The sequence below is a fragment of the Candidatus Omnitrophota bacterium genome, assembly GCA_026387175.1.
Lineage (GTDB): Bacteria > Omnitrophota > Gorgyraeia > 2-01-FULL-45-10 > 2-01-FULL-45-10 > CAIMPC01.
The window spans coordinates 1-57671 of sequence record JAPLME010000005.1; the positions used below are offsets into that span (position 1 = coordinate 1).

Sequence of the window (57671 nt, forward strand, 5' to 3'; positions counted from 1 at the left end):
AACTTCACGATATCTCGTCTCGCTATGACCGACCAGGGAAGCCCCGATCCCGATCTCTTTAAGATGGGGGAGGTTTGTCTGGTCCGTATAAGCGCCGATGTTAAGGGAGAAGCCCTGGGCGAAGATATCGAATGGGGAGGTTACGGGATCTCGTAATAACATACTATTTTGATAATCCTTTTCACTGCCGCCTTTTAACGGATCCATAAGATAAGCACTGTTCGGAGAATTAAAGGTGCCAGAAAAGAGCTCGTCAGTCACAGGCTTCGATTCGAATGAATTGCGGATAATCGCGCAAACATATTCTGGCGCAGTTCTATTGTTATTAATGAAAATGCTTCCACTGAGAACGTCTAAAGCTTTTTTCAAGGACGATGATCGCCAGAAACGTGTTTCCTCGTGCAATGTGTAAGACATGAGGTCTTTTTCATACAGAAATTCGGTAAATGTCAAAAGCGCATGCCATTTATTGGGATCCTCAGATTTAAGGCGCACGATTTCCTGGAAAACTTTTCTTGCTACTTCCAGGGGCACCTGGATATCTTGCCCTTTCCACTGGTTTCTTAAAATGCACATTTCAGCCCCATTATTAGAGGAAGATGCACCAGCCGCGTAGTCGCGCGTTAAAAGGTTTTTGTCGAGATTGGCTTTAGTTAGATTCCTTAAACGAGGAAATTGCGTTAATAGCTTATCACCTAGTTCCAAATAATCCTGCGCATATGCCTTGTCCAGGTCATTTACTATTTCTCCTTCCGGAGTTATTTCATACGGAAGTCCATATGCCACACCGATTTCATGAACTATTGTGTCTAGCGATATCGATATAATGGCGAGGATTTGACCAAAACAAATATCACTATGTGTGCCATCAAGTAAAATAGAGTCCCTTTCCAGCCGTTCAAACTTAATCTTGTCCAAAAAGAAATATACGGCATTTTCACTTGTATGGCTTTTTACCGTTATAGGCTGACCATTTTCGTAGATAACCGGATAATCAACACCCTGAGGCACTTTTATAAAAACAATATTTTTCCCATCAAAAGCTGTGGAAAGGCTTATGTTAAATATGCCCAGAAATTTTTCCAAATCATCTTGCAACAAGGGTAAAAAATTTTCGAAATACAACTTAGATTTTATTCTACTCGGGAATCTCTGGTCAAGATCGAGTTTTTCCGCGCGTCCTTTCATTTCGGCGAAATCACCCGCTACTATACGCTCTCTTATAAATTTATCGATTACCCGTTCATTCTTTTCCACATATCTATTAACTGCTATGGTATCCTCCGGGTTTATTTCAGGCGTTCCATTTTTGAACTCGGCGGCGCTTTTATATTGCTCCTTTGTATATATATTTATAGGGACGCCGCCATCCTTGTCTTTCTGTAAAGGGAACGTAGCATAATAGGTCCTTAAACCGTATTTATCCTTTAGCCTGACCATAACACAAGGCCCGGCATTTGTACGCTTTACCTCATGACAGAAGAATTGTATATCAGCCGGCTGAAATATAGTATTCTCTTTAAAATACCGCTTTCCCAGTGTTTTGAAAGCAGATATATCTATAATTTGTCTGTTACGAAATAATTGCATGAGCAGATTTTCAAGCGCAAGCTTTATTCTTCCCTCATCCTTAGGCTGTATTCCTACGATGTCACTTAATCCTGAAGGCGTAGCGAGCTTATCCGTATTAGGGCCGTGATTTAATGTCTGACTGAATGCAAGGTCCGATGCTACGGCATTGAGCAGAAAGCATGCTGAGACTATCATCGATATTACTTTATTCACTCTTACCATACATCCTCCGTTTTTATAGTGCTAAGAATTCAATGTGCTAACTGTTAAGACTGTAAACATTGTACTATATAAGGAAGGACTGTCAAGAGATATAAACTAGCTTTTTTATACATAACAGTATTTACCAGTAGAGTTTTGAAAAATAGGGACAGTCCCATTCAACGCTTAGTAAACACGTTGGGACAGTCCCTATTTTTTTACAGTCCTCATTTTCGGAGTAATTTTAAAAATAATAGTTGACAAAAGCAGCAGCTATGGTATAATCACTACTAAGTCAATCATATATATCGTCTTTAGAAAGGATCCCGACGGTGAAGATAACATACAAAGGTGATTACGCATTGAAGGCGCTATTCCAACTCGCCTTAAATTACGGCGATCCAGAGGAAGGCGTGCTGTCAATTACCGAAATAGCGAAGCTGGGTGATATGCCGACAAATTTCCTCGAGCAGATACTCCTATCGCTAAGGCGCGGAGGATTCGTTAAATCCAGGCGCGGAGTTAAAGGCGGGTTTCTCTTGGCAAAAGACCCCAAAGATATAACTATCGGCGAGGTCATAAGGTTCTTTGAGGGCCCGATCGAGCCTATCGCATGTGTGGAGAAAGGCGCCTATACCAGATGTAAAGATATAAAGAGCTGTATATTCCGCGACCTCTGGAAGGAAGTGGGGGACGCTATATCGGTGGTGGTGGACACGGTAACGTTCGAAGAGCTCGTATTAAGGTATAAAAATAGAAGCCTGGGGGAACAGTCGGTTTATGAATATTCAATATAAGAGGTGAAGCCATGGCAAAAAAGATCGCTAAAGACATATCCGAGTTAATAGGGGATACTCCGATGGTCAGGTTAGGGCGCCTTGTCACTCCCGGCATGGCGGAGGTGCTGGTCAAGCTCGAGCAATTCAACCCGGGCGGAAGCATAAAGGACAGGATATGCCTTTCAATGATAGAGGCCGCTGAAAAGAAGGGCTTATTGAAGAAGGGCTCGACTATAATCGAGCCGACGAGCGGCAACACCGGCATCGGGCTTGCTATGATCTCCGCGGCGAAGGGATACAGATGCGTGCTTACGATGCCCGAAACTATGAGCATCGAGCGCAGGCAGATATTAAAAGCCTATGGAGCGGATATAGTCCTTACAGAAGGCGCTAAAGGCATGAGGGGTGCGGTGGAGAAGGCGGAGGAGCTGTCGAAGAAAGCGCCGAATAGTTTCATGCCGCAGCAGTTCAAGAATCCGGCAAATCCGGAAGCGCACAGGAAGACCACAGCAAAAGAGATCCTTGAGGCCACAGGCGGCAACCTCGACGCGTTTGTCGCCGGAGTCGGAACGGGCGGCACTCTGACAGGAGTAGGAGAAGTCCTGAAGAAGCATAATCCAAAGATAAAGATAATAGCGGTCGAACCCAAGAATAGCCCGGTCCTGTCGGGTGGAAAGCCGGGGGTGCACAAAATACAGGGCATAGGAGCGGGATTCGTGCCCGAAGTATTGAATATTAAAATTATAGACGAAATAGTGCAAGTGGAAGATTACGATGCTTTCAATACATCGAGGGCGCTGGCAAGAGATGAGGGCATATTTGCCGGCGTTTCGAGCGGCGCGGCGTTATGGGCGGCGCTTAAGGTCTCCCGCGAGCTGGGTAAAGGCAAGACAGTGGTAACGATATTGCCTGATACGGGAGAGAGATATCTTTCGATGGAAGACGGTTTTAAGGTCTAGCGCAGTATTTTAGAGAGGAGTGGTGTAAAAGATGGCTAAGACGATAAAAGAGATCAACGAGAAAATAAAGCGCGGTGAGGTGGTGGTCGTGACCGCCGACGAGGTCATCGATCTCGTCGAGAAGAAGGGCCTTAAAGAGACGGCGCGTAAAGTCGATGTCGTGACGACAGGGACTTTCGGGCCGATGTGCTCATCGGGAGCGTATCTGAATATAGGCCACTCGAAACCGAAGATAAAACTAGGCGGCGGCCATGTCACATTGAATAACGTGCCCGCATATACGGGTTTCGCGGCGGTGGATATTTATATCGGCGCTACCGCTATGCCTGATGATGACCCGAGGAACAAAGTCTACCCGGGAGAATTCAAATACGGCGGCGGCCACGTTATCGAGGAGCTGGTCGCGGGGAAAGACGTTATCCTGGAAGGCACGGCGTATGGCACCGACTGCTATCCGCGTAAGCATATCAAGACATACATTAATATCAAAGACATTAATGAGTCGGTCTTATTAAACCCCAGAAATTGTTATCAGAATTATAACTGCGCCGTTAACCTTTCATCTTCGAAGAATATCTATACCTATATGGGTATGCTCAAAGCGAATATAGGAAACGCGAACTATTGTTCGGCGGGACAGCTGTCGCCGCTATTAAAGGATCCGCACTATAAGACCATAGGGTTGGGGACCAGGATATTTCTCGGTGGAGGCGTGGGCTACGTATACTGGCACGGCACGCAGCACAATCCCGGAGTAAAACGCAAGGAGAACGAAGTCCCTCAAGCGCCTGCCGGGACGCTTGCCGTGATGGGCGACCTGAAGCAGATGAGCGCGTCATGGCTGCGCGGCATATCGTTCCAGGGGTACGGCTCAAGCCTCAGCGTAGGCCTCGGGATCCCGATCCCCATCCTCGACGAGGAAATATTGAAATACGCCGCGGTAAAAGATGAGGATATATGGGCGCAGATAGTGGATTACAGCGAAGATTATCCACAAGGCAGGGCGAGCTCGCTCGGAGAAGTGAATTATAAACAGCTTAAGAGCGGGAAGATCACCGTACAGGGCAAGGAGGTCCCGACCTCCTCGCTCTCAAGTTACGCCAAGGCTCTTGAGATAGCCGAGGAACTCAAGAAGTGGATCAGTGACAAGCAATTTTTCCTGACCGAGCCTGTCCAGACGCTTCCGGGTGCTTCGTCCGGATATGCGTTCAAAGGGCTGAAAGAACGGCCGGTAAAAGAAGAGGAGTAATTTAAATATATGGAGCATTTCATACATATATTTCTTCATTATCTGGCCGAGGTGCTTCCGGCGCTGGCTGTAGGATTTTTTATAAGCGGTATAGTGCACGAGCTTATTCCGGAAGACGCCGTCCTGAAATATTTAGGATCCGGAGGGATAATGCCCATCCTTGCCTCAACCCTGATTGGCACGCTTCTTCCCGTATGTTGCTGGGGTAGTTTGCCCATAGCGGTGAGTTTTTATAAGAAGGGCGCAAGGCTCGGGCCGGTATTGGCGTTCCTGGTCGCTACGCCTGCCACGTCCATCAGCGCGCTCTTTGTCTCATATAGTGTGCTGGGGCTCAAGTTCACCGTATACATATTTTTTGCCGTGATAATAATGGGTGTATTGATGGGGCTCGTAGGCAATACGATCAGGCATGCTCCCCGGCGGGCGGCCGGACCAATAAAATGTCCGCACTGCGAGATAGATCCGGCCCATGCGCACCTGCACAAGAAAAAGACTTTTGCTCAGAAGTTTATCTCAGCCCTTAAATATGCTTATATTGAACTGCCAAAAGAGATCGGCGTGGAGCTTTTTATCGGAATAGTCCTGGCGGCGTTCGTCGCGACATTCATGCCTCTCGGTAGACTGATAAAGGAATTCTTAAGCGGATGGTTCGGCTACGTATTTGCCATAGTGTTTGGCATACTTATGTATATATGTTCTACGGCAACGGTTCCGCTGGTCGATAGCCTTATTCGGCAAGGCATGAACTCAGGCGCCGGTATGACGCTTTTACTCATAGGGCCCGTCACGAGCTATGGCACAATTCTCGTTCTGCGGAAAGAGTACGGGATGAAGGTCCTCTCCATATTCTTAGGGGTTTTAATAGTTACCTCGCTTTTACTCGGTGTTGGGTTCCAGGCCCTGAAAGGATTTTAGTAACCGGCATCTGTTGCGGCTTAACGATATAGTGGTATAATATCGTAATTATATATGGCCGATATCAGAGATATCGGCACTTAGCCTACAATATGGCTGAATAAACTAGGGAGGAAGAGCATGAAGATAAAGAAGACTGTTATTGTATTTTTCATTTCCATCGTGGTTGCCGCGGCTGTTTTAGGTTTAACGGGCCGTGCCATACACGCGCAGAGTTCCGATTCATCCGATTCCGTGGTGGCCGCGAAACTGGATAAGGTGCTCGTCAACCAGAAATCGATAATGGAAGACCTCGCCGCGATGAAGGAAGAGCTGAGGATAATAAAGGTAAGAATAACCCAGGCGCAATAAAGCCCGTCTTCCGTAGAAAGCGGAGATAATAATTATGGCCGGAGAACATGTGGCTTATATAGGAGCGTTTACGGCGGGATTCTTAACGTTCCTGTCGCCTTGCATCTTACCGCTCATACCGTCTTTCATAGCGTACATCGCGGGAGTATCATATAATGACCTTAAGGACGCCCAGAGAGATATCCGCGCGAAGACGATTTCGCACACTATTCTGTTTATAATCGGGTTCTCGGTCGTATTTGTATTGATGGGGCTCACCGCGACAGCCATCGGTAAGACACTCTTCGCGTATCAAAAGTATATACGTATAGGCGGCGGCGCCCTGATAACACTCTTCGGCCTTATGTTGACGGGCGTCCTGAAGATCGATTTTTTGGAAAAAAGCTTTCACCTGCAACTGCATGTCAAGAAGGCGACTTATTTGGGCTCTTTCCTGGTAGGGGTGACTTTCGCGGCGGCGTGGACGCCGTGCGCCGGAGCGCTGTTCGGCTCGATACTGGTCATAGCCGGAACTAAGGGTAATCTGGCGGAGGGGGTGAAGCTCCTTACGTTATATTCAATGGGAATAGGCGTCCCGTTTTTGATCACGGCAATAGCGATGCAGACATTTCTGGTATATTTTAACCGTTTCAAAAGCGCCATGGTATATATCAATAAGGCCGCGGGCGCTATCCTTGTGTTGGTGGGGGCGCTGATAATCACCGATTCGTTAAATGTGGTTACACAAAAGGTCGTGAATATTTTCGCGAAATAAAATGAGGAGAGAGGTTATGAGAAAGAATATATTTGCCAAAGCATTCATTCTGCTGGTGCCGGTATTTCTGTTATGCGCTTGCGCTAAGGGATATGGTGAAGCGCCCTCAGTCGCGCCCGATATCAGTCTGCGTGATATGAACGGCAATACGGTGAAGCTGTCCGATTTTAAGGGAAAGGTGATAATACTCGACTTCTTCGCTACGTGGTGCCCTCCATGCAGACAGGAGATCCCCGATTTTATAGCGCTTCAAAAGCAACATGCCGAGCAAGGGTTTGTTATGATTGGTGTTTCGCTTACACCACAGGAAGATGTCAAACCGTTTGCCGAAAAACTCGGAATGAATTACACTATCCTAATCGGAGATGATAAGGCAAATGCCGCATACGGCCCGATCAGATCGATCCCGACGACATTTATTATTGATAAAAAATTTAATATAGTGAAAAAATATATAGGTTACAGGCCTAAAGATACGTTCGAGAACGATATCGGGGAGCTTTTGAGCAAGTAGACAAGTAGAAAGGAAAAGATCATGAAAGAAAGAATAGAGAAAGCGCTGGCAAAGGTAAGGCGCGCGCTGCAGCAGGATGGCGGTGATATCGAACTTGTAGCGATCGAGGACGGTGTGGTCAAAGTCCGCCTGAAAGGCGCCTGCGCCGGATGTCCGATGAGCCAGATGACTCTCGCGAATTTCGTCGAGAGAGAACTGAAGGGCGCTGTCCCGGAGATCAAGAGAGTCGAGCCGGTGCTGTAGAATAAAAGGATAAAAGGGCGGAATAAGATGAAGATATTACGGCCGCTGGTGGTCCTGGATCTGGAGACGACCGGCACATGGGTCGAAAAAGACAGGATCGTCGAGATAGGGATGATAAAGATGATGCCCGACGGGACAAGGGCTGACTACATAAAACGCGTCAATCCCGGCATGCCCATACCGCCGAATGTCGTACGGATCATCAATATCACGGACGATGACGTTAAGGACAAACCGCGTTTTAAGGATATCGCGAAAGAGGCGCTCTCCTTTATAGGGGATTCCGACCTCGCGGGCTTTAATATCCTGCGGTTTGACCTGCCTTTATTGGAACGCGAATTTTACGATGCCGGCTTAAGTTTTTACTGGCGCGACCGGAATATATTTGACGCCCAGAAGATATACCATATACATGAAAGGCGGGACCTGATGGCCGCCTATCTCCTCTATTGCGGCAAAGAACTCGAAAACGCGCATTCAGCTCTAAACGATGCCGAGGCGGCTATGGATATACTGGATGCCGAGATAAAGAGATACGGCGCCGAAGAGAAAGGCATAGAGTCCTTAAGGGATTTCGACTATGAACGCGGAAGCGAATATTTCGATAGAGAGCGGAAGTTTTCCTGGTGGAACGGCGAGCTGTATCCTACGTTCGGTAAGCATGGCAGGAAGAAACATATAAGGGATATCGCGAAAGAAGACCGGGAGTATTTAGAGTGGATACTCACCAAAGACTTTAGCGGTGATATCAAGGCCATGATAAAGGCCGCCCTTGACGGCCGTTTCCCGCAGGCCCCGAAAGGGACATAGAGATGATAATTACCAGGCAGAAAGAGTTTAAAGAGATACTGAAATTTCTCGAAGGGCAGACGAGGATTTTTATCATCGGGTGCGGGGAATGCTCTACGACCTGCAAGACGGGTGGAGAAGACGATGTAAGGAAGATCAGGGAGGCGCTGGAGAAGGCAGGTAAGGTTGTTACCGGCTACTGCGTCCCCTCGGCGCCATGCGTTGCCGCGAAAGTCAAACTCGAGCTTGCCAAAAGCCGTAAGATGATAGAATCGTCGGATGCTATACTTGTCCTCGCCTGCGGGCTTGGCATCCAGTCCGTCAAAGATAATCTACGGACCGGCAAGCCCATTCACGTCGGATGCGATACCTTATTCATGGGCCAGATCGATTCAAGCAATGCTTTCCTCGAGAGATGCGCTGCCTGCGGAGATTGCGTGCTCGAGCTCACGGGCCTTATATGTCCGGTGACGCGGTGCCCTAAAGGGCTATTAAACGGCCCATGCGGCGGGCAGGATAAAGGAAAGTGTGAAATTGACAAGGATAAAGATTGCGCCTGGATCCTTATATATAACGAACTGAAAAAACAGGATAAGCTTCATCTGTTTAAGCAGGTCAGGCCCCCTAAGGACCATTCGAAATCTCTAAGGCCGCGCAGCCTTTCATTGTAAAAAAGAGATATTTTATGAACGGGATATTTAAGATAGCGGCCGTTGTGATGATTTTGTCGTTTTCCGTGTGCCTTGCCGCTTCTACGGAGGAAGACTGGCAGCGCCTGACGGACGAGGCACTCGACCTTTATTACTATGGTAATTATAAAGAAGCCGTTGGTGTGGCCAGGGAAGCTCTTAAGACAGGCGAGGAGCTATTCGGGCCCGATGACCTTAAAGTGGCCGGATCGGTAGATAACCTCGCTACCTACATGGCCGCCGCGGGAAATACTAAGGAAGCTGACCGGCTCTATCAAAGGGCGTTATCGATACTCCGGGAGAAGCTTCCACCCAACGATCAATATCTGGCTATCTTTATGGATTATCTGGCTATATTTTATGATAAGATCGGTAAGAACGGATACGCGAAAGAATTGCGTGAACGGGCGAAAGCAATAAGGCTTAAAAAATCCGCCGGATAGATGGAGGAATAATATGAAAAGAGTATATCTGGATAATAACGCTACTACCAGGATGCGTGAAGAGGTCCTGGAGGCGATGCTTCCGTTCTGCAAAGAGATCTACGGTAATGCCTCGAGCATCCACCAGTTCGGACGCGCGGCGCGCCTGGCGGTGGACAAGGCAAGAGGAGAGGTGGCAGTGCTTTTAGGCGCGTCGAGCCCGGAGGAGATCATATTTACCTCCGGCGGGACAGAATCGGATAACTTTGCTATTAAGGGCGTCGCGCGCGCGTTACGTAATAAAGGCAATCATATAATAACGTCCTCGATCGAGCATAGCGCCGTGCTTAACGCTTCGAGAGCTTTAGAAAAAGACGGATGTAAAGTAACGTATTTACCTGTTGACGGACATGGGCTCGTCAATCCGGATGATGTAAAGAGAGCCATAACCGATAAGACGGTACTCATCTCCATAATGTACGCCAATAATGAGGTCGGGACCATAGAACCGGTGAGCGAGATAGGCGCTATCGCGAAAGAGCGCGGGGTATATTTTCATACCGACGCCGTCCAGGCTGTCAGCAAAGAGGCGTTCGAAGTGAAGAGTATGCCGGTCGACCTGCTCTCGATGTCGGCTCATAAGATCTACGGGCCAAAAGGCGTCGGAGCGATATATATAAGAAAAGGTACGAAGATAGAAGCTATAATGCACGGCGGCCACCATGAGATGAATAAGAGGGCGGGCACTGAGAATGTGCCCGGGATCGTCGGACTTGGTAAGGCGGCGGAGCTTGCTAAAAAAGAGGTTCGAGAAGAGTCCGAAAGGCTGCGGGAGCTGAGAGATTATCTGTACAAAGGTATAATAGCGCGGATACCGCATACAAGGCTTAACGGATATCCCGAAAAAAGATTGCCGAATACGGCGAATATCGGGTTTAAATATCTGGAGGGTGAATCGATAATGTTAAACCTCGATATGGAGGGCGTAGCGGTCTCGACGGGCTCCGCATGCACATCAGGTACGCTCGAACCTTCCCATGTGCTGACCGCCATGGGCATCGATCCGGCGGACGCGCAGGGGTCTATAAGATTTTCACTCGGCAGAGACAATACGAAAGAAGATATGGATTACGTTCTCGCGGTGCTGCCCCCGATCATACAGAGGCTGAGGGAGATGTCACCGCTATATGAGAAAGGAAAATGATATGGAAGGCCAATATTCGGAAAAAGTGATGGAACATTTCAGAAATCCCCGCAACGTGGGCGAGATAGCGGATGCCGACGGTATCGGCAATGTGGGAAATCCTGTTTGTGGAGACATAATGAGGCTTTATATAAAAGTCGACCCGATTAATGAAGTTATCACCGATGCCAAGTTCAAGACATTCGGATGCGGCGCCGCGATAGCCACATCCAGCATGGTTACGGAACTTGTGAAAGGAAAGACCATCCAGGAGGCCCTTAAAGTATCGAACCATGCGGTAGCGGAGGCCCTGGGAGGGCTGCCGAAGATAAAGATGCATTGCTCCGTTCTGGCCGAGCAGGCGCTTACGGGGGCCATAAACGATTATCTTAAGAAACATGGCAAGCCCATGATAGAGAAGAAATTTAAGAGCGAGCATGAAGCATAAAATACGGCGCCATATTATAGAAAAACTAAAGTCTCATTCGGCACTTGAAAAATCGAAAAAAAGTGCTATAATAAAAGATAAGTTATTTAATGAGAAGGAGTTCAAAAAAGCAAAGCTGGTGATGTTTTACGTCTCGTTGAAGGATGAAGTGGATACACTTTCCATGATAGATGAGGCGGTAAAGATGGGAAAGAGAGTCTGCGTACCTGTGATACTGAAAGAAGAAAAACGCTTAATTGCAGGCGAAATTAAGGATAGGGAAAAAGATTTGGAAAGACAGCACTTTGGAATCTACCAACCGATCGTTGGACACGTCAGAGAGGTTCCTTTAGAAGATATAGATTTGGTCGTGGTGCCGGGCATAGCATTTGACAAAAATAATGTCAGGCTGGGCCGCGGGCACGGTTATTACGACCGATTTCTGTGCGGCCTTCCCAAAGAGACCAGGACCATAGGCATCGCCTTCGACTTTCAGGTCCTGGAGTACCTACCCAAAGACTCTCACGACGTTCCCGTCTGGAAAACAATCACAGCATAACACCGTAAAAGAGCGGAAAGCGCGTTAAGGGTGTGAAAGAAATATTCATGCCCGGTATACGCGTCTTTGTGCCTTTGGCGGTTTCTACATAGGGAGGTAACAGCCATGCAGCATCAAGAGGCAACTATAATCTACATAGGCCTTGCGGGAATCTCCGGGGCAGTCTTTTTCGGACTGGGCTATTTTATCCGCAAGTTTTACGCGAAGGGCAAAATTAAACACGCCGAGGACAGGGCGAAGAGAATGATGGAGGAGGCGAAGGCCGAGGCCGGCAAGTTAAAGCACGAGGCCGAGCTTCAGGCTAAGGACGTTCTTCTCAGGCTCAGGACGGAATTTGAGAAGGAGACCAAAGATCGCAGGCAGGAGCTGATCATATTAGAGAAGAGGCTCATCCAGAAAGAGGAGAACCTGGACCGCAAGGTCGACATACTCGATCGCAAGGATAAGGATAACGAAAGAAGGGAACATTCTTTAGTCGAAAAAGAGAAGCTGCTCGCCTCGAAAGATAAAGAGATGGAGAGGTTGCTGCAGGAAGAGAAAGAGAAGCTTCAGAACATATCGGGCATGACCAGGGAAGAGGCAAGGCAGCTGCTGCTGAAGAAGCTTGAAGATGATGTGAAGCAGGAGGCTGCCATATTCATAAAGAAGAGCGAGGAAGAGGCCAAGGAGAAAGCGGATAAGGAGGCCAGGAAGATCATCGGGCTCGCCATACAGCGCTGTGCGGCGGATCATACGGTAGAGACGACGGTCAGTGTGGTGCATCTGCCAAGCGATGAGATGAAGGGCAGGATCATAGGCCGCGAGGGGCGCAATATCCGCGCGCTTGAGATAGCGACCGGCATCGATGTCATCATAGACGATACGCCAGAGGCTGTTATATTATCCGGGTTCGATCCGATAAAACGCGAGATAGCGAAACTTTCGCTCGAACGCCTTCTGCAGGACGGGCGCATTCATCCTGGCAGGATCGAAGAGATAGTCGAAAAGGTCAAGAAAGAGATGGAGAACACGATGCGCGAGGAGGGCGAGAAGGCGCTCTTCGACACAGGACTGCACGGCGTCCATCCGGAGATAATAAAACTGCTTGGCCGCCTTAAATACAGGACCAGCTATGGCCAGAATGTATTACAGCATTCCAAAGAGGTTGCGCATCTTATGGGCGTAATGGCGAGCGAATTGAAACTGGACTTCACGCTGGCGAAGCGGATCGGGTTATTGCACGATATAGGAAAAGCCATAAGCCATGAGGTCGAGGGCACACACTCAAAGCTCGGGGCTGATCTCGCGCGAAAGTACGGAGAGTCGGAAAATATCTGCCATGCGATCGAGGCCCATCATCAGGATATCGAGCCAAAGACGCTTCTGGCGGTGCTTGTGCAGGCAGCCGACGCGATAAGCGCGACGAGGCCGGGCGCCCGCAGGGAGACGCTGGAGACTTACGTCAAGAGGCTCGAGAAGCTGGAGGCGATCGCGGATTCGTTTAAGGGAGTCGCCAAGGCATATGCCATACAGGCCGGGCGCGAGATACGGGTAATGGTCCAGCCCGATAAGATAACGGATGCACAGGCGGCAGTCATGGCGCGCGATATCACTAAGAAGATCGAAGAGGGCCTCGAATACCCGGGGCAGATCAAGGTGACGGTGGTGCGCGAGACCCGGGCAGTCGAGTACGCGAAATAGAGGAGACATAATGAATATACTTTTCATCGGCGATATAGTCGGCTCGCCCGGCAGGCGCGCCGTCGAGGAGCTGGTCCCAAAGATCAGGAAGCGTGAAAGCATAGATTTCGTAATAGCGAACGGCGAGAATATGGCCGCCGGCAGCGGGGTGACGCCCGCCCTGGCCGATGAGTTATTCGGTTACGGTGTCGATGTCATAACCTCAGGCGATCACATCTGGAAACGAAAAGAGATGGTGGATGAGCTGGGATCCGATAAGAGGATCCTCCGTCCGGCGAATTATCCGGCGGGCGCGCCGGGGTTCGGTTACGGCGTTTTCGAGTCAGGCTCAGGCCCGGAGATCGGGGTTATTAACCTGGTCGGGCGCGTCTTTATGGCCGCCGTGGAATGCCCGTTCAGGACGGCTAAAGAGATAATAGGCAAGATCAAAGACAGGGCCAGGATAATAATAATCGACATGCATGCCGAAGCGACCAGCGAGAAGATAGCCCTCGGCTACTATCTGGACGGTGAGGCGAGCGCGGTCCTGGGCACCCACACACATGTCCAGACGGCCGACGAGAAGATACTTTCAGGCGGGACCGCTTTCATTTCCGACGTGGGGATGACGGGGCCGTTCGATGGCGTCATAGGCCGCAAGAGAGAACAGATTATCAGGCGTTTCCTCACACAATTACCCACAAAGTTCGAGATGGCCGAGGGCGATATACAGCTCCACGGCGTTATTCTTGATATAGACGATAAGACCGGCAAGGCGAGTTCGATAAAGCGGGTTCAGGAAAAGCTAGCAACCTAACGCTGGGGCCATCCTGCAAGGGGACACCCCGCGGGATTCTGGCTTATAGGGTGTCCCCTTGCAGGATGGCCCCGTTAGCGGTGGATGGATGGCCCCGTTAGCGGTGGATGGCCCCGTTAGCGGTGAAGAGACATTGGGACGAGATGATGAACGAGACTAAAGAGAAGCAGATATACTCGGTAACGGAACTCACGAAATATATACGGCAGATAATCGAGAACTCTTTCCCGGCGGTCTGGGTCGAGGGCGAAATATCGAATTTTCTGCGGCATTCATCCGGCCATATGTACTTCAGTCTGAAGGATGCGGGCTCGGTAGTGCAGTGCGCGATGTTCAAGCGGTCGAATGAGAGGCTCAAATTTAATCTGAAAGACGGGATGAAGGTCATCTGCTTCGGAAAGATCAGCGTCTATGAGCCGCGCGGCAGTTATCAGTTGATAGTGGAGGAGATAGAGCCGAAGGGCATCGGCGCGCTGCAGCTGCAGTTCCAGCAGTTGAAGGATAAGCTTTATAAAGAAGGACTGTTCGACCAAGCGCATAAAGTACCCATCCCTCATCTGCCGACAAGGATCGGCATCGTCACAAGTCCCACAGGCGCCGCGATACGCGATATATTGAATATAGCTTTGCGGAGATTCTCAAACGTCGAGATAATAATCTATCCTGTCAGGGTGCAGGGAGAGTCAGCTAAGGACGAGATCGCCGCGGCAATAATAGATTTTAACAGACTAAATAACATCGATGTGATGATCGTGGGCCGGGGCGGCGGATCGCTGGAGGACCTCTGGGCCTTTAATGAAGAAGTTGTGGCGCGGGCCATATACGATTCCGAGATCCCCGTGATAAGCGCCGTGGGCCATGAGATAGATTACACGATCGCGGATTTCGTAGCCGACCTGCGGGCGCCGACACCGTCGGCCGCGGCGGAACTCGTCATCCCGAAAAAAGAGGACCTCGTAAACAGCGTTAAAATTAATATAGAGAGGCTTGGAAACGCGCTTGCGAATATACTCGATACGATGGCTCAAAAACTTGCCCGGCTTAAGGGAAGTTACGCGCTCACGCAGCCGCTTAAGATGGTCGAGCAATATGAGCAGATGATAGACGACCTGCGCAAGGATATGGCGATCCGCGTCAGCCATTTAGTAAAGCTGCGAGGGGAGAATTTCAATTTACTTGCGCAGAAACTGGAGGTCTTAAGCCCATTGGCCATATTAAATCGCGGGTACAGCATATCATCGCGCCTCCCCGGAAGGAAGATCATAAAAAACGCGGGCGATGTCAATATAGGGGATAAGGTCGAAACCAGGCTGGGCAAAGGCACGTTTATAAGTAAAATCGAGGAGATAAACAGATATGGCAACTGAGATGAAATTTGAGGAGGCGTTAAAGAGGCTGGAAAGAATAGTGCAGGAGCTGGAGGACGGGGACCTTCCGCTCGACGAAGCTTGCGAGAAATACGAGGAAGGGATACGGTTGTCGAGGATCTGCGCTAAAAAATTAGAGACGGCTAAAAAGAAGGTCGAGATATTACTGAAAAATAAGGACGGTTCGGTAGAGCTTAAAGAGTTCGATGAACGCGAGGCCCAAGAAGAAAAATCGCAAGCCCCCGGCAAGAAGAAGAAATCGAAGTCAGGCTCGGAAGAAGAGCTTTTATAAAATTATAATGATGAACCTCGAAACTTATCTGAAACAGTCAAAGAACCTGATCGATAAAGCGCTCGATAAATACCTGCCTTCCGCCAAATGCGAGCCCAGGATCATTCACAGGGCGATGAGATACAGTGTGTTCTCCGGCGGCAAGCGTATCCGGCCGATAATCGTGCTGGAAGCGTGCAAGACATGCGCGCCCCGGGCCCGGAACCTCCGGCGGGACTGTTTAAACGAAGCGCTTGTGATCGGATGCGCCGTGGAGATGGCGCACACCTATTCGTTAATCCATGACGATCTGCCGTCGATGGACGACGATGACCGCAGGCGAGGGCTCCCGACAAGCCACAAAGTATTCGGCGAGGCAAACGCGATACTTGCCGGTGACGCGCTCCTGACGCTGGCGTTCAATATTCTTTCGAAACATCTGAGTCCGGAGACGAGCGTCAAAGCCGTAAGAGAGCTGTCCGAGGCCATCGGCACTTCCGGCATGGTCGGCGGCCAGGTGATCGACATGGCCTATAAAGGAAAAACCGTAAGCGCCGCAGCGCGGAGGCGTATAAATAAACTGAAGACCGCCAGGTTATTTGAGGCATCCGCCAGGCTGGGCGCCATAGCGGGCCGTGTACCGGATAAAAAAGTCAAAGCCATGGCTCTTTTCGGAGAGTTGGCAGGCACGGCATTCCAGATCGTAGACGACATCATGGACGACGAAGATTCTCTTAAATTGTCCGGTAAGCATGACGCCGCTTCCCGCGCGGCGGATGTCACGGGTAAGGCGAAGAACGCTTTGAAGATATTCGGTAATAATGCGGTCAGGCTTCAGGAGATAGCGGATTCTATGCTTAAGAGGCGGCTTTAATATGGGAAGATTGCTGGAAAACATAAAAGGGCCCGGTGACCTGCGTAAATTAAATCTCGCCGAGCTTATGTACCTCGCCAAGGAAATAAGAGCCGTTATTTTAGAGACGGTCTCAAAGACCGGCGGACATCTTGCCTCGAGCCTGGGGGCGGTCGAACTTACGATAGCGGCGCACTACGTTTTCGATACGCCCAATGATAAGATCGTATGGGATGTCGGACACCAGACTTACGCGCACAAGCTTATCACCGGAAGATTTGATAAATTCTCAGGGTTGCGGCAGATGGGGGGCTTAAGCGGTTTTCCGAATAAAGACGAGAGCCCGGAGCATGATATATTTACCTGCGGCCATGCCTCCACGTCTATATCGACCGCGCTCGGCCTCGTAACGGCGCGTGATCTCGAGGGGTCTAGCAATAAGGTGATCGCCGTCATAGGAGACGCGTCGCTGGCAGGCGGCATGGCATTCGAGGCGCTTAATCACGTCGGGCACACTCAGAAGGATATGATAGTCATTCTTAACGATAATGAGCGCTCGATCTCGCAAAGCGTGGGGGCGCTAAGTAAATATTTAAACAGGATCATAACGGCTCCCGCGTACAACAAGATAAGAATAGATGTCGAGAAGCTCCTTAAGCGCATACCTCGTTTCGGATTCAGGGCGTACCGCGCCGCCAGAAAGCTGGAAGAGGGCCTGAAGAACCTGCTCATCCCCGGCATGCTATTCGAAGAGATGGGGTTCAGGTATTTCGGTCCGATAGACGGCCATGATCTATCACTGCTCATCCGGACGCTGAAGAGCCTGAAAGACCTGAAGGAGCCATTACTGATACATCTGGTGACGAAGAAGGGCAAGGGCTATAAATTCGCCGAAGAGCGCCCCGCGTCTTTCCACGGCACAGGAGCGTTCGATATCGCGACCGGCGAGAAACTGGCGGTGAATGGCCCCGATACCTTCACCGACGCGTTCTCGGATAAAATATCGGAACTCGGCGGAAAAGATTTAAAAATAGTCGGCGTCACCGCCGCTATGTTAGACGGCACCGGTTTTAATAAGTATTCCCGGGACTATCCCGGCCGCTTCTTCGATGTGGGCATAGCGGAGGAGCACGCGGTGGGTTTTAGCGCAGGCCTTGCCCGCGGCGGGTTTAAACCGGTCGTCGCGGTATATTCTACATTTTTACAGAGGGGATACGACCAGATAATACACGACATCTGTCTGCAGGACCTGCCTGTCACCTTCTGTCTCGACAGGGCCGGGCTCGCAGGAGAGGACGGGCCGACACATCACGGCGTATTTGACATAGCCTATTTAAGGCATATACCGAACCTTACGTTCATGGCTCCGGCGACGCCGGCAGAACTGAAAGCCATGCTCGAGTTCGCGGTTTCCCTGGATGCGCCCGCGGCGATCCGCTATCCGAAGGGCGGCAGCCGTCTCGATAGGGCGCCGTCCCTTCCGATCGAGCGGGGAAGGGCGGAGATCCTGAAGGATGGCAGGGATATCGTGATAATTTCAATAGGCGTCATGGCGGAGACCGCGCTTGAAATAGCGCAGATCCTCGCTAAAAACAAGATAAACGCGATGGTGATAAACAGCAGATTTATCAAGCCGCTAGATGAGAGGCTATTAACAGACGTATTTAATAGAATAAAAAAAGCGGTCACCATAGAAGACGGCGTGCTTGACGGCGGATTCGGCTCCGCAGTGCTGGAATTCATAGAGCGCGATCATATAAACGGCGTTAAACTCAAAAGATTCGGCCTGCCGGACAAATTTATCGAACACGGCAAAAGAAGCGAGCTATTTGCAAAGTATAACTTGACACCTGACGCTATTTGCGATGTAATTATAAAAGAGGTAATGTAGATTTTATGGCCAAAATAAAGATAAATAGAGCGAAATGCAAGGGGTGCTACCTCTGCGTGGTCAATTGCCCGAATAACCTGATAAAGATAGGGAAAGAGCTCAATATCAAAGGTGTGAAGGCGGTATATTTCTCCGGAGGTAAATGCACCGGATGCGGCATGTGCGCCGTCATCTGTCCGGATGGGGGCATAGAGGTTTATAAATAGATATGAGTAAAAATAAAGTGCTGATGTGCGGGAACGAAGCTTGCGGAGAGGGCGCGGTCATTGCCGGATGCAAATTCTATGCGGGATACCCCATAACGCCGCAAAATGAACTCATAAGTTATATGGCAAAACGGCTGAACGAGACTGGCGGAGCGTTTGTTCAGGCGGAGAGCGAGCTTGCCGCGATAAGCATGGTATTCGGCGCAAGCGCCGCGGGAGAGCGGGCGATGACGTCTTCGTCGAGCCCCGGGATCAGCCTGAAACAGGAAGGGATCTCGTATCTGGCGGCATGTGAGCTCCCATGCGTTATAGTGAATATGCAGAGAGGGGGGCCCGGTCTCGGCAATATCGCTCCGTCCCAAGGAGATTATTTTCAGTCGGTGAAAGGCGGCGGCCACGGAGATTATAAACTGATAGTGCTCGCGCCAATGTCCGTCCAGGAGCTTCTGGACCTGACATTTCTTGCTTTCGATCTTGCTGATAAATACAGAAATCCTGCGCTTATACTTGGCGACGGCCTTTTAGGGCAAATGATGGAGCCCCTTACCATACCATCGGATATGCAGCCGAAACATTATGATAAGCCGTGGGCGCTTACGGGATGCAGGGACAGGGCGCCCCGCATAATAAGATCTCTTTTACTTGGGGAAGGCGCCTTGGAAGAACATAACAGGCATATGCAGGAAAAATTCAGGACCATCAAGGAAACGGAAACGCGCAGCCAGAGCTTTCATACCAAAGATGCCGATATCATACTTGTCGCTTATGGCTCTGTGGCTAGGATAGCCAAGGCGGCGATGGAGGCCGCCCGCGCTAAAGGCTTAAAGGTGGGTTTGATAAGACCGATAACGCTTTGGCCGTTTCCGGATAAGACAATAGAAGACTCATGCGCGGCAACAAAGAAATTTCTTGTGGTAGAGATGAGCGCGGGCCAGATGGTCGAGGATGTGAGGCTTGCCGTTAACGGCAAGGCCAAAGTTGAATTTTACGGCAGGATGGGCGGCGGCATACCCTGCGAAGAAGAGATATTGGAGCGCGTAGAGGCGCTATTGTGAGCTTATGAAGAAAGTAAAAAAAGAAGAGGCTCTTAAGAGAGTCATGCCGAATCCGGCCAGCCTTAGGATGGTCGACAATCATTACTGCGCCGGCTGCGGTCATGGGATAATCCATCGCTTAGTCTGCGAGGCGATAGACGAATACGGTATCCGCGAGCGCGTCATAGCCGTAGCGCCGGTAGGATGCGCGGTTATAGCTTACGACTACTGGGACTTCGACGTCACTGAGGCCGCGCACGGGAGAACACCCGCGGTCGCTACAGGCATAAAAAGGGTCCGGCCGGGCAACATAGTATTCACCTATCAGGGGGATGGGGACCTTGCCGCTATAGGCACCGCCGAAATAGTTCACGCCGCGAACCGCGGTGAGAATATAACGGTCATATTCGTAAATAACGGAGTCTATGGAATGACCGGAGGGCAGATGGCGCCTACGACGCTTGCCGGCCAGAAGACATCTACGACGATATACGGGCGAAGCCTGCGACGCGAAGGCTATCCGCTAAAGATCCTCGAGATGCTTGCGGTCCTGCCCGGAGTAAAGTATGCGGAGAGAGTGGCGGTGAATTCGTCCCATGAAGTATTGCGGGCAAAGCGCGCTATTTCCAAGGCGTTCAAGATGCAGATAGACGGCAAAGGTTTCTCGATAGTCGAGGTCCTGTCGATGTGCCCGACATATTGGGGGATGACCCCTATACAGGCTGCCGACAGGATAAAGAATGAGGTAGCCACATTCTATCCTCTCGGGGTGATCAAGAGTTGTTAATAATAAGGCCAACATGAAGAAGACGAGCAATTATACCGAGGAGATACTCTCGGCCGGGTTTGGCGGGCAGGGGATAATGTTCATGGGAAAGCTTTTCGCCGAGGCTGCGCTTATGGCCGGGCGTCATGTCACATGGATGCCGTCGTACGGCGCCGAAGTAAGAGGCGGCACGGCATATTCGATGACAAAGATCTCCAATAAAGAGATAGCCAGCCCTATAATTACGAGCCCCAATATGCTGATAGTTATGAATAAGCCCTCCCTGTTGAAATATGAAGGTAAATTAAAAGAAGGCGGCGTTCTTGTTTCAAATAAATCTCTGATCGACGGGCCCCCCAGGAGAAAGGGCATTAAAATAGTTCATATTCCGATGACCGATATCGCGAGCTCTCTCGGCAACACTAAATGCGCGAATATGGTAGCGGCGGGCGCGCTCGTCAAGCGTTCCAAGATGATAACCTTGCGCAATGTGCTCTCGGCGCTGAAAGAAGCGCTGAGAGGAAAAGAGGAGCTATTCTTACTCAACAAAAAGGCCCTCGAAAAAGGGTACAGGTTTTAAATGGTGAGAGTCAGGTTCGCTCCCAGCCCCACCGGATATCTGCACATAGGAAGCGCCAGGACAGCTCTATTTAACTGGGTTTACGCGCACCGCTACGGCGGAAAATTCCTGCTGCGCGTCGAAGACACTGACCTGACGCGTTCCGAAGACCGTTTTCTCGACGAGATAATGACGGACCTGAAGTGGCTCGGCATCAATTGGGACGAGGAGCCTATACGCCAGTCGAAGCGCTTCGATCTCTATCGCGCTTCCGCCGAAGAGCTGGTCAAGTCGGGGAAGGCGTACCGCGAGGGAGAGGCCTATATATTTAAGATGCCCGCCGGGCGCGTGATCGAGATCGACGACATGATACACGGCAAGGTTAGTTTCAATACCAACGATATCAAAGATCAGGTCATGATAAAGTCGGACGGCTCGCCCGCGTATAATTTTTGCTGCGTGGTAGACGACGCGCATCTTAAGATAACGCACATAATAAGAGGCGACGACCACCTTTCCAATACGCCGAAGCAGATCCTTTTTTACGAAGCGCTCGGGCTTAAAACCCCGGAATTCGGCCATATGCCGCTTATCATGGGCGCCGACGGCGCTAAGCTTTCGAAGAGGCACGGAGGCGTTTCGGTAGAGGAGTACAAGAGAGAGGGGTATCTGCCGGAAGCGCTTGTCAATTACCTTCTGCTTCTCGGATGGTCGCCCGGCAGCGACCGCGAGATCCTGGGGCTCGACGAAGCGGTGAAGCTTTTCGATATAAAGAACATGACGGGAGTCCAGGCAAAATTTGATCTGCAGAAATTGAGATGGATGAACGGCGAGTATCTCGCAAAACAGAAGAGCGGCGACCTCCTTCCTCTCATAAAGAAACAATTGGCGGATTTGAATAAAGGGATTAGCCCTTCGGACGACATGCTTTTGAAGCTGATAGATCAGTATAAGACAAGAATCAAAACTTTATCGGAATTTGTTCCAGCCACAGACCATTTTTTCAGCGACGATTATTCAATCGACGAAAAAGCTCGCGAGAAGTATCTTAAGCCTGCCGGAAGTAAGAGCATTTTATTGGAGTTTGCCGATTCGCTCGATAAAGTCGGCGATTTTTCTCATGCCAGGCTCGAAGAGGCATGCCGCTCGATGGCAGAGGCGAAGAAGGTAAAAGCCGGAGAGATCATCCATCCCACCCGAGTTGCCATAAGCGGTAAGACCGCGGGCGCCGGCCTATTCGAGATGATGGAGATACTGGGTAAGCCCAAAGTGATAGAACGCATGCGCCGAGCCGGATCCTGAACGTCTTATGGAAAAACCTATCGCTAAAAATTTCATACGGGAAATAATAGACGCTCACCTGCGCGAGGGAAGGTTCGGCGCGAAGGTCCACACGCGTTTCCCGCCGGAGCCCAACGGTTATCTGCACATAGGTCATGCCAAGTCGATCTGCCTTAACTTCGGGATCGCGCGCGACTATAATGGCCTCTGTAATCTCCGGATGGACGATACGAACCCGGAAAAGGAAGAATCGGAATACGTTAACGCCATCATCGAGGATGTAAGATGGCTCGGGTTCGATTGGCAGGACCGGCTATTTTACGCCTCGGACTATTTCGAGCGGATCTACGAATGCGCTCTCCAGCTTATACGCTCAGGCAAGGCTTATGTGGACGATCTCACAGCGGACCAGATCCGGCAATACCGGGGCACGCTGACGCAGGCCGGAAGGAACTCGCCCTATCGGGATCGGGCGCCCGAGGAGAACCTCGATATATTCAAGCGCATGAGAGGCGGCGAGTATGCCGACGGAGCGAAAGTCCTGCGGGCCAAGATCGATATGGCGAGCGGACATATCGTGATGCGCGACCCGGTCCTGTACCGGATAAAACGGGAGCACCATCACCGGACGCTCGATAAGTGGTGCATATATCCGATGTATGATTTCGCGCACTGCATCAGCGATTCGATCGAAGGGATAACACATTCGATATGCACGCTTGAATTCGAAAATAACAGGCCGTTATACGATTGGATACTCGACTCGCTGAAAGCATATCATCCGCAGCAGGTAGAGTTCGCGCGCCTTAATTTGAGCAATACCGTTTTAAGCAAGAGAAAGCTATTGCAGCTCGTGAAGGAAAACTATGTCAGCGGGTGGGACGATCCGCGCATGCCGACTTTATCGGGACTTCGCCGCAGGGGGTACACCCCGCTCTCCATACGGAATTTCTGCGATTCCATAGGCGTGGCGAAGATGGACTCGATCGTTGACATAGCGGTCCTGGAAAACTCCGTTCGTGAGGAATTGAATAAAACCTGCCAGCGCCGGATGGCCGTGCTGCGGCCGTTGAAAGTGGTCATCACGAATTATCCCGAAGGCAAGACCGAGGAGCTCGACGCGGTCAATAACCCGGAAGACGCTTCGTCCGGGATGAGAAAAGTGCCTTTCAGCCGCGAACTGTATATCGAAAGAGACGATTTTCGCGAGACGCCGCCCCCTAAATTCTACAGGCTATCGCCGGGCAAAGAGGTGCGCCTCAGGTACGCGTATTTTGTGACTTGCACCGAAATAGTCAAGGACCCTAAGACGGGCGAGGTTATGGAGGTCCGTTGCACTTATGATCCTGCTACGCGCGGAGGAGACTCTCCTGATGGGCGAAAAGTCAAGGCGACGATCCACTGGGTGAACGCCCCGACAGCTATTGAGGCAGAGGTGCGGCTCTACGACTTATTATTCACGAAAAGAAACCCGGATGAGGGGCCATCCTGCGCGGGGACACCCTGTAGCGATCAATACAAAACCAATCTTAACCCCGGATCGCTTGAGATACTGCCGGCCTGTAAGCTAGAACCATCGCTGGGCAAGGCTGAGAACGGTAGCAGATACCAATTCGAGCGGCTCGGTTATTTTTATCTTGATCCGATCTTCGCGAAGGATGGTAAGATCGTATTCAACAGGACCGTTTCACTGAAAGATAGCTGGGCGAAAATAGAGAAGAAGTCCGCCTAAAAAGCTTTGAAAAACGGGCGGTTCGAGTATAATATTTACATGAGGTTGACGGGTAGTGTAACGGTAGCACAGCAGACTCTGGATCTGCTTGTCTAGGTTCAAATCCTAGCCCGTCAGCCAATTCAGTCTCAGTCAGTATGCGGCAAAGCTAGGATTTGGAGCCAAATTTCGCCGACCGAAGGGAGGAAGAGGCCTCCGGCCGCAAGAAAATTGGCTGGTCAGAAGGCCGCCACAGGCGGCCGGATGACCAAATCCTAGCCCGTCAGCCATTTATGCTTGCTTTTGGATGAATATCCGTTATAATATGAACCTCTCTTTCAGACGGAGTTTATGATAATCTACGAAGATATATTGAGGGAATTCCAAAAGCAAAAAGTAAAGTATGTGCTTGTCGGAGGCATAGCCGTGAACCTTCTCGGTTCTTTACGAAGCACTGCTGATATGGACATCCTTGTCGAGATGACCGATGCAAACCTTGCAAAGGTTGTTAGAATATTAAAGAAGAAAGGCTATCATGTAAAACAGTCGGTCGATCCCATGGGCATCGCGGATAGCAAGAAGCGGGAAGATTGGATCAAAAATAAATATATGAAGGCTTTTAATTTTTATAAGGAAAATGAGTTTAAAGAGGTAGATATCATTATAGAGTCTCCGGTAAGCTTCGAAGAAGCAAAAAATGATATAGTGCATGTACGAAGCGGTGATATTACGATACCCGTGGTTTCGATCGATAATCTTATTAAAATGAAGAAGAGCGCAGGCCGTTCCATTGACAAACTGGATATGGAAGAACTTAAAAAAATAAAAAAACTAAAGAGGGCCGGATGATCTTCCAATGGGAGAGCGAAGAAGACCGTCTTCTCAGGTTCATGAAGATCCACCCTACGAAAAAGCTGGAATGGCTTCTTCAGATGAACGAGTTTGTGTATAAATTTTCATCTAAGCGGCAAAAAAAGCTGCGCCGGAAATTAAGGGCAGCGCAATAAACGAATTCGCGGAGATGGTGGAACTGGCAGACACGCATGTTTGAGGGGCATGTGCCGCAAGGCTTGGGGGTTCAAATCCCCCTCTCCGCACCAGTTATTTGACGGTAGTAAGGATTGTGGGATTTGAAGCCAATTTTCGCTGACGAATAGGAAGAAAAGGGCTATGCCCGACAGAAAATTGGCTGGTCAGAAGGCCGCCACAGGCGGCCGGATGACCAAATCCCCCTCTCCGCACCATTTAGTTTAAGGTGGCCTCATCGTCTAGCCCGGCCTAGGACGTTAGGTTCTCAGCCTAAAGACTGGGGTTCAAATCCCCATGGGGCTACCACTAAAATGTTCGGCTTTCGGGCCAAAAAGTGTTGTGTTGATAACCTGATATTTGCGCGGAGAGGTCGCCTAGTGGCCTAGGGCGGCGGTTTGCTAAACCGCTATATGGGTAATACCGTATCGAGAGTTCAAATCTCTCCCTCTCCGCCATTTTTTTCTCTTGAAAAATGGTTTTGTTAGTCTATAAAAAAGCATGTTATTTACCCTTGTCACATGCGGTATATATGATATACTTTTACTGTAGATAGGACAAATACTACTTGTTTGAATATATTCAGACAAGTATATTTTTTCACCCGTTAGTTTATAGATTTAATAAGATTAAACCGGAGCTATCAGATGATAACCATCGGATCTAATGGTAGCCTAAAAAAGAAAAAGCCATTTAAGGCGCTAATATGCATAGTTACCTTAGCGGCTTTTTTATTTAATACGGTATCTTATGATGCGGCCTGGGCTGTCGGAACGCCCTCAGAGCTTTCCGATAACGGCTCTAATAAAGCCGGCGGCCAGGGTTTTACCAAGGATATTAATGTAACGAATTTTACTCTGCCGAAAGACCTTGGTTCTGTGACGAATTCATACGCGGCGGCTAACCCGGACAAAGTGGTAATCCATATCCAGGATGCGCACTGCAACTATGCCGCTCAGCACCAGATCTCAAAGATAATAGAATATGTCAATAAAGAATACGGGGTAGTCTCCGTTAACCTTGAAGGCGGCGCTAAAGGCTATGACCTCTCCGCCTTTTCCGGCATTTCAGATAAATCCATCAAAAATAAAGTAGCCGATTACTTCGTAAAAGAGGGCCTTGTAAACGGCGCCGAATACTTCGCTATCAATAATCCCGGAAAAACCAATCTCTGGGGCGTTGAAGATGTGAAACTATATATCGACGGCCTCGCCGTTTACAGAAACTCGCTTGTTCATAAAGAAGAGATAGATAAATACCTGAAATCCTTAAATCACATCATATCGAACCTGAAAGCCAAGATATACTCGACAGAGCTTCTCGACTTCGATATGAAATACGGCGCTAATAAATCCAATAATATGGAGTTTAAGGAATATCTTTCGTATCTGCTCGGCGCGGCCAAGGCCAATGGTATCGACACCAAGAGACTGGCCAACATTTATCTCCTTGACCAGGTATTCGCCAAAGAAGCGAATATCGATTTTAAGAAAGCAAACAAGGAACGGGACGATCTTATCGATGGCCTCCAAAAAAAGCTTTCCAAAAATGCCGTCGAAGAGCTTATCGCGAAAACAGTGGAGTTTAAGCAGGAGCGCATAGCGCAGAAGAGCTTCTACACCTATCTTACGGCCAGGGCGGAAAAGGCAGGCGTCGATATGGCCGCTTTCCCCGAGCTTCAGAAATATATAGCTTATATCTCGATCTACGGCGCTATGGATGAGGCAAAAGTCATGGAGGAGAAAGAAGCGCTGGAAGATACCATAAAAGGAGTGCTCTGCCGGAACGATAAAGAAAAAGAGCTCTCGCGCCTTTCGAAGAATTTGGCACTGCTTAAGAATATTTTCGACATCTCTCTGGCGAAAGACGATTATCGTTACTATCTGGTTAACAAAGATTCTTTCAACGTCTCTCGCTACGCCGCGTTTATCGATAAAGAAGCGCTGCTTTACAAGATAACGGCGTTACTCGATAAGGATGCTTCAAGCCTCGATCGTTATCGCGAGGATATCTCGCAATTCTACGAATATTCCATTAAACGTGATGAGGCATTTCTTAAGAATATGAAATATTCCGCCAACGGCTACAGCAAGAGCATCGCTATCCTCGTGACCGGAGGTTTCCACAACGAGAACCTGGCCGAGATGTTCAGGAAAGAGGGCATAGCCTATGTCTCGATCACGCCTAATTTTAAGAATGCTGATGGGTATGAATGTCCGTATTTTAAAATATTGTCCGGCAAGGAGAGCGACTTAGTCGCCTCTCTGGATGAAGCGCTCGGGACGATGCAGATCGCCAGCCCCTTTAATGAACTTGGTAAGCTTGTTGACCCGGAAGGGGCCGAGCTTGACAGGATACTTCCCGCGATGATCGCTTATTATGATCAAAACGGCGCTTTCGCCATTCTTACCACCGCCGGCAACTACCTCATCATTGACAAGATTGATAATAAATATCATTTCTCGCGTCCTGATACCGCCAACGGCAAGAAAATTGTGAACGAAGGTATGCCAATCGATACGCATAAAACAGAAGAGATTCTCCGCATGCTCAGTAGGGTAGGGGTCGCTGTAAGCAAGGAAGAAGCCCCACAAGCGCCCACAGCCGCGCCTACTCATGAAATGATCGCCGAAAACTCGGTATATGTAGCTCTATGCCTGCTCTTTACGACCGTTATTAATGCGGCGGCGGCAAAAGAAGATAAACATTTTGATTTGTTGGCCAGAAGCTTTGGCATATCCGAAACCCAGGCGCGAGACGCGGTAAATGTTTTGAATAGTATGGAGCATACGGAAATACTTAAAGCAGTGGTTCGCGATATTGTATATAATATGCGAAGCCCGCAGGCGAACCAGCCCGAATTTTTCTTCCAGAATGTGCTTTTACCGTATATTGCCATTGTGAGCAGAGGATTTTTGTTAAGTGATCAACTGGAGGAAGAGTTGAGCGTAAAGTTCTGTGAAGTATTCGGCACAGGACGGTATAACCCGTTAGCTGAGTTTGTGCGGTCCTTTAGAAAATCTCTTCAAGGCTCTCCATTAGAGGTAAAATATTTTAACAATCTTAATGCAGTATTGAAGACACGCGGTTTTAGGGTAGAAGTAATGAAAGATTATAGCACAGGCTATAAGATAGCTGCTAAGGTAACGGTAGACTCCGGCGAGGTTGGCAGCGTCCTCATTCTTTCGCGCTTTGGAGTGGCGTTGCTGAATAACACTAAAGGCGCATCGTTTATAAATGAAAAGGATGTGACAATAACCTTAGACCATATAAACAATGATACGAAAAATATAGAGAAAACATTGCGGGAAGGCAGAGCGCCCATATCGTATCTTCCAACCATTAACGGCATATTTAATAAGGCAGGCATATGGATAAAGACTGCAGAAGGAAGCCGTGTTTTATTAACAACTTCAAAGGCTAATAGCATCCTGGGGGATCTTTATCAGAAGCAGTTTAGAGGTATGGTGAATAAAGAGATAATGGCAGGTATAGCACATAATATCGCTATTCATGAAGCTAAGCATCAATGGGAGGAAGTAAATCCGAATATGAGCAAGTTATCTATCGATCGTGAAATCTCGGCTTATCTAGCAGAGGCAATTTATGGTGCCCTGCCGGTGGAGGGCCTTATTGCATTAATAGGCGAGCTGGAATTCCGCTACCTTAATATAGAAGACATAAGTGTTAAAAATGCTATGCGCTTGCTGTTACAAGAGATTTGGGATTTGGCTTATCGGTTTGATCAAGGCGTTATAGATGAGGGCGGGCTGAGAAAAGAGTTGATTAATATATATAATGGGTACGAGTGTGTTGAGACACGCTTACCGTTACCAGTATTGACTGGTTTTGAGACAGAAGTCTTACCGAAACTTAGTCTGCAAAAGGTCGGGGAAAGCCTTGACGTTGCGCTTGGCACTATTTCGCCGACAACTCCGTCTCAGGCGGTAGCGATTACAGCCATAGGCGAGGCAAGTCAGACCCAACCGTCAGTGCTTACCGATATCATTCCGCTTCTGGAAGCGCAAAAGATAGATCGCATAGCGCTTGTGAATGAGATGAAACAAAAAGCTTCCGCGCCGGAAGCCATCCAGGCGATATTAATGGATCTGGAAAAATTAAAAGAGACAGGAAAGATCGACGAATATCAAATGGGTGAATTGGAGATGGCGCTTCGGACGGCAATGCTGGTCAAGGGGCTTAGTGATATCGAAAAGAATGGGCACCTGAACATTGTGGTGCAGATTGCCGGAATCGGCGAGTCGAGCAAGGCCAGAAGGCCCCTTCAGGATATTAAGAATAAACTCGAGAATTATCCATATAATCTTTATGCGCGATCGATTCTTGAGGAAGGAGTTGACAGCGAAGATGGGCTCAAAGCGTTAATTGACCGTATAATAGTTTCCTTAAAGGATCCAGCGAATAAAAATCCTCGCGCGCTCTTGCTATTACCGGAAGACCTTTATGAAGGATGTTTCGCTGACGCAGAAAATTACCTTAAAACAAAAGAAATCTATATCGATAGGCTTGACGCGCCGATAAAGATACAGAGGATCAAACAGGAGGGCAGCCCTGACTTTATTACACAATTCGGGCTCGGTTTCGAGATCCTTGAATATGTGCGTAAGGGGGAAGGCGCCGAACCGAGTCAGGGACTCCTAAACCTCATTGCGGCTATGGTAGAAGGCGCCGCGGATCCCAGGGCCGTTCTGAATGAGCTTTTCAAAGGTATCCTCAAGATCCGTAAGATTGACTGGAAAAACGTAACCGACCAGCGCAAGGCCTGGGAGGCTGTCGCTACAGCTCTGTAAACTACATGCACTACCATGCACGGGGCCATCCCCATGCACGGGGCCATCCTGAAAAGGGACACCCTGTAGCTACTCGGAAAAATATTTTAAAATAATTTGCAACAATTTAGCCTCTTTTAGCGTCTTTATATAGGGGGATATAAAGGCACGAAAGGAGGCATTTTTATGGCCAGACAGGGTAGATTGTTAGTGGATGGAGGCATATATCACATAACAAGCAGGGGGCATAATAGGTACAAGCTTTTTCATTCGTTAGATGATTACACGATTTATAAAAAATTGATAAAGGACTATAAAAAGAAATTCATTTTCGATGTATTTCATTATTGCCCCATGCCAAATCATACACATATTTTATTACGGGTGAATAAAGGCGATGAATTACCTAGTATTATGCAGGGAATAAACCAATCTTATGCCAATCATTATAAGAAATGCTATAAACTTATAGGCAACCTATTCCAGGGGAGATATAAAAGTGTTTTTGTGGATAATGATGAATATTTGTTGGAATGCGGCAGATATATTGAAAGAAACCCTTTAAGGGCGGGTATAGTAACCGATCTATTGGACTATCATTTTTCTAGCTATAATTTCTATGCCAATGGTAGGAAAGATGACATAATCACTCCTAATCCTTGTTATCTTGAATTATCAAATGATCCGAAGGAGCGCATGAAATTATACAGAGAATACATTTTGAAAAAGCGGCCTTATGAGACCATAATAGATAAGGGATTGAAAATTTGAGATTACAGGGTGTCCCTTTTCAGGATGGCCCCCGAGATTTGGGGGTGTCCCTTTTCAGGATGGCCCCCGAGAGGGTGGCCCCCGAGAGGGGGAAGGGTTACTGGCCTATATCCATGCGGACCATCTGTGGATTGCCGGAACCGTCTATATAATATTCGATCGTTACGGGATCGCCTATATTTATATCTAATATATCCACCATGTCGGTACCTTTATAAAAGTCCATTCCCTCCGGAACTTTGAAGGTTGTCACATTATAATGGATCAAATCCTCGCCCTGCCACTCGACCGCAAAGGTGGAATCAAATGTATCTACCGCTGTTATAGTCCCTTCCATTCTCCTTATTTGCCGGCCGACAGCGCTGTCATCGCAATATGACTCTCCGCAGGCCTGCATCATGATCGCAATAACGAAAATGCCCAGTAGCGTCTTAATAAAATTCATAAATTATCCCTCTTTTTACATTAAGAGTATCACCTTTTCCGCAATATGCAAGTTTCTTAGCGAAAAATTTGACAAACCCAAATATGTCAGGTATACTTTCCATGCTTACCATATTTACCCTATTTTCCATGCTTAGCATACTTAAAGTGTGTTTTAAATAATCAAAAGGAGAGATGATGCCGCTGAAAAATACTAAAAATTACTACTTGGCTCAAACTGTAGCGGACAAATTCGGGATTTCCAAGAAGACGCTTCTGGGATGGGAGAAGGACGGCAAGATATCCAAGCCCCCCAAAGACTGGCGCGGCTGGAGGATGTATAGCAACGGCCATATGGATGAAATAAGGAAGGTAATCGAGGAAAAAAGGAAAAAATTAAGTTAGCATGAGCTATTATAAAATATTGGGATTAGATAAAGAGCCGTTCTCGACCAGCCCTGACCCTAAATTCTTCTACGAGTCGAAAGAACATAAATCCGTCCTTTACAGGCTCAGGGTCGCCATCGAGCTGAGGAGGGGTTTGAGCGTTGTCCTGGGCGACGTGGGCACAGGCAAGACGACGCTTAGCCGCAGATTGTCCCAGTTGCTCGGACTGGACCCGACCCTCATCATGACGATGATACTTAACCCGGTCTACGAATCCGAATTACAGTTCCTCCGCGATCTGGCCGAAAGATTCCATATTAAAGCCGCTTACGCAACGCCCGCCGCGGAACCGACGGTCCTGGACTATCTGAAGGCCATAGAAAAATTCCTTTTCGATAAGGGCGTCGAAGGCAACAAGACCATAGTTATCCTGATAGACGAATCACAGAAGCTTAACCTCTCCTGCCTCGAGGTATTGCGTTCGCTCTTGAACTATGAGACCAATGAATTCAAGATATTACAGGTTATCCTCATGGGCCAGATGGAGCTTTTGCCGCGCATAAGCGGCATTAAGAACCTGTGGGACAGGATCTCTCTTAAATACGTGATAAATCCGCTCGAGGAGAATGAGGTAAGGGAGATGATAGAGTTCAGGCTTAAAGAGGCCGGGTATGTGTCGAGATATCCGTTATTCACCGATAATTCGATAAGGGCTATATTCAACTATACTCAAGGTTATCCGAGGAAGATCGCCATGCTCTGCCACGACGCGCTGGAGTATCTCGTCATGCATAAGAAGGAGATGATCGATAAAGAAGTCATCGAGGCCCTGATCCGTAACGATGTGCAACCGGTTGACGTGTAGAATATAATGGCTGAAAATATTTCTCCAGAGGAACGTCTCTTCAAAGTCATACAGCAGGGGAAAAATTCGGCACCCGAAGAGGGCAAGCCCGGCGGCAAAAAGTTCGGCGAATGGCTGCGCGGATTAAAGCGTTTTATATCGGCGGTAGGCGCCCCGCCATCAGGAGAGAAGAAGGGTTTTAACTGGAAGACAATAATTCCGGCGAATTTAAAATTACCCGAATTAGAGCCCGGAGTTATTAATAAGGTGTTGGCCGCGGCGCTCATCATAGTCGCGATCCTTGTCATATACGCGTTGACGAGCAAGCGCCAGGATACCACGATGATCACGGACGCTGTTTCAAAGATCCAGATCGCTTCGGTAGGAGGCAATGAGAAGATAGAGCCTCTTAAGAAAGCCGATTTTTATCTTGCGGAGATCCGCAAGAGGGATATATTCCATCCTATTCCGAAGGAAGCGGTGACGGAAACGAAACAGGGCGCATCGGGCAAGTTAAAAAAAGCGGCCGAAAGCCTGAAGCTCCAGGGGATCTCGTGGGGTCCCGCGCCGAAAGCCATGATACTATGGCAGAACGATAAAGAGGGCAACATGTATTTCCTTACGAAGGGCCAGACGATAGGCTCGACCGGCATTAAGATAAAGGAAATACGCAAGGATAAGGTAGTGATCGGTAATGACGAGGAAGAGATGGATCTCTTATGAGACAGAACGCGATAATTAAGCTATGCGTTTTTGGCGCGATTGCCGCGGTTATCTTTATCTCCAGCGCCTATTCCGAGGCAGATGCCCCTATTGCGGGAATAGTGGCGCGTAAGGCCATATCCGATTATGATTTTCCCGGGCTAAAGAAGAAGATATCGCTCGATATAAGGGCGATGGACGTGACGCAGTTCCTGAAGTTCCTTGCCACCGACGGAAACCTGAACATAATAGCGAGTAAAGCCGTTACCGGCCCTATAAGCCTCCTGATAAATGACGTGACCATAGGCGACGCGCTCGAGATAGCTCTTTCGATGAACGGCTTCGCTTATCAGATAAAGGGCAATATCATCACAATAATGACGACAGCCGAATTTAAGACAATGTTCGGAGTGGAATTCTACGACCAGCGCGAGACGGCCGCGTATCAACTGAAATACGCTTCCCCTAAAAATGTGGCTACGATCCTCGGCAATATCAAGAGCGAAATCGGCAAGATAATCTATGACGACAGCACGGGAACGCTGATCCTTATAGACACTCCGGCGAAGATAAAAGAGATGGGCGATATTATCGCTAAACAGGAACTGCCCACAGTTTCGAGAGTCCTGCCCACAGTGACAAGGGTATATGAATTTAAATATGCGAAGGTGGACGTTGTTAAAGACGAGATCTCAAAAGCCCTTACCCCGGACGTGGGGACGATACGTTCCGATTTGAGGACCAATACCATAGTGATCTCGGACCTGCCGTACCAGCTGGAGAAGCTGGATGTCCTGATCAAGGCATTCGACAGGAAGACGAGGGAGGTCTTCATCGAGGCCAAGATCGTCGAGGTTACCCTGAGCGACAAGTTCCAATGGGGCATTGACTGGTCCAGGATAATACAGATGGCCGGAAGCCTCAGCGCGATAGCTATCACTCCGCAGGTCTCGCTTCCTCTTAATCTGGCTGCCGGAGCAATAGGTAAGATGACCGTGGCTACGACTTCCACCAATAAGTTATCCATTATTCTTGAGACACTCGGCACGGTGGCCGAGACGAGGATACTTTCGAATCCGCACATAACCGTTGAGGAGGGGAAAGAGTCAAAGATAGAGGTCATAGAGAAACAGCCGTATGAAGAAGATACTACGACGACAGCCTCGGGAGGGACGACGACAGCCTCAAAGAGTTATCAATGGGTGAATATCGGCGTGACGCTGAGCGTTACGCCGCGTATAAACCCTGACGGCTTCATAAGTATGCTGATAAAACCGGAAGTGAGCTCCATATCGGCATGGTACGGTGGAGCGGCGCAGGCGGCAGGCGCTGTGCCTGTAGTTAAATCCGCCAATGCCCAGACGACGGTTACAATAAAAGACGGCGTCACGATAATAATTGCCGGCCTGGTGAAAGATAATAAGACTAAGACGGTGAATAAGATACCGTTTTTAGGCGATATACCGTGGGTGGGCCTTGCCTTTAAAAAGTCAACTGATGAGATAGTCCGGACGGAGACAGTAGTGTTTTTGACGCCGCGGATAGTGACGGGAGAGGATACGTTCCTCCTCGAAAAAGATATGCCAAAACCGTCCAGGGGCATCAGGAAGTAAGGAAAAAGAGCGGAGATGCGAAATGAAAAATAAATTGACGATATTATCGATAGGCATATTTACGATATTGTGTGTCACGCGCTCCTATAGCACTGAGGCCATAGCCGAAACCAGTATGTCGGATCTGCAGAATGCGGAGAAGGGCGTCCATCGTCTGGAGGGTAAACTGCAGAAGAGGGAGTATGATCTCAAGAAACGCGCGGAATATGAAAAGGTGCAGACGACCGAGATGAAGAAGTGCGATGAGTTGAAGAGCGAAATATGGAAGCTTAAAGACAGCGCCAAGGCATTGGATGTAAAACTCGCGAAGCTCGCCTCCGATAAGAAAAAAGCCGAAGAGGAGCTAGTCGGGCAGACTAAAATATACGAAGCCAGAGAAAAGGGCATAAAGACGACCGAGGACGAAATAAGCGCCGAAGATAAGCAGTTTAAGCGTTTAGCCGAGGCGGGTGAGAAGGAGAGCAGCGAGCGGAAGACGAGGATAGATAAGCTTAAAGAGGGCTTAAAGTCGCCGGAGGATAAGATAGAATCGCTCACAAACGAAAAGAATAAGATCGATGAAAATTTGAAGGCGAAGGACACTGAATATAAAGCCGAGACGGATAAATTGAAAGCGTTAAGGGCCAGGCTCGCGTCGGAGAAGAAAGAAGGCGCTTCTGTGAAGAAGGGCGCTTCCGCGAAAGAGGAGCCGCCTGTTAAGGATGAGTCAGAGGAAATAAAGAAGAAGATGGATGATCTGATGGTGGAGGCGCAGAAATTGGAATCCGCCAGACAAAAACTGTCGGACGAGCTCCTGACTGCCAATGAAGCAAAAAGATCGCAGGAAGAAGAGGTAAAAGCGCTGGAGAACGAGGATGTCTCAAAAGCGAAAGACCTTAAATCGCGGTCAGGGGACCTGGGGAAAAAGAAGAAAGCTACACAGGTAAAGGTGGAGAAGCTGAGGAAGAAAGCGATCTCGGCAAAATTTAAAGTGCAAGCAGACACCGCTGCTGTTAAAAAACTGGATGATGACATAAAACTTGCCACGCAGGAGAAGCACCGGATAGAGAAAGCTTTAAAGGAAAAGACGGATGAATTAAAGGTCAGGGTATCGGTGTTATTGGAGCATAACACCGAGGACAGTCTCGCGTATGAAAGCGATAAAGAGGCGCAAGCCAAGGCCGCGTCCAGAGGCGAGGAACTGAGCGCCAGGCTGGATAAGATATTCGAGGCCATGAAGGATGAGAATAACCGCCTGATGGTCGAGAATAAAGAGATGCAGGCCAGGCTGGGGCGCGCCGAAAATGCCGCGAGAGAGGCAAGGCGTAAAGCCGAAGCGGCCGCGAAAGCCCCGGAGGAGATGAAGGTAAAGTTGAACAAAGAGAGGCTGGATGCGCACTTTAACACCGCGGTCATGTATGAAAAGAACGGTTTATGGCACGATGCGGAGAGGGAATACCTTAAATGCCTGCGCATAGATCCTAAGGACGCGGGAGTGCATTACAACCTGGGAATACTTTATGACGATAAGTTGAACATGAACAATAAGGCGTTATATCATTATTATAAGTTCCTGTCTCTCCGCCCCATGGGAGAGACGGCCGAACGCGTGAGGGACTGGATAACCAAGATGGAGCTTGAAAACCGTCTGGGAAAAGAGCTGAGGTAGGATGCGCGTAAATGTAGTGCTCATATTTATTCTGTCGGTGCTGATACCCACGGCTCTTCTGGCCTACTTCGGCCTGCAGGCCGTCAGGAGCGAAAAGTCGATAGTCGAAACGAACATACGCCGCGTCTATGAGTCTATGGCGGATGTAGTGGAAGATGAGATAAGGGCCGCCCTTTATGGGTTATCCGAGTCATCTCTAAGGAATAAATCTAAAATAGAGCCGCTCATGGTGGACCAGGCCGCGATGTTTAATTATCAGGTGAAGATATTCGACACCGCCGGCAGGCCGCTCGGCGGGGATCCCTCCAGGGAACTCGGAGCTCCCGTTCTCAGAAAGAATATAAAAGGGATGCCCTACGTAATAGCGGTTTATGAAAAGTATCCCGCGGTCATAAAGGGCCTTGAAGAGAGGAAACACCGCCTCTCCTCATATATAGCGATAATTATATTTTCCGCGCTCTTTGTATTAGGCGGGAGCTTCTTCACTTTAAGCGTACTATCGAGAGAATGGCGCCTGACGGAGCTTAAGAGCGAATTCGTGTCGAGCCTGTCGCACGACCTGAGAAGGCCCCTCACCTCGATACGCATGTTCTCGGAGATGCTGAAGAACGATAGCGTTCCCAGCGAAGAAAAAAAGCGGGAATATTATAATATCATTTCCGGTGAAAGCGAGCAGCTCACTAACCTGGCCAATAACATACTTGACTTTTCCCGTATCGAGCGCGGCCGTAAGAGATATGAATTTAAGGATGAGGATATAACGAAGATAGTCAATTCGACAGTGGAGCGTTTTAAGTCCTATATGGTGCATGAGTCCTGCAATGTATTTTTGAATATTGATAAAGATATCCCTGTATTAAAGATAGACGCCGATTCGATATCCCAGGCGATCACGAATCTGCTGACAAACGCATTCAATTATTCACCGTTCGACAAGACGATAAAGATAAATGTAGCGAAGAAAGCCAATGAAGTGGCCATCGAGGTCATAGACAGCGGAGTGGGGATACCGCGGAAGGAACAGAAGAAGATCTTCCGCAGATTTTACCGTGTTAACCAGAAAGATATGAATGTGGAGGGCTCCGGGCTCGGCCTTACGCTCGTGAAATATGCCGCCGAAGCGCATCGCGGCAAGGTCACCGTGGAGAGCCGTGAGGGCCATGGGTCGAAGTTTTCGTTGCTGCTTCCGGTGAACGCGCATGTATAAGATACTGATAGTAGAGGATGATAAAAATATAATGACGGGCCTCGTAGACAATCTCGAGCTCGAAGGCTATAAGACGATCATTGCTCGCGACGGCAAGGAAGCGCTCAGACAGGCCAAAGAGAAGGGGCCGGACCTTATCCTATTGGACATCATGCTTCCGAGGCTGAACGGGTTTGAAGTCTGCAAGGAATTGAAGCTGCAGGGTATAAGGGCGCCCATCATAATTTTAAGCGCCAGGGCGCAGGAGGCGGATAAGGTGCTGGGGCTCGAGCTCGGGGCGGACGATTACATCACCAAGCCGTTTTCACCTCGCGAGCTTGTCGTGAGGGTCAAGGCGGTATTGCGCAGGATGGAGAACGCCGGTAAAGAGGAAGACGTCTACGAATTCGACGGGATAAAGATAGACTTTAAAAAATATATGATCTATAAGGGCCAGGAGGAGATAAGCCTCACAGCCGCCGAACATAAGATATTGAAACTGCTTGTATCGAACCGCGGAGAGCCTGTATCGAGGCACACTATGCTTGCGCAAATATGGACCTCCGAAGAGGTTACGACGCGGACCGTCGATACCCATATATGGAGCCTGAGAGAGAAGATAGAGAAGAACCCCGGCGCGCCGGAGCATATCATCACGGTCCACCGGGTCGGGTATAAGTTCGTGTAGAAAAGCTTGACAACTTCTTGACAACTTATTGGCGTTATTCTGACAACACGTTTTACGATGTAGTGTATACTTAAGTGTAGGATTTGATAGAAATGTAGTAGGGGAGGTTTAAACCTCCCCTACATAGAAGTACCGGTCGTGCTATTACAGGACACTACAATGGAAAAGATGAGACGTTTCCTGAGTATTGGAATTATACTTATTATGGCGATGGCGGCCATATTTGTCAGCGCGCCTGCCGAAGCCGCCAAGATTGCCGAAGCCGCCGAGACTTCCGACGCTCAGAATAAAGCTATATTTATCCGGCCGCTCATATGGCGCGCTGACTCAAGCGCAAGCTACTCATTTAAAGGCGCCGCATTAGAAAACGCGGATCTTGCGACCGATGGGTCAGTGAGGTCCTACGACACTTCCAACGGAACAGTCGAACTTCCCAATCCATATAAGACGGACGGCTCCGTAACCGGGCTATCGGCAAGCTGGTCATTTACGGGCAAAGTGACCCTCGAGGTAAGTATCACAGGCAGCTCGAAAGATTATGTCGAGGTAATAAACGGCGTTCCGGTTACTTATAAAGAGCCGTACGCCGGCTCCGGGATAAAATGGCGGGCGACCCTCGCTCCAAATAGCACGCTTACCGATCTTAAGATAACCTATTCAGACCTTTCCGGTGTCGTGGGCAGTTTCGGAGAGAGCCTGCTTTCCGGATTCGGCGCGAGAAAATGGATCTATGTAAAAGGCTCCGCGGCCGGAACCCTTTTTAATTATCAGATGCCTATAAGAGTGGGCGAATCACAAAAATCTGTCGGGACCTGCGACTTTAAATTAAGCGGAGGCATCCTGTCCGATTTTGCCGATATAAGGTTTACGGCGACCGATGGAGAGACCATATTGCCTCACTACCTGGAAAGCGTTACCGGCAAAGCGCCTAACCGCACAGCCGTTTTCTGGGTCAATATACCCGAAATCCCTAAGAACGGCCTTCCTATATATATGTATTACTCTAAGACAGGCGCTTCCGACCTGTCGAGCGGCGAGAAGGTCTTTGACTTCTTTGACGATTTCGGCGGCGCTCTCCTTAATGGCAAGAAATGGAAGACTGTGCTGTATGACAAGGCGGGCAGCGCCAGCGTCAAAGATTCCATCCTTTCACTTACAAGGGCGAAGATTACCTCCGCGGACTACAAATTCGCGAGCGGCCTTATAGAATATAAAGCCCGGGCATCAGCGAGCGGCTCTTCAGAAGGAATTATAAGGGCCACCTCGTCAGGTAATGATGACGTGATAGCTTATTCTTCAGTTTCCTCGAGCGCCTCAGCTCACAGTATCACCAAAGGTTCCGGCACAAAAGCGAATGACCCGAAGCCTATATCCCCGGATGCCTTCTACACTTACAAGATATACTGCGATGATAACGGGGACATAGCTTTCCGGAGATACGGCGAAGACGGCTCGGGAACCGCGCAGGCCGAGACGGAATATTTGGCAGGATCGAGCGAGGCTTCACCGATAGGCCTGTCATCCTCGATAATCGGCGAAACGATGAGCTGTGACTGGATACGGACGCGCAAAGCCGCCAACCCACCTCCGCAGGTTGATACGAGGACGGCTTCCATGGCCCCGGAGGCAACGAATCTGCCGGAATTTTACAATGTATCCATAGCGCCTGATGGAGGCCTCATCCCGAGCAGCGATAGTTCAGAAAGTTATTACATCTCACGGCTCATCAGCCCGGCTTTCGATGCCCGGATAATAAAGCCTTCCTGGGACGTCGATCTATCCGATGAGGAATCAGTTTCCATCAGCATCGCCGTTAAAAATGGCGGGAAGTTTTATTCTGACTGGAAGAACGGCGCTGCCCGCTACGCCTCTAAGAAGGAATTTGATAAGGGCAGCCAATTAAGGTGGAAGGCGGAATTCGGAAGCGAGGGCATAGAGCTTAAAAAATTCAGCCTGGAATACAGGCCCGGCACCATCCGTGTGGTGATGCCAAAAGGCGGAGAGACTCTTACTTCGGGCGCCAGCTACAGCATATTCTGGGAAGCCGCCGGTTATGATCCGAAATACCCTCTGGAGATATCGTATTCAAAGGATGACAGCGAGGATTTCGAGGTGATCGCCGCAAAGGTGGACAATTCCGGTGACTATGCCTGGAATGTGCCGGCCGGAGTATCCGGTAAGGCGGTGATGAAGGTCGCGGATTATAATGATAAGTCCATTTACGGCATATCAGAAGATTATTTCTCGATCGTGTCAGGAGTGACCGCAGAGACCAAGGTTCGGGCCGCGGAAGAGGTAGGGGTTATAGAGAGCGTGACGCCGGCGGAAGAGAAGCCGGCCGAAACTCCAAAGGCTGTAGAGAAGCCGCTTGCGGGTATGTACGATCTTCTTATTAAGGTAGGAGACAATCCGTCACCCGATGGGTATAAGGACGGCGATATAGTGATGGTAAAGCCGGCGGGATATTTATGGGGCGCCGAGGAGAGAGGAAAGTTTCTCATCGTGCGTACCTATCTTACCCCCCAGAGAGCTTTAGAATTAATGCAGCCCGACGAGATGGTTACGCTTACGGGTAAGTCAAATCGCAAGGTCACTAAAACGCTGAATAAGAGAAAATACCGTTTTAACCTGCAGGACAAGATCACTCTGCAGGAGAGGGCAAAAGCGGCGCAGGGACACCTGACCGGTAATGCCCTGGAAGTAAAGGACATAGCGGCGGAGACCGAGAAGAAGTAAGTGGGGCTTGAGATTGCAGGGTGTCCCTTTGCAGGATGGCCCCAAAGCGGGCCAAAGCGGATGAGATTGCAGGGTGTCCCCTTGCAGGATGGCCCCAGGAGCGGGTTGTTACAGAAGAAGGTGACGGACATGATTACTAGAAAATGGTTACTTACACTATTATTATTAAGCATATTTGCTATGACATTATCTACTGAGGCCATGGCGAATAATATCACCGTCTCTAACGTCTCCTTATATAAAGCATCGGGACAGCCGAACGGCACGATAGGCATAAAATTCGATCTTGCATGGGATAACTCTTTCAGCGCCGTAGATAATAACGGCAATGCCTTTTTCGATCGCGCCTGGATATTCGTGAAGTACTTTGACGCCGCAAATGCCAGCACCGACACAGCTTGGAGCCATGCCACCTTAATTTCAGGCGGGACAGTAAGCAATTATAACGCCCAGAGTGGGACCGGAATAAGCGCTGACCAAAAAGGCGCTTTCTGTAGGCCCGGGACCAACCAGATTGTGTACTGGGATTACACCACCGATGGAGTCTCTTCCTCGGCTTCTATCTCGGTCAAAGTTATGGCGATAGAGATGGTCTATGTGCCAACAGGCTCGTTCTATGTCGGTTCAGGCGGCACCGAAACAAACGCTTTCTATAACTATCCCAACACCACCAGCCCTTATAAGATAACCTCTGAAGATTCGATTACTGTGGGCACAACCACCGGAAATCTCTATTACCCGAATTCAAATACTTATGGCGGCGATCAGGCAGGCCCAGTACCCGTCGCTTTCCCCAAAGGTTATAACGGTTTCTACATGATGAAATACGAAGTTAACCAGGGCCAATACCGGGATTTCTTGAATACGCTCAGCCGCGCCCAGCAAAACCAAAGGGCCGGAGACGGAACAACCCTGGCTTCGGGCACAACATCCGTAACCAATATATATGTTATGCCAAATACCAGTATTGCCGCTAATATCGCTTCCGCTTCTAATTATCGTAATGGAATACGATGTGACGCCACTATTCCCGCGACTACCCCAATAACGTTTTACTGTGATTATAACAATAATGGTACGCCGAACGAAGCCACTGACGGCGAATGGATAGCCTGTAATTATGTAAGCTGGCCCGACTTATGCGCCTATGCCGATTGGGCAGGGCTTCGTCCCTTTACTGAGTTTGAATTTGAAAAAGCGTCCAGAGGACTAAATACTTCGATAGCCAATGAATGCACATGGGGCTCAACCGTTATTACTGCCGGCCCTACAGGCCCGACCAATCCCGGCGCTAATAATGAGACAGCCACTAACAATGCCAACTGTAGCTATAACGGTACTGTGTCCGGCCCTATGCGCGTAGGATTCGCTGCGACCAGCTCTTCAAGCCGTTATGCCTCGGGCGGCTCCTATTACGGAATAATGGAGCTTTCCGGGAACTTATGGGAACGATCGGTCACCGTAGGTAATAGTACCGGCCGGTTATTTATTGGTAGCCACGGAGATGGTAATTTAAGCACAACTAATACCGACTGGCCGGGAGCTAACGCGACCGGCTCGGGCTACCACGGCGGCTGTTGGAACAACGACAATTTCAACGCTGGTGTGTCGGCCCGTACCTACGCGGCGACCGCGAGTGCTGGTCGCACCCTCACTTTCGGCATCCGCTGTGCCAGGACGGCTCAGTAGTGACTGAGTGAGGTTGAGAAGTCAAGGGACAGGGTTCAGGGTGCAGGGTACAGGAGAGTGAGATTGAGGAGTGAGGGAAGAGGGTGAAGATTTTTTCTGAACCCTGGGCCCTGCCCCCTGAACCCTGATAGAGGATAAGACGATGAAAACTATGACGGGTAAGACAATTCGGGTGATCGTAGCTCTAACGATGGTGTTACAGCCGTTAATGAGCGAGAGCGCCTATGCCCAGTTCGCCGGTGGAAGCGGCGCCGGCTGGGGAACAGCCGTGACATCATCCAGCACGACGTTAAGCTCCGTAACTGCCGACACTAACGTCAAGCTCATTCGCGCGAGCCAGACGGTCACCTATGTCCAGCGATTATCCGGTGGCAATTCTCTTATCACTTTGAGCGCCGCTTTTCCCAATAATAACCTTAAAGTAGGGCAAAAGATAGTTGTAAACGTTACTACCAATACCAGCTTTAACGGCACCTTCACTATTACCTGGGTCGCTAGCGATTATTGCTCTTTCAAATATTATCAACCTCTGGGCACTGTAGCTTCAACAGCCGACACGGGCACAGTCGGCGGTCACTACTCTTCGCTTATCGGCTGGGAAGCGGCCGGCGGCAACACAACCGCCGAGTGTTATAATGACTGGGCGAGCGGCCTATCCGAAAACCTGACCATTTCCGGCAATAGCGCAACATCTACGAGTTACATGAAGATTACTGTTCCTTTGAGTGAGCGAAATACCGGCTCGACCGGCACGGGCTTCAAGTTGGCGGGGACTCTTACGGTCGGGGATAGCTATGCGGCCATTGAAGACATTGAGGTAACCGGCGTCGCCACAGTGTCGTCCGGCATGACCCTTAACACCAATGGCAATATATTGTTCACCGGCGGCCTCACGATCGAAGGTACGGCAACGCTTAACGCCGGAAACTCGAATATGGTATTTAGCTCAGGAGACATCAGCCTCTTCGGAATGCTTAACGCCCAGGGTTCGATGATAACGTTTAACGGTTCCACAGTAGCGCTCAGTAACAGCGTATTTACTCCCGGCCAGGCGACGATAGCGTTTTCCGGAACATCGAGCTGGACGCCGGGCACCGTAACATACAAAACCGTAGAATTCGGTTCAGGCACGACGACCATTACCGGGACAGCCACGGTCGCCAATAAAGTGGTTCTTGCCACCGGCTCCTCCGGCGCCGTTAACGGCGGCGCGATTACCTTAACGGGCGATTTAGTCTGCACATCCGGCACCGGCGGCACGACCGCGATCACGTTGAACAGCACCGCGCAGCCGCAGTCCATTTCCGGCGGAGGCGCCGCCACATTGCCCCAAACCATCAACATTAATAAGTCCGGCCAAACCACCACGGTTTCTGGCGCCATAGGCCTGCAGAATGTCAATATACAGGCTGGCACCGTCGAGTTCGCCGGCGGTTATAACTACACTATCGGCGCCGGCAAGACGATCGCCTTGAGCGACACTCCAAGCGCTATCCTTAAATTTACCGGCACCAGCGCGTCGAGAAAGGTTACGCTGAGGAGCTCATCGCCGGGGACCGCCTGGAACCTGACCAATCCGGCCAGCGCGGTAGTCACGCCGGTTCTTACGGATGTGCAGGATTCTGTTGCCTCCAGAGCGTCGGTAGACGCTACCAACGCGGGCAATATTAATAGCAGCAGAAATACCAACTGGCTCTTTGACGCAGCCGGCATTGTTTACTGGACCAATGGCTCAGGCGACGGCAAATGGTCCACAGCCGCTAACTGGTCCACAGGAGCTGTGCCAATCTCGACTGATTCAGTTATTTTCAATAATACCTCAACCACAAACTGCGCAGTCGACCAGACAGTTACTATTGCCAATCTCACTCTTAGCGCAGGATACTCCCCCGGCACTGTAACCTTAAGCCCAACAGCAGGGCAGGATCTAACCGTTACTAATACTATTGCCTTAAATGCCAACGGTGGAAAACTTACAGATAATGGCAGGAATGTGAATTTTGTAAATTCCACAATTGCTAACGATACACCCATTAACAATCTCTTTAGCACCGGAAACTGGAAACAGACAGCCAGTGGAACCATTTCCGGCCCTTCCGGCAATAGCATGTTTAACAGTCTTGAAATAGCCGCAGGAGTTATTTCAAACTTTAGCGCCGGCGGATGCTTTATTAAAAAAAGTCTTACACTCAGGAGCAATTCTTCAATAGTTGGTGCGGATATATTACTTTACGGCTCCGGCTTAATAAATGATTGTATTGTGATGGAGACAGGTTCAACAATTCCTTCTTCTTCAACGATTGAGATATATGCTGCAGGCGCCGATCTAACTCAAGGGGCTTTATCTATAGGTGGAAATCTAAGGTTAGATTACATTAATAATCATTCTGTCGCCATGACCGGAGATTGGAATATCGGTGGAAATTTGGAAATCTTTGGGTATTCTCCTTCAGGCTCAACTGCCACATTAGACACCAATAGCCATAACCTTACGGTAGGCGGTTATCTACAAGTAGGAAACAGTAATCCTTCATATGCCAATGGCATGCTTGGCAAAATCCTGTTTAAGGGCGGCACTCACACCATCAGCGGAAATATTTATGTTGGCGGTGGAAGCACGTCTTCAACTTGTAATACCCATGGTTACATTGACTTTGGCTCAAGCACAGTAAATGTGGTAGGAAATATTGACTTTAGGTGTGCCTCAGTTACTCCCGGAACCTCAACCGTAAACCTTACCGGCACAGGCACAACTAATATTTATTCAATAGTCGATTATACCTATAAAGACGCTACCTTAGATAACCCGGTATTAAATACCGCACCGCTCTATAAATTAACCTCAAGCGTAGCTGGCAAGACCATTAGCTTCGAGGCAGGGAAGACCGTAACAATAGCCAACAACCTGAGCCTTGCCGGAACCGGGACGGGCGCTAATCTCCTGACCTTAAACTCCACCACAGCAGGCACTGCAGCTAACCTAAATGTTTCAGGCACAGCTACCGGCATGAACTACTTGAGCGTTAAAGACTCCAATGCTTCGAGCGGAAAAGGCATCATAGCCATTAACTCTACCAATGTCAGTAATAACACTAACTGGATATTCGGCATGACCGGTTTTAATTATTGGACAAATACTTCGGGCGACGGCTTATGGTCTACAGCCGCCAACTGGTCCACAGGAGTTGTGCCGATTTCAGTTGACAATGTTGTATTTAACACCGTCTCAAGTTCAAACTGCAGTTTCGATACAGGGGTGACTAATACGACAGTCGGCAGCCTCACTTTAGGCGCCGGCTATATAGGCACCCTGACCTTAGCTAAAAGTATTACAATTGGCGGATTGCTTGTTGTAACTCAAGGGACATTTGATGCCGCTACCTACAATGTAACTGCGGCGGGCCTTCTTTCCACAGGAGCCTTAGCCCGCACACTGAATTTAGGCACAGGAAGCACCTGGACCATCTCAGGTAACTGGGGCTCTTCTGGCGGCAATATTACGGTTAACCCCGGCACCTCCACCGTTACTCTTACAGGAGACGGCACGGTTAAGGCCTGCCCCAGCGTCACCACTTTCTATAACCTCTCAGCGGCTGCGTCAGGCAAAACTACTACTATCGCCAGGGATCCTTCTAAGAATATATGGGTAGCAGGGGGACAAAGCACCAATACCCTTGCTTATTCTTCCGACGGCATTACTTGGACAGGCTTGGGCAAAAGCATATTTTCATATTGGGGTAACGCCGTTGCATGGAATGGTACTTGTTGGGTAGCAGGGGGCTATAGCGGTGGGACCGGCACGACTCTTGCCTATTCTTCCGATGGTATTAATTGGACTGGTTTAGGCGCAAGTCTGCTTAATAACTGGTGCAATTCTATTACCTGGAACGGCACCCGCTTCGTAGCGACAGGCAACGGCGCCAACACTCTTGCCTACTCCTCTGATGGTATTAACTGGAACGCAGTATCTAACTCATTAACTAACATATTTTCGACTCAAGGCATGTGCTCTGCCTGGAACGGCACACGCTTTGTAGCCGGAGGCGCCGGTACTAATACTTTGGCATACTCTTCCGACGGCATTACCTGGACAGGCTTAGGCACAAGCATATTCTCAAGCTATGGCTGTCGCGGTGTTGCCTGGAACGGCACCCGTTTCGTAGCAGTAGGAGATGGGCCTGATACAATTGCCTACTCTTCTAACGGGATTACCTGGACTCCGGCGTCTAACTCAATAAGCATATTCTCAACCCGTGGCCGCGGTATTGCCTGGAACGGTACTCGTTTCGTAGCAGTAGGAGAAGGCACCAACTCCATTGCCTACTCTTCCGACGGCATTACCTGGACAGGCTTAGGTATAAGCATAATTAATAGCTATGGCCAGTCTGTTGCCTGGAACGGTACTCGTTGGGTGGCAGGAGGCAATGGCTCAGGCAACCCCGGCATTGCCTACTCTTCTGACGGTATTACTTGGACTGCAGTAGCTGGCTCACAATCCATCGTGGAAATATTCTGTGGCATTGCTTTCAGTTCCGCCCCCAAACTCGTTCCGCCCATCCTGAGCGATGACATAAAGGTCTCAAATGCCCTCACATTAGGCGGCGGCACACTCACCCGTAATGGCACTGACGTGGTGGCCTTAACCTTAACGAGCGCCACTCCTACTGTAACATTAGGAGGCTCCACAATAAGTAATAACGCTATTATAAGGTATGCTCCTGTAGCCAGTACAGGCACTACTACTGTCACTATCCCAGGAGGAGCCTACTCAGGTGCCAGGGTAGAGGCCTATACCAAGCTTAATGGAAGCGTCACCCAGCCTCAAGGAGCTGTTACATATCAGTTGGGGGGGAGTATCACCTCATTAGCTAATCTAAACATCTACGCTGATGTAGGGCTACCTGCCACTACATTCAGCTTAGTAAACGGCGCTAATAACTATAACCTCACTTCTTCCAGCCTTACATTAGGTAAGGATGAAGTAACTAACGGCTCTGTCACATTTAACTCAGGTTCAGGCACAGTAGCTCTTGCCTCACTCACAAACCTCGTGCCTTCCACTAATAATAGCGGTTTACACACTCTTAACCTTAATACATCTACCTGGAACGTGGCAGGGGACTGGGATACATCAGGTAATAACATCATACTTAACCCAAATACCTCAACCGTTAACCTCACAGATAACGGCACACTTAAGACTAACCCTTCTACCACAAGCTTCTATAACCTGTCCTGCGCGGCATCAGGGAAGACCACTACAGTCGCCAGAGATCCTTCTAAGAATATGTGGGTGGCAGTGGGCAACGGCACTAACTCCATCGCCTACTCTTCAGACGGTATTGCCTGGGTAGGTTTAGGCTCAAGCATATTCTCAACTTATGGCTATGGCGTTTGCTGGAATGGCTCTAAGTTCGTGGCTGTAGGACAAGGCGCCAATTCCCTTGCTTACTCCTCCGACGGGATTACCTGGACAGGTTTGGGTTCAAGCATATTCTCAGCCTATGGCCGTGGCGTCTGTTGGAATGGCTCTAAGTTCGTGGCTGTAGGCGGCGGTACTAACTCCTTTGCCTATTCCTCTGATGGTATTATCTGGACAGGTTTGGGTAATAGCATATTCGGGAGTTCTGGTTTTGGCGTTGCCTGGAGCGGTATCCGCTTCGTAGCAGTAGGTTACGCTAACAACACCCTTGCCTACTCTTCTGATGGTATTACCTGGACAGGCTTAGGTACAGGCATATTCTCAACCCAGAGCTATGGCGTCTGTTGGAACGGCTCTAAGTTCGTGGCAGGAGGCTATGGCACCAACTCCCTTGCCTACTCTTCTGATGGTATTACCTGGACAGGCCAAGGCGATATCGCACTCAGCTACAAGGACCACGGTTTCGCCTGGAACGGCTCTAAATTCGTAGTAGTAGGCATAGGCAACACCCAAATTGGCTATTCAAATGATAACGGAGCTAGCTGGATAGGCTCAGGCGGAGGCATATTCTCATCCTCCGGCGCCGCCGCCGCCTGGAACGGCACCCGCTTCATAACCGTAGGCAACGGCACTAACTCTATTGCATACTCAACTGATGGCGTTACCTGGACAGGCCTGGGCACAAGTATATTCTCAGGCGGTGGCCTTGGCGTCTGCTCCATTCCCGCACCCAAACTCACTCCGCCTGTCTTAAGCGATGACATCCCGGTCTTAAATACCCTCACCTTAGGCGGCGGTACACTCACTCGTAACGGCACCGACCAGGTGGCCCTGACATTACGCAAAGACAATACTGGCACGCCTCTAATATTAGGCGGTTCCACGATCAGTAATAACGCTATTATCCGCTTTGCTCCCGTAGCTGACCCATCAGCCGCTAAGCATGTCACTATACCCGGAGGTGACTACGGCACCGCTCAGATAGAAGCCTATGTCCAGACCAATAGCGGTGTCGCCCAGCCTCAAGGGCTTATCGATTATCAGTTAGGGGGGAGCATTACAGGGGCCAGCAGCTTAAATGTCTACGCTGACTCAAACCTATCCACTACCTTTGGCTTAAATATCTATGACCTCTATAGCGTTACTCCGGGATACGTATATATAGGTAAAGACTGCGCCAGAGGCCCGGTTACCTTTAATTCAGGCACAGGCGCATTGACCCTGGCCGCTACACCCCTCTCAAGCATAGTAGCGGATAACGCGGGAAGCCACACGCTCAATATGAACTCTTCCACCTGGAATATCTCCGGCGACTGGCGTCCTGAAGGGCTAACCAGTGATACCTCCAGCTCACTCAGTGTAGTCCCCGGCACATCCACTCTTAATATCACCGGCACAGGCACTACAAATATCTACGGTTCAAAGACCGCCACTCCTTCGACGCCGCTTTATAACCTTTACACACCTACCGGCGGCTTAGCGAATAAGACCATTAAGGTCAACGCCGGAAGCACGCTCCAAATAGCAGGCACTTTGAAATTACAGGGGCAGAGTTCAGGCAGCCTTCTTTATTTCCAGAGCACTACTGCAGGTACACCAGCTAACCTTAACGTCACGGGCTCATCCGTTAACATGCAATATCTTAATGTTACAGACTCCAATGCTTCAGGTGGTAAGCCTATCCTTGCCTATTCTTCCACTATTGACACTTATAGCTTAAACCATAACTGGGTCAGCGGCACTCTTGGCAATGTTTACTGGACCAACGCGTCGGGCGATGGTAAATGGTCCACAGCCGCCAACTGGTCCACAGGCGCTGTGCCGGTTTCGACAGACTCAGTCGTGTTTAACGCCGCCTCAGTCGCAAACTGCTCAGTTGATGCCGGAGTGACTTCCAGCATAGCCCTAGCTAACCTCACCCTTGACAACGGCTACGCAGGCACGGTTACCTTAAGCTCCACCTCAGGGGTAGATTTAACAGTCACCAATTCCATTGCTATAAACACTAATGGCGGAAAACTTAACGACAATGGCAGGACAGTAAACTTTAAAAATGCTTCTATTGCCAATGAAGCTAACCGCCTGACTTCAAGCGGCAATTGGAAGATGACAGCCAGCGGAAATTTTGCAAGTGCTTACAATGTTCAATTCTACAGCCTTGAACTGGCAAGCGGAGTTACTGCGACTTTAACAGATACAGTATGCTTGAGACGCCTTATTCTTGGGAATAATTCTACACTTACAGGCAACTATACTTTAAGCATTGCTGGCGCTACAAGCAATAATTTCATTACTCAAGGTACGGGGGCAACCATTAATTCAACAATTGGAATATGGCTGTATGCGGATGTAAGCCAGGGTGCCCTGATCACAACTGGGCAGGTAATGATAGCAAATACCGTTAATCATACTTTAACGATGACGGATAACTGGAATATTGGGGGAAATCTACAGATTAGTGGTCAGAACTACGCTGGCGCAGCCGCCACCCTTGATACCAACGGCCACAACCTCACCGTAGGTAGTTACTTACAATTGGGATATAACGGTTCTTCCGGTAATCAGTATCTAGGTAAGATTCTTTTTAGAACCGGCACACATAGTATTAACGGCAATATATATGTTGGAGGTTCAAACACCCACGGCTACATCAGCATGGGCTCATCGCCGTCCGGCGCGGGCGGCGCATATTATGGCGATTTCACCGCTACTAATGCCTTTGCCTGGGTTTCGGGTGCCGACCTTTCTCTATATGTAGGCACAGACGGAGGCAATACCCCGTATTATATAGAATTCACTGACAATGCGGGCAAGAAGGCAAAAGGATATCTTGGGTCAGGAGGGACAGGGGAGGCGCTGGGGAGTGAAATATTAACAAATGGTACGGCATTAGTAGATTCAAATTCAGATGGACTTGCTGATAGTGTAGCTACGCTGTCCAATGGAGGCGGAAGCGGCACCTTTTCAATTGTTACGGGGAATGGCTTTCCAGGAAACGCCCAGAGAGAAAGTCAAACTTCTACAAGCGGAGGTTATGGTTTTCAAATACAGCCTACATCAGTCCCGGGTAGGTTACTAAAAACTTCTTTCAAATATAGAGCGAGTAATAGCATTAACTGGGAATTTGCTGATGGTGGTTATTATCCGTCGAACCCTCCGGCAAATACCGGAAATGCAGTTGATTGGTTTTTGTACAGAACAGAAAAATCTTGGAGGTTTGGTTTTTATAATTACGGCACTAGCGGTAGTTGGTTTGAAATTGGTAATATGTCCGTTAAGCAAGCCGTCGAGCCTGCAGGCCCCTCCTCTGGCGGCCTGCATATCGTCTCCGCGAATGGCGGCGCCACGCGCGCCTGGACTAACATAGACTCAGGGTTCAATTATAACAATATCTCATCTTACAAGATTTACTCTTCAGCCGATAATTCTTTAGCTCCCAATGCCTCAGCCACTGTCAATCTGGCAGGAGACCTTGATCTGCGTTACTGTTCTTTTGCTCCCGCAGGAACCATCAATTTTACCGGCGCAGGCACAAGTAAACTTTATGGCATACTCGATTACGCCTACAAAGACACAAGCATGGATACCATCGTTTTAAACAAAATACCGCTCTATAACCTCACCTCCACCGCCGTCGGTAAAACCATACAGGTAGAGGCAGGCAAGACCTTGCAGGTTGCAGGCAATATGACACTTCAGGGCGTCTCAGGCAACTTCATTAATTTCCAGAGCACGACTGCGGGAACCGCAGGTAATCTTACCATGCTGGGCAACGCTACCAGTATGCAATACCTGAATGTCAAAGACTCTAATGCCTCAAGCGGGAAAAGTGTCATAACTCTTGGCTCTACCAATGCCGGTAATAATACCAATTGGATATTTGGTGTTGCCGGCAATAACTACTGGCTCAATGCCTCAGGTGATGGTAAGTGGTCCACAGCTGGTAACTGGTCCACCGGCGCTGTTCCGATTTCAACCGACTCGGTTATCTTTAATACCGCCTCAGTCTCAAACTGCTCAGTTGACCAGGCGGCTACAGTTGCCAACTTCACCCTCGACACAGGATACACAGGCACAGTTACTTTAAGCGCAACTTCAGGGCAGAATCTAACTGTTTCAGGAACCATCACCCTTAACTCCGGCAAACTTATTGACAATGGAAGGACTGTTAATTTCGTAAACTTCAACATTGCCAATATAGCAGGGCTCCTTACCTCAACCGGCACCTGGGTTGAGACAAATAGCGGAACGTGTTCAAATCCTGCTTCCTACAGTAATTATATGTCAGTTCTTCAGATTGCAGACAACAAGACTTGCACGTTTACAAGTGATTGCCGTGTTAGTAATCAATTCATCCTTGGTTCTTCTTCCGCAATTATTGTAAATGGAGGCTTTTACATTAACCCATCAATGAATAATCCTATTGTGCAAGGAACAGGAGCAGCGATAACAGTGAATAATTTGCTTTTTGAGAATAGCGCTTTCACTCAGGGAGCTATGAATATAACAGGCGATATTAGCGTGAGGACCTCTATATCCCCCGTTATTATGACTGGCAATTGGAGCACAACAGGAAACCTGAATCTTAGCCCAACTACATTCGGAGACACTAACGGCACAACGGTTCTTGATACCAACGGTTATAACCTTACGGTAGGTGGGAATATAAAGCTGGGCTCTTCTAATGTATCCTATCCTGGAAAACTTTCAGGCAAAATCCTATTTAGAACCGGCACACACACTATATCCGGGAAAATCTACACTGATAATGCAAGCGGCACATCATACACCCACGGCTATATCAGCATGGGCTCATCGCCATCCGGCGCGGGCGGCGCATATTATGGCGATTTCACCGCTACTAATGCCTTTGCCTGGGTTTCGGGTGCCGACCTTTCAGCATACGCAGGTACTGATTCAGGCAGCACGTCATACTACGTTATATTCACCGATAGCGCAGGCAAAACTGCTAAGGGTTATATCGCAGGAAGCGGAAGCGGAGAGACATACGGAAGTGAACTCATTTCTAATACAACATTTGAGTCTGGGATTACAGGGTGGAGTGGTCAAGGGGCAAATATATCCTGGAATACCACTACTCCGATAACGGGAAGCGGTTCGCTTCAAACATCGAATACCGCTTATGGCGGTGGTGCGTGTCTTCCAGTTAACACAACTGTTGGTTCATTTTATCGCGCAACCGGCAGCGTCAGAAAGGATTCCGGAAGTACTCGTAATTTGCGCTTTGGTTTCGGGGGGCCAAGCCACAACTATTCACCGCAGCCTATTATAGTTCCTTCTGCGCCAGCCGGATATTCAGGAACTTTTACCACTTACGGAACCGTAATTACGAACTACAACACCTTGATTATAGTGAATGATGAATCTATTGATACAGTTTGCGATTGGGACGATTTATCTTGTAAGCAGCTTACCGAACCTCAGCCTTCCTTCTCCGGCGGCCTGCATATTGTCTCAGCCAATAATGGCACAACCCGCAGCTGGGCATCCGTAGATTCCGGATTTGATTACAATAATATCTCATCCTATAAAATTTATAACTCAACCACTAATACCTTAGCTCCTGATGCCTCAGCCACAATTAACCTGGCAGGAGACCTTGATCTGCGTTACTGTTCTTTTGCCCCTGCCGGCATTATCAATATCACCGGCACAGGCACAAGCAAGCTCTATGGCATACTTGATTATACCTATAAAGATACGAGTATTGACACTCCCGTTGTAAACAAGATACCTTTATATAACTTCACCTCAACCGTTGCGGGGAAGACCTTACAGGTTGAAGCGGGCAAGACCCTGCAAATCGCGGGCAATATGACGCTTCAGGGTGCATCAGGAAATCTTCTGAATTTTCAGAGCACCACTGCGGGAACTGCAGGTAACCTTACCGTACTAGGCGGCGCCACAAATATGCAATACTTAAGTGTCAAGGACTCCAATGCCTCGAGCGGGAAAGCGGTTGTAGCTTATAACTCTACCAATGTTAGCAATAATACCAACTGGATATTTGGCGTCACAGGTAATAACTATTGGCTCAATACCTCTGGCGATGGGAAATGGTCGACCGCCGCTAATTGGTCCACAGGCAGTGTGCCGGCTTCAATCGACAGTGTCTATTTTAACGCCGCCTCAACCTCAAACTGCAGTGTTGATTCGGGAGTGACCCAGACAATAACCATTGCCAATCTCACCCTTGACACCGGTTACACAGGCACAGTTACCTTGAGCGCAACTTCCGGAGTGGATTTAATAGTTAATAATTCCGTTACTATCAATACCAACGGCGGGAAACTGGTTGATAATGGCAGGGCAGTGAATTTTAAGAATGTTTCAATTCCAAATGAAGCAAACCGCCTTGTTTCCACCGGTAACTGGAAGATGACAGCCAGTGGGAGTCTTGCCAATCTTTACGGAGGGAATCCATTTAACAGCCTTGAGCTGGCAGCCGGAGTTAACGCAAGTCTTTCAAGCGGCGGCATGCATCTTACAAGATACCTTAATATGGGGAGTAATTCTACTTTTAGCAATGGTTCAATATGTATATTCTGCCCTACCGTAGATAATTTCCTCATTTATAGCGCAGGCGCGACGATTCCGGTTCTATGGATTTTCTTAGCTTCTAGTAGAAGCCAAGGATCTCTGCCGTCGGGTGGATGTGTAATTGTTTGCGGGCCGGATGGCGGCGGTAATTATACTTTAACTATGACCAGTGATTGGAGTATAGGCGGTTACCTTAAGATATATGGCGGCGGCGGACCTGGCTCAACTGTTACCTTAGATACTAATAGCCATAATCTTACTGTACCTGGTAATTTATGGTTGGGACAGAGTAATTCTAGTTACCCCAACTATTATCTGGGTAAAATCCTGTTCAGAAACGGTACCCATACTATAAATGGCAAGATTTATTGTGATGGCCAATACACCCACGGCTACATAAACATGGGCTCATCGCCATACGGCGCGGGCGGGACATACCTGGGCGATTTTACCACCGGCACCGCCTTTGCCTGGCTCTTTGGAGCGGACCTATCTACATACGCCGGCACTGACAGCGACAGCACGCCGTATTACATCATTTTAACCGACAGCGCAGGCAAGACCGCGAAGGGATATATCGCAGCAGGCGGGACAGGAGAGGCGCTCGGAACTGAATTAATCACAGCCAGCGATGATAGGACATTTGCGTCTGATACCGGATATTGGTCTCATAGCCCCGGGGTGGTATCGATAGCGGATGGAGTTTGTCACTTTTCCAATTCTATGAATAATGGTATAAGCCACGCTCAGTTTGCGGTAATGACTAAGAACAAACTTTATAAGTCGCTATTAACAATCTCTAATTATAGTCAAGGAGGAGCATATGCCGCTAGTTGGGCTGATGGCGCTGGCGTTTCACACACATTCCGGTCTAATGGAAATAAGAGTGGTTATTACGTAGGGGGATCTTATTTTGGTTTTATAGCTGCCGTTTCCGGGGCAACCACATTAGACATTGATGATATTTCATTGAAACAAGTCACCGAGCCTGCCGCTTCTTCTTCCGGCGGACTGCATATAGTATCCGCCAGTAACGGCGCCACCCGTAACTGGGCGAATATAGACTCGGGGTTTGATCCCAATAACATCTTATACTACAAAATCTACAACTCCGCCACCAATGCCTTGGCTCCCGACGCCTCAGCCACTGTCAATCTTGGCGGAGACCTGGACCTGCGTTACTGCTCACTCGCCCCTGCGGGGACTATAAATTTCACCGGCGCGGGCGCAAACGTTCTCTATGGTATCCTTGACTATGCTTATAATGACGCATCTGATCTTACGACCACCCTACCGTTCTATAACCTCACCTCAACCGTCGCAGGCAAGACCATACAGGTAGAAGCAGGCAAGACCTTAAAGGTCGCGGGCAATATGACGCTTCAGGGCGCCTCAGGCAACCTGCTTAATTTCCAGAGCACGACTGCGGGAACCGCAGGTAACCTTACCGTGTTAGGCGGCGCCACAAATATGCAATACTTAAGTGTCAAGGACTCCAATGCCTCAAGCGGGAAAGGTGTCGCAACGCTTAGTTCTACCAATGTCAGCAATAACACCAACTGGATATTCGGCGTCGCCGGAAACAGCTATTGGACCAATGCATCAGGCGATGGTAAATGGTCCACGGCCGCTAACTGGTCCACAGGCAGTGTACCTACTTCAACTAGCAATGTCTATTTTAACACCGCCTCAACCTCAAACTGCAGTGTTGACTCAGGAGTGACCCAGACAATAACCATTGCCAATCTCACCCTTGACACCGGTTACACAGGCACAGTTACCTTGAGCGCAACCTCAGGAGTAGATTTAACTGTTACCAACTCCGTCACCATCAACACTAACGGCGGAAAACTGGTTGATAACGGTAGGACGGTAAGCTTTACGAATGTCTCTATTGTTTATGAAGATTACCGCTTGACTTCTACCGGCAACTGGAAGATGACGGCCAGCGGAAATGTAACCAATGCTCACTGGAGAAATATATTTAAAAGCCTTGAATTAGCAAGCGGAGTTACTGCGACTATGACATCAGGTATGCAGCTTGCGAGGCGTCTTATCCTTGGGAATAATTCTACGCTTAGCAGTAGCAGCGGCGGCTCAGTATGTTTATATCCCGACGTAGATAATTTCATTACTCAGGGTACAGGAGCAACCATCACTTCGTTTCTATGGATTCAAATACAATCTAATAAATCACAGGGGACTCTGACTACAGCTGGGGATGTAAGTTTTTCTGAAACTGATAACTATACTTTAACTATGACCGGTAACTGGAATCTCGGTGGTTGTCTTTATATACAGGGTAGGGCGTTATCTGGCTCAACTGCTACCTTAGATACCAATGGCTATAACCTTACTGTAAGCACTTATTTGAGGGTAGGAAATTCCGACGTTTCATCTCCCAATAGTTATCTCGGCAAAATTCTGTTTAAAAACGGCACCCACACGATTGGCGGGAAGATTTACAGCGGCGGCCAATACACCCATGGCTGGATCAGCATGGGCGCAACCTCGTCAGGCGCAACTACACACAACTCATACCCCTACCTGGGCGACTTCAGCGCTACCGGAGCTTTTGCTTATCTTCCGGGAGTAGACCTTTCTCCCTATGTCGGTACCGACTCGGGCAGCACTCCTTACTATATAATCTTTACTGACAATGCGGGAAAAACGGCTAAGGGCTATCTGGCAGCAGGCGGCACAGGAGAGGCGTTGGGAAGTGATGCTGTAGTAAATGGAAATATGGAGTTGGATAGTAACTGGATCAATCAGTCAACTCCCACAACAAATGAAAGGAGCTCTACTTACAATCATACTTCCGGCGGCACATACAGCCGTCATGTCGTAGGAACCAGTAATAGCCAGGGTATCCAGGAAGTAATAGCTTCTGCCCTTACTATTGGAAAATTATATAATTACAATCTCTGGGTTTATCCGGTAACAGGTAATTATTTCGGGGGTTATTTATCAGGTAATAACGGTTGCTCTCTCATTATGCCCTCCGCGGCATTAAATAGCTGGAATAATTTCTCTGTTTACGGAACCTGCACCAATACCACTTTGGCCCCGCTTATCTATACCGGAATTGCCGGCCCCTCTGAGTTTTATGTGGATGATGTTTCGGTCAAGCAGGTTACCGAGCCTAAACTTGCTTATGACGGCGG

At 49.0% G+C, this 57671-nt stretch carries 42 protein-coding genes and 4 tRNA genes (1 of these 46 running past the window's edge); 44 read left to right on the forward strand and 2 right to left on the reverse strand.

The features are described 5' to 3' along the window. A partial coding sequence (locus NTY76_01705) for a triose-phosphate isomerase (protein MCX5677805.1) occupies positions 1 to 1257 on the reverse strand: 1257 nt, incomplete at its 3' end. 848 nt (positions 1258 to 2105) lie between these two features. Here NTY76_01705 and NTY76_01710 point away from each other — a divergent pair. The 34 genes from NTY76_01710 to NTY76_01875 all read left to right on the forward strand — a co-directional run bounded on the left by NTY76_01710 (position 2106) and on the right by NTY76_01875 (position 30608). Continuing rightward, positions 2106 to 2570: an Rrf2 family transcriptional regulator gene (locus NTY76_01710; GenBank protein ID MCX5677806.1), complete on the forward strand. Its 465-nt coding sequence runs from the start codon at positions 2106 to 2108 to the stop codon at positions 2568 to 2570. Positions 2571 to 2581: 11 nt separating this feature from the next. After that, positions 2582 to 3511 carry a cysteine synthase A gene (cysK, locus tag NTY76_01715; GenBank protein MCX5677807.1) on the forward strand — a complete coding sequence of 310 codons (930 nt, stop codon included), beginning with the start codon at positions 2582 to 2584 and terminating at the stop codon, positions 3509 to 3511. A gap of 31 nt (positions 3512 to 3542) precedes the next feature. Continuing rightward, positions 3543 to 4760, forward strand: a complete 1218-nt coding sequence (locus NTY76_01720; GenBank protein ID MCX5677808.1) for a homocysteine biosynthesis protein — start codon at positions 3543 to 3545, stop codon at positions 4758 to 4760. A 9-nt stretch (positions 4761 to 4769) separates the two neighbouring features. After that, on the forward strand, positions 4770 to 5675 hold the full coding sequence (locus NTY76_01725; protein ID MCX5677809.1) for a permease: 906 nt from the start codon (positions 4770 to 4772) through the stop codon (positions 5673 to 5675). A 120-nt stretch (positions 5676 to 5795) separates the two neighbouring features. Beyond that, entirely contained in the window at positions 5796 to 6026 is a 231-nt protein-coding gene (locus NTY76_01730; protein ID MCX5677810.1) for a hypothetical protein, read from the forward strand. A 34-nt stretch (positions 6027 to 6060) separates the two neighbouring features. Next, entirely contained in the window at positions 6061 to 6780 is a 720-nt protein-coding gene (locus NTY76_01735) for a cytochrome c biogenesis protein CcdA (GenBank protein ID MCX5677811.1), read from the forward strand. A 16-nt stretch (positions 6781 to 6796) separates the two neighbouring features. Beyond that, positions 6797 to 7294: a TlpA disulfide reductase family protein gene (locus tag NTY76_01740; GenBank protein ID MCX5677812.1), complete on the forward strand. Its 498-nt coding sequence runs from the start codon at positions 6797 to 6799 to the stop codon at positions 7292 to 7294. A gap of 21 nt (positions 7295 to 7315) precedes the next feature. Then, a complete protein-coding gene (locus NTY76_01745; protein ID MCX5677813.1) occupies positions 7316 to 7537 on the forward strand; it encodes a NifU family protein in 222 nt (73 codons plus the stop codon). Between the two features lie 27 nt (positions 7538 to 7564). Continuing rightward, positions 7565 to 8347 (forward strand): exonuclease domain-containing protein, encoded by a 783-nt coding sequence (locus NTY76_01750; protein ID MCX5677814.1) that lies wholly within the window; start codon positions 7565 to 7567, stop codon positions 8345 to 8347. Between the two features lie 2 nt (positions 8348 to 8349). Then, a complete protein-coding gene (locus tag NTY76_01755; GenBank protein MCX5677815.1) occupies positions 8350 to 8997 on the forward strand; it encodes a methylenetetrahydrofolate reductase C-terminal domain-containing protein in 648 nt (215 codons plus the stop codon). 14 nt (positions 8998 to 9011) lie between these two features. Next, the gene (locus NTY76_01760) at positions 9012 to 9458 is read left to right on the forward strand and encodes a tetratricopeptide repeat protein (GenBank protein MCX5677816.1); all 447 of its coding nucleotides are present in this window, start codon (positions 9012 to 9014) and stop codon (positions 9456 to 9458) included. Between the two features lie 13 nt (positions 9459 to 9471). Continuing rightward, on the forward strand, positions 9472 to 10641 hold the full coding sequence (gene nifS, locus NTY76_01765) for a cysteine desulfurase NifS (protein ID MCX5677817.1): 1170 nt from the start codon (positions 9472 to 9474) through the stop codon (positions 10639 to 10641). Then, complete coding sequence (gene nifU / locus NTY76_01770; GenBank protein MCX5677818.1) at positions 10625 to 11068, forward strand: Fe-S cluster assembly scaffold protein NifU; 444 nt, start codon at positions 10625 to 10627, stop codon at positions 11066 to 11068. The genes nifS and nifU overlap by 17 nt, the downstream gene beginning before the upstream one ends. Further along, positions 11058 to 11606, forward strand: a complete 549-nt coding sequence (locus NTY76_01775) for a 5-formyltetrahydrofolate cyclo-ligase (GenBank protein MCX5677819.1) — start codon at positions 11058 to 11060, stop codon at positions 11604 to 11606. The genes nifU and NTY76_01775 overlap by 11 nt, the downstream gene beginning before the upstream one ends. A 105-nt stretch (positions 11607 to 11711) precedes the next feature. Next, complete coding sequence (gene rny, locus NTY76_01780; GenBank protein MCX5677820.1) at positions 11712 to 13286, forward strand: ribonuclease Y; 1575 nt, start codon at positions 11712 to 11714, stop codon at positions 13284 to 13286. Between the two features lie 10 nt (positions 13287 to 13296). After that, positions 13297 to 14082: a TIGR00282 family metallophosphoesterase gene (locus NTY76_01785; GenBank protein ID MCX5677821.1), complete on the forward strand. Its 786-nt coding sequence runs from the start codon at positions 13297 to 13299 to the stop codon at positions 14080 to 14082. Positions 14083 to 14189: 107 nt separating this feature from the next. Then, on the forward strand, positions 14190 to 15449 hold the full coding sequence (gene xseA, locus NTY76_01790) for an exodeoxyribonuclease VII large subunit (GenBank protein MCX5677822.1): 1260 nt from the start codon (positions 14190 to 14192) through the stop codon (positions 15447 to 15449). Further along, positions 15439 to 15741 (forward strand): exodeoxyribonuclease VII small subunit, encoded by a 303-nt coding sequence (gene xseB / locus NTY76_01795; protein MCX5677823.1) that lies wholly within the window; start codon positions 15439 to 15441, stop codon positions 15739 to 15741. The genes xseA and xseB overlap by 11 nt, the downstream gene beginning before the upstream one ends. A 7-nt stretch (positions 15742 to 15748) precedes the next feature. Then, the gene (locus NTY76_01800; protein MCX5677824.1) at positions 15749 to 16594 is read left to right on the forward strand and encodes a polyprenyl synthetase family protein; all 846 of its coding nucleotides are present in this window, start codon (positions 15749 to 15751) and stop codon (positions 16592 to 16594) included. Position 16595: 1 nt separating this feature from the next. Continuing rightward, entirely contained in the window at positions 16596 to 18464 is a 1869-nt protein-coding gene (gene dxs / locus NTY76_01805) for a 1-deoxy-D-xylulose-5-phosphate synthase (protein ID MCX5677825.1), read from the forward strand. Positions 18465 to 18469: 5 nt separating this feature from the next. Next, positions 18470 to 18670, forward strand: coding sequence for a 4Fe-4S dicluster domain-containing protein (locus tag NTY76_01810; protein MCX5677826.1), 201 nt, complete (start codon positions 18470 to 18472; stop codon positions 18668 to 18670). A 2-nt stretch (positions 18671 to 18672) separates the two neighbouring features. Beyond that, positions 18673 to 19725, forward strand: a complete 1053-nt coding sequence (locus NTY76_01815) for a 3-methyl-2-oxobutanoate dehydrogenase subunit VorB (protein MCX5677827.1) — start codon at positions 18673 to 18675, stop codon at positions 19723 to 19725. Between the two features lie 43 nt (positions 19726 to 19768). Next, positions 19769 to 20491: a thiamine pyrophosphate-dependent enzyme gene (locus NTY76_01820; GenBank protein MCX5677828.1), complete on the forward strand. Its 723-nt coding sequence runs from the start codon at positions 19769 to 19771 to the stop codon at positions 20489 to 20491. Positions 20492 to 20504: 13 nt separating this feature from the next. Next, positions 20505 to 21050 carry a 2-oxoacid:acceptor oxidoreductase family protein gene (locus tag NTY76_01825; protein MCX5677829.1) on the forward strand — a complete coding sequence of 182 codons (546 nt, stop codon included), beginning with the start codon at positions 20505 to 20507 and terminating at the stop codon, positions 21048 to 21050. Continuing rightward, on the forward strand, positions 21051 to 22331 hold the full coding sequence (gltX, locus tag NTY76_01830; GenBank protein MCX5677830.1) for a glutamate--tRNA ligase: 1281 nt from the start codon (positions 21051 to 21053) through the stop codon (positions 22329 to 22331). 7 nt (positions 22332 to 22338) lie between these two features. After that, a complete protein-coding gene (locus NTY76_01835) occupies positions 22339 to 24042 on the forward strand; it encodes a glutamine--tRNA ligase/YqeY domain fusion protein (GenBank protein ID MCX5677831.1) in 1704 nt (567 codons plus the stop codon). A 46-nt stretch (positions 24043 to 24088) separates the two neighbouring features. Beyond that, positions 24089 to 24162 (forward strand) — tRNA-Gln (locus tag NTY76_01840). Positions 24163 to 24372: 210 nt separating this feature from the next. After that, positions 24373 to 24870, forward strand: a complete 498-nt coding sequence (locus NTY76_01845) for a hypothetical protein (protein MCX5677832.1) — start codon at positions 24373 to 24375, stop codon at positions 24868 to 24870. Then, complete coding sequence (locus tag NTY76_01850) at positions 24867 to 25028, forward strand: hypothetical protein (GenBank protein MCX5677833.1); 162 nt, start codon at positions 24867 to 24869, stop codon at positions 25026 to 25028. The genes NTY76_01845 and NTY76_01850 overlap by 4 nt, the downstream gene beginning before the upstream one ends. Positions 25029 to 25036: 8 nt before the next feature. Next, a tRNA-Leu gene (locus tag NTY76_01855) sits at positions 25037 to 25121 on the forward strand. 157 nt (positions 25122 to 25278) lie between these two features. Next, a tRNA-Glu gene (locus NTY76_01860) sits at positions 25279 to 25356 on the forward strand. A gap of 57 nt (positions 25357 to 25413) precedes the next feature. Next, positions 25414 to 25505 (forward strand) — tRNA-Ser (locus NTY76_01865). 189 nt (positions 25506 to 25694) lie between these two features. Continuing rightward, positions 25695 to 29858 carry a hypothetical protein gene (locus NTY76_01870; GenBank protein MCX5677834.1) on the forward strand — a complete coding sequence of 1388 codons (4164 nt, stop codon included), beginning with the start codon at positions 25695 to 25697 and terminating at the stop codon, positions 29856 to 29858. 165 nt (positions 29859 to 30023) lie between these two features. Beyond that, positions 30024 to 30608, forward strand: coding sequence for a transposase (locus tag NTY76_01875; protein MCX5677835.1), 585 nt, complete (start codon positions 30024 to 30026; stop codon positions 30606 to 30608). Between the two features lie 97 nt (positions 30609 to 30705). Here NTY76_01875 and NTY76_01880 read toward each other — a convergent pair whose 3' ends face one another. Further along, positions 30706 to 31053: a hypothetical protein gene (locus NTY76_01880; GenBank protein ID MCX5677836.1), complete on the reverse strand. Its 348-nt coding sequence runs from the start codon at positions 31051 to 31053 to the stop codon at positions 30706 to 30708. Between the two features lie 173 nt (positions 31054 to 31226). On the opposite strand from NTY76_01880, the gene NTY76_01885 reads away from it, so the two are divergent. The 10 genes from NTY76_01885 to NTY76_01930 form a co-directional block, all read left to right on the forward strand. Beyond that, positions 31227 to 31436: a MerR family transcriptional regulator gene (locus NTY76_01885; protein ID MCX5677837.1), complete on the forward strand. Its 210-nt coding sequence runs from the start codon at positions 31227 to 31229 to the stop codon at positions 31434 to 31436. Between the two features lies 1 nt (position 31437). After that, entirely contained in the window at positions 31438 to 32283 is an 846-nt protein-coding gene (locus NTY76_01890; GenBank protein ID MCX5677838.1) for an AAA family ATPase, read from the forward strand. 6 nt (positions 32284 to 32289) lie between these two features. Beyond that, on the forward strand, positions 32290 to 32985 hold the full coding sequence (locus tag NTY76_01895) for a hypothetical protein (protein ID MCX5677839.1): 696 nt from the start codon (positions 32290 to 32292) through the stop codon (positions 32983 to 32985). Beyond that, positions 32982 to 34577 (forward strand): hypothetical protein, encoded by a 1596-nt coding sequence (locus NTY76_01900; protein MCX5677840.1) that lies wholly within the window; start codon positions 32982 to 32984, stop codon positions 34575 to 34577. Before NTY76_01895 ends, NTY76_01900 begins: the two co-directional genes overlap by 4 nt. 22 nt (positions 34578 to 34599) lie before the next feature. Then, complete coding sequence (locus NTY76_01905) at positions 34600 to 36225, forward strand: tetratricopeptide repeat protein (protein ID MCX5677841.1); 1626 nt, start codon at positions 34600 to 34602, stop codon at positions 36223 to 36225. Position 36226: 1 nt separating this feature from the next. Next, positions 36227 to 37432, forward strand: coding sequence for an ATP-binding protein (locus tag NTY76_01910; GenBank protein MCX5677842.1), 1206 nt, complete (start codon positions 36227 to 36229; stop codon positions 37430 to 37432). Further along, complete coding sequence (locus tag NTY76_01915) at positions 37425 to 38099, forward strand: response regulator transcription factor (protein MCX5677843.1); 675 nt, start codon at positions 37425 to 37427, stop codon at positions 38097 to 38099. The genes NTY76_01910 and NTY76_01915 overlap by 8 nt, the downstream gene beginning before the upstream one ends. Positions 38100 to 38258: 159 nt before the next feature. After that, positions 38259 to 40835, forward strand: a complete 2577-nt coding sequence (locus tag NTY76_01920) for a DUF2341 domain-containing protein (GenBank protein MCX5677844.1) — start codon at positions 38259 to 38261, stop codon at positions 40833 to 40835. 180 nt (positions 40836 to 41015) lie between these two features. Beyond that, positions 41016 to 42524: an SUMF1/EgtB/PvdO family nonheme iron enzyme gene (locus tag NTY76_01925; GenBank protein MCX5677845.1), complete on the forward strand. Its 1509-nt coding sequence runs from the start codon at positions 41016 to 41018 to the stop codon at positions 42522 to 42524. Positions 42525 to 42666: 142 nt separating this feature from the next. Continuing rightward, positions 42667 to 57671, forward strand: part of the annotated coding region (locus tag NTY76_01930; GenBank protein ID MCX5677846.1) for a hypothetical protein (this coding region is incomplete at its 3' end). 3976 nt of the annotated region lie beyond the right edge of the window; 15005 of its 18981 annotated nt are in view.

Coding starts and splice junctions, on each gene's coding strand:
- NTY76_01890 (MCX5677838.1), top strand. CDS start 31,438: ATGAGCTATTATAAAATATTGGGATTAGATAAAGAGCCGTTCTCGACC.
- NTY76_01880 (MCX5677836.1), bottom strand. CDS start 31,053: ATGAATTTTATTAAGACGCTACTGGGCATTTTCGTTATTGCGATCATG.
- cysK (MCX5677807.1), top strand. CDS start 2,582: ATGGCAAAAAAGATCGCTAAAGACATATCCGAGTTAATAGGGGATACT.
- NTY76_01885 (MCX5677837.1), top strand. CDS start 31,227: ATGATGCCGCTGAAAAATACTAAAAATTACTACTTGGCTCAAACTGTA.
- NTY76_01745 (MCX5677813.1), top strand. CDS start 7,316: ATGAAAGAAAGAATAGAGAAAGCGCTGGCAAAGGTAAGGCGCGCGCTG.
- NTY76_01895 (MCX5677839.1), top strand. CDS start 32,290: ATGGCTGAAAATATTTCTCCAGAGGAACGTCTCTTCAAAGTCATACAG.
- NTY76_01900 (MCX5677840.1), top strand. CDS start 32,982: ATGAGACAGAACGCGATAATTAAGCTATGCGTTTTTGGCGCGATTGCC.
- NTY76_01815 (MCX5677827.1), top strand. CDS start 18,673: ATGAGTAAAAATAAAGTGCTGATGTGCGGGAACGAAGCTTGCGGAGAG.
- NTY76_01800 (MCX5677824.1), top strand. CDS start 15,749: ATGATGAACCTCGAAACTTATCTGAAACAGTCAAAGAACCTGATCGAT.
- NTY76_01720 (MCX5677808.1), top strand. CDS start 3,543: ATGGCTAAGACGATAAAAGAGATCAACGAGAAAATAAAGCGCGGTGAG.
- NTY76_01825 (MCX5677829.1), top strand. CDS start 20,505: ATGAAGAAGACGAGCAATTATACCGAGGAGATACTCTCGGCCGGGTTT.
- rny (MCX5677820.1), top strand. CDS start 11,712: ATGCAGCATCAAGAGGCAACTATAATCTACATAGGCCTTGCGGGAATC.
- nifU (MCX5677818.1), top strand. CDS start 10,625: ATGAGAAAGGAAAATGATATGGAAGGCCAATATTCGGAAAAAGTGATG.
- NTY76_01775 (MCX5677819.1), top strand. CDS start 11,058: ATGAAGCATAAAATACGGCGCCATATTATAGAAAAACTAAAGTCTCAT.
- NTY76_01845 (MCX5677832.1), top strand. CDS start 24,373: ATGATAATCTACGAAGATATATTGAGGGAATTCCAAAAGCAAAAAGTA.
- NTY76_01835 (MCX5677831.1), top strand. CDS start 22,339: ATGGAAAAACCTATCGCTAAAAATTTCATACGGGAAATAATAGACGCT.
- NTY76_01730 (MCX5677810.1), top strand. CDS start 5,796: ATGAAGATAAAGAAGACTGTTATTGTATTTTTCATTTCCATCGTGGTT.
- xseA (MCX5677822.1), top strand. CDS start 14,190: ATGGCCCCGTTAGCGGTGAAGAGACATTGGGACGAGATGATGAACGAG.
- NTY76_01870 (MCX5677834.1), top strand. CDS start 25,695: ATGATAACCATCGGATCTAATGGTAGCCTAAAAAAGAAAAAGCCATTT.
- NTY76_01920 (MCX5677844.1), top strand. CDS start 38,259: ATGGAAAAGATGAGACGTTTCCTGAGTATTGGAATTATACTTATTATG.
- NTY76_01785 (MCX5677821.1), top strand. CDS start 13,297: ATGAATATACTTTTCATCGGCGATATAGTCGGCTCGCCCGGCAGGCGC.
- NTY76_01735 (MCX5677811.1), top strand. CDS start 6,061: ATGGCCGGAGAACATGTGGCTTATATAGGAGCGTTTACGGCGGGATTC.
- NTY76_01850 (MCX5677833.1), top strand. CDS start 24,867: ATGATCTTCCAATGGGAGAGCGAAGAAGACCGTCTTCTCAGGTTCATG.
- NTY76_01725 (MCX5677809.1), top strand. CDS start 4,770: ATGGAGCATTTCATACATATATTTCTTCATTATCTGGCCGAGGTGCTT.
- xseB (MCX5677823.1), top strand. CDS start 15,439: ATGGCAACTGAGATGAAATTTGAGGAGGCGTTAAAGAGGCTGGAAAGA.
- NTY76_01740 (MCX5677812.1), top strand. CDS start 6,797: ATGAGAAAGAATATATTTGCCAAAGCATTCATTCTGCTGGTGCCGGTA.
- NTY76_01875 (MCX5677835.1), top strand. CDS start 30,024: ATGGCCAGACAGGGTAGATTGTTAGTGGATGGAGGCATATATCACATA.
- NTY76_01925 (MCX5677845.1), top strand. CDS start 41,016: ATGACATTATCTACTGAGGCCATGGCGAATAATATCACCGTCTCTAAC.
- NTY76_01915 (MCX5677843.1), top strand. CDS start 37,425: ATGTATAAGATACTGATAGTAGAGGATGATAAAAATATAATGACGGGC.
- NTY76_01810 (MCX5677826.1), top strand. CDS start 18,470: ATGGCCAAAATAAAGATAAATAGAGCGAAATGCAAGGGGTGCTACCTC.
- dxs (MCX5677825.1), top strand. CDS start 16,596: ATGGGAAGATTGCTGGAAAACATAAAAGGGCCCGGTGACCTGCGTAAA.
- NTY76_01750 (MCX5677814.1), top strand. CDS start 7,565: ATGAAGATATTACGGCCGCTGGTGGTCCTGGATCTGGAGACGACCGGC.
- NTY76_01760 (MCX5677816.1), top strand. CDS start 9,012: ATGAACGGGATATTTAAGATAGCGGCCGTTGTGATGATTTTGTCGTTT.
- nifS (MCX5677817.1), top strand. CDS start 9,472: ATGAAAAGAGTATATCTGGATAATAACGCTACTACCAGGATGCGTGAA.
- NTY76_01820 (MCX5677828.1), top strand. CDS start 19,769: ATGCCGAATCCGGCCAGCCTTAGGATGGTCGACAATCATTACTGCGCC.
- gltX (MCX5677830.1), top strand. CDS start 21,051: ATGGTGAGAGTCAGGTTCGCTCCCAGCCCCACCGGATATCTGCACATA.
- NTY76_01910 (MCX5677842.1), top strand. CDS start 36,227: ATGCGCGTAAATGTAGTGCTCATATTTATTCTGTCGGTGCTGATACCC.
- NTY76_01905 (MCX5677841.1), top strand. CDS start 34,600: ATGAAAAATAAATTGACGATATTATCGATAGGCATATTTACGATATTG.
- NTY76_01755 (MCX5677815.1), top strand. CDS start 8,350: ATGATAATTACCAGGCAGAAAGAGTTTAAAGAGATACTGAAATTTCTC.